This is a genomic window from Streptomyces sp. NPDC028991 (assembly GCF_055564775.1).
Window position 1 is genome coordinate 1 of record NZ_JBVHVP010000015.1, and the last position, 57,671, is coordinate 57,671.

General features: G+C 72.4%; 48 protein-coding genes (1 of these 48 running past the window's edge). 30 read left to right on the plus strand and 18 right to left on the minus strand.

Annotated elements, in window-relative coordinates; genetic code table 11:
- Positions 1-90 precede the first annotated feature (90 nt).
- The gene (locus tag ACZ4V1_RS25665; RefSeq protein ID WP_468340022.1) at positions 91-849 is read right to left on the minus strand and encodes a hypothetical protein; all 759 of its coding nucleotides are present in this window, start codon (positions 847-849) and stop codon (positions 91-93) included.
- A 129-nt stretch (positions 850-978) separates the two neighbouring features.
- Between ACZ4V1_RS25665 and ggt the strand changes: the two genes are divergently transcribed.
- Positions 979-2,781, plus strand: coding sequence for a gamma-glutamyltransferase (ggt, locus tag ACZ4V1_RS25670; protein WP_468340024.1), 1,803 nt, complete (start codon positions 979-981; stop codon positions 2,779-2,781).
- Positions 2,782-2,848: 67 nt separating this feature from the next.
- Here ggt and ACZ4V1_RS25675 read toward each other — a convergent pair whose 3' ends face one another.
- Both ACZ4V1_RS25675 and map read right to left on the minus strand, forming a co-directional pair.
- A complete protein-coding gene (locus ACZ4V1_RS25675) occupies positions 2,849-5,377 on the minus strand; it encodes an ATP-dependent Clp protease ATP-binding subunit (protein WP_468340026.1) in 2,529 nt (842 codons plus the stop codon).
- A 154-nt stretch (positions 5,378-5,531) separates the two neighbouring features.
- Positions 5,532-6,308, minus strand: coding sequence for a type I methionyl aminopeptidase (gene map / locus ACZ4V1_RS25680; RefSeq protein ID WP_468340028.1), 777 nt, complete (start codon positions 6,306-6,308; stop codon positions 5,532-5,534).
- 77 nt (positions 6,309-6,385) lie between these two features.
- On the opposite strand from map, the gene ACZ4V1_RS25685 reads away from it, so the two are divergent.
- From ACZ4V1_RS25685 to ACZ4V1_RS25725, 9 genes are all read left to right on the plus strand, one after another.
- Positions 6,386-6,637 carry a helix-turn-helix domain-containing protein gene (locus ACZ4V1_RS25685; RefSeq protein WP_468340030.1) on the plus strand — a complete coding sequence of 84 codons (252 nt, stop codon included), beginning with the start codon at positions 6,386-6,388 and terminating at the stop codon, positions 6,635-6,637.
- Positions 6,638-6,754: 117 nt separating this feature from the next.
- Positions 6,755-8,200, plus strand: coding sequence for a hypothetical protein (locus ACZ4V1_RS25690; RefSeq protein WP_468340032.1), 1,446 nt, complete (start codon positions 6,755-6,757; stop codon positions 8,198-8,200).
- A 179-nt stretch (positions 8,201-8,379) separates the two neighbouring features.
- A complete protein-coding gene (locus ACZ4V1_RS25695) occupies positions 8,380-9,222 on the plus strand; it encodes a nitrilase-related carbon-nitrogen hydrolase (protein ID WP_468340034.1) in 843 nt (280 codons plus the stop codon).
- Positions 9,219-10,502, plus strand: a complete 1,284-nt coding sequence (locus ACZ4V1_RS25700) for an aspartate aminotransferase family protein (RefSeq protein ID WP_468340036.1) — start codon at positions 9,219-9,221, stop codon at positions 10,500-10,502. Before ACZ4V1_RS25695 ends, ACZ4V1_RS25700 begins: the two co-directional genes overlap by 4 nt.
- Before the next feature lie 42 nt (positions 10,503-10,544).
- Entirely contained in the window at positions 10,545-12,281 is a 1,737-nt protein-coding gene (locus ACZ4V1_RS25705; RefSeq protein ID WP_468340038.1) for a PucR family transcriptional regulator, read from the plus strand.
- A gap of 126 nt (positions 12,282-12,407) precedes the next feature.
- Entirely contained in the window at positions 12,408-13,250 is an 843-nt protein-coding gene (locus tag ACZ4V1_RS25710) for a nitrilase-related carbon-nitrogen hydrolase (protein WP_468340040.1), read from the plus strand.
- A gap of 44 nt (positions 13,251-13,294) precedes the next feature.
- Positions 13,295-14,698: a dihydropyrimidinase gene (gene hydA, locus ACZ4V1_RS25715; RefSeq protein ID WP_468340042.1), complete on the plus strand. Its 1,404-nt coding sequence runs from the start codon at positions 13,295-13,297 to the stop codon at positions 14,696-14,698.
- A gap of 11 nt (positions 14,699-14,709) precedes the next feature.
- A complete protein-coding gene (locus ACZ4V1_RS25720) occupies positions 14,710-15,732 on the plus strand; it encodes a TIGR03842 family LLM class F420-dependent oxidoreductase (protein WP_468340044.1) in 1,023 nt (340 codons plus the stop codon).
- 123 nt (positions 15,733-15,855) lie between these two features.
- Entirely contained in the window at positions 15,856-17,400 is a 1,545-nt protein-coding gene (locus ACZ4V1_RS25725; protein WP_468340046.1) for an NCS1 family nucleobase:cation symporter-1, read from the plus strand.
- Here ACZ4V1_RS25725 and ACZ4V1_RS25730 read toward each other — a convergent pair.
- Both ACZ4V1_RS25730 and ACZ4V1_RS25735 read right to left on the minus strand, forming a co-directional pair.
- Complete coding sequence (locus tag ACZ4V1_RS25730) at positions 17,391-18,053, minus strand: hypothetical protein (RefSeq protein ID WP_468340048.1); 663 nt, start codon at positions 18,051-18,053, stop codon at positions 17,391-17,393. The genes ACZ4V1_RS25725 and ACZ4V1_RS25730 overlap by 10 nt on opposite strands.
- 318 nt (positions 18,054-18,371) lie before the next feature.
- The gene (locus tag ACZ4V1_RS25735; protein WP_468340050.1) at positions 18,372-19,397 is read right to left on the minus strand and encodes a carboxymuconolactone decarboxylase family protein; all 1,026 of its coding nucleotides are present in this window, start codon (positions 19,395-19,397) and stop codon (positions 18,372-18,374) included.
- A gap of 166 nt (positions 19,398-19,563) precedes the next feature.
- Between ACZ4V1_RS25735 and ACZ4V1_RS25740 the strand changes: the two genes are divergently transcribed.
- Positions 19,564-20,676, plus strand: coding sequence for a sensor histidine kinase (locus ACZ4V1_RS25740; protein ID WP_468340052.1), 1,113 nt, complete (start codon positions 19,564-19,566; stop codon positions 20,674-20,676).
- On the plus strand, positions 20,673-21,344 hold the full coding sequence (locus ACZ4V1_RS25745; RefSeq protein WP_468340054.1) for a response regulator: 672 nt from the start codon (positions 20,673-20,675) through the stop codon (positions 21,342-21,344). Before ACZ4V1_RS25740 ends, ACZ4V1_RS25745 begins: the two co-directional genes overlap by 4 nt.
- On the opposite strand, the gene ACZ4V1_RS25750 is transcribed toward ACZ4V1_RS25745, so the two are convergent.
- Entirely contained in the window at positions 21,341-22,405 is a 1,065-nt protein-coding gene (locus ACZ4V1_RS25750; protein WP_468340056.1) for a lipoate--protein ligase family protein, read from the minus strand. The genes ACZ4V1_RS25745 and ACZ4V1_RS25750 overlap by 4 nt on opposite strands.
- Positions 22,406-22,678: 273 nt before the next feature.
- On the opposite strand from ACZ4V1_RS25750, the gene ACZ4V1_RS25755 reads away from it, so the two are divergent.
- A complete protein-coding gene (locus ACZ4V1_RS25755; RefSeq protein ID WP_468340058.1) occupies positions 22,679-23,389 on the plus strand; it encodes a hypothetical protein in 711 nt (236 codons plus the stop codon).
- Positions 23,390-23,414: 25 nt separating this feature from the next.
- Here ACZ4V1_RS25755 and ACZ4V1_RS25760 read toward each other — a convergent pair whose 3' ends face one another.
- Complete coding sequence (locus ACZ4V1_RS25760; protein WP_468340060.1) at positions 23,415-23,792, minus strand: DUF1330 domain-containing protein; 378 nt, start codon at positions 23,790-23,792, stop codon at positions 23,415-23,417.
- 246 nt (positions 23,793-24,038) lie between these two features.
- On the opposite strand from ACZ4V1_RS25760, the gene ACZ4V1_RS25765 reads away from it, so the two are divergent.
- From ACZ4V1_RS25765 to ACZ4V1_RS25785, 5 genes are all read left to right on the plus strand, one after another.
- Positions 24,039-24,602: a DM13 domain-containing protein gene (locus tag ACZ4V1_RS25765; protein WP_468340062.1), complete on the plus strand. Its 564-nt coding sequence runs from the start codon at positions 24,039-24,041 to the stop codon at positions 24,600-24,602.
- A 147-nt stretch (positions 24,603-24,749) separates the two neighbouring features.
- Positions 24,750-26,588, plus strand: coding sequence for a gamma-glutamyltransferase family protein (locus ACZ4V1_RS25770; protein WP_468340064.1), 1,839 nt, complete (start codon positions 24,750-24,752; stop codon positions 26,586-26,588).
- A gap of 195 nt (positions 26,589-26,783) precedes the next feature.
- Positions 26,784-27,629 (plus strand): inositol monophosphatase family protein, encoded by an 846-nt coding sequence (locus ACZ4V1_RS25775; RefSeq protein WP_468340066.1) that lies wholly within the window; start codon positions 26,784-26,786, stop codon positions 27,627-27,629.
- A gap of 104 nt (positions 27,630-27,733) precedes the next feature.
- Entirely contained in the window at positions 27,734-29,143 is a 1,410-nt protein-coding gene (locus tag ACZ4V1_RS25780; protein ID WP_468340068.1) for a phytoene desaturase family protein, read from the plus strand.
- Positions 29,144-29,173: 30 nt separating this feature from the next.
- Positions 29,174-29,683, plus strand: coding sequence for an O-acetyl-ADP-ribose deacetylase (locus ACZ4V1_RS25785; RefSeq protein ID WP_468340070.1), 510 nt, complete (start codon positions 29,174-29,176; stop codon positions 29,681-29,683).
- 11 nt (positions 29,684-29,694) lie between these two features.
- Here ACZ4V1_RS25785 and betT read toward each other — a convergent pair whose 3' ends face one another.
- Complete coding sequence (gene betT, locus ACZ4V1_RS25790) at positions 29,695-31,818, minus strand: choline BCCT transporter BetT (RefSeq protein ID WP_468340072.1); 2,124 nt, start codon at positions 31,816-31,818, stop codon at positions 29,695-29,697.
- A 215-nt stretch (positions 31,819-32,033) separates the two neighbouring features.
- Here betT and ACZ4V1_RS25795 point away from each other — a divergent pair, with 215 nt between their 5' ends.
- The 8 genes from ACZ4V1_RS25795 to ACZ4V1_RS25830 all read left to right on the plus strand — a co-directional run bounded on the left by ACZ4V1_RS25795 (position 32,034) and on the right by ACZ4V1_RS25830 (position 44,029).
- Positions 32,034-33,626: an ABC transporter substrate-binding protein gene (locus ACZ4V1_RS25795; protein WP_468340074.1), complete on the plus strand. Its 1,593-nt coding sequence runs from the start codon at positions 32,034-32,036 to the stop codon at positions 33,624-33,626.
- A 32-nt stretch (positions 33,627-33,658) separates the two neighbouring features.
- Positions 33,659-34,627 carry an ABC transporter permease gene (locus tag ACZ4V1_RS25800; RefSeq protein WP_468340076.1) on the plus strand — a complete coding sequence of 323 codons (969 nt, stop codon included), beginning with the start codon at positions 33,659-33,661 and terminating at the stop codon, positions 34,625-34,627.
- A gap of 5 nt (positions 34,628-34,632) precedes the next feature.
- Positions 34,633-35,574, plus strand: coding sequence for an ABC transporter permease (locus tag ACZ4V1_RS25805; protein WP_468340078.1), 942 nt, complete (start codon positions 34,633-34,635; stop codon positions 35,572-35,574).
- Positions 35,571-36,572: an ABC transporter ATP-binding protein gene (locus tag ACZ4V1_RS25810; RefSeq protein ID WP_468340080.1), complete on the plus strand. Its 1,002-nt coding sequence runs from the start codon at positions 35,571-35,573 to the stop codon at positions 36,570-36,572. The genes ACZ4V1_RS25805 and ACZ4V1_RS25810 overlap by 4 nt, the downstream gene beginning before the upstream one ends.
- Positions 36,565-37,224, plus strand: coding sequence for an ABC transporter ATP-binding protein (locus ACZ4V1_RS25815; RefSeq protein WP_468340082.1), 660 nt, complete (start codon positions 36,565-36,567; stop codon positions 37,222-37,224). The genes ACZ4V1_RS25810 and ACZ4V1_RS25815 overlap by 8 nt, the downstream gene beginning before the upstream one ends.
- Before the next feature lie 180 nt (positions 37,225-37,404).
- On the plus strand, positions 37,405-39,006 hold the full coding sequence (locus tag ACZ4V1_RS25820) for an alkaline phosphatase D family protein (protein ID WP_468340084.1): 1,602 nt from the start codon (positions 37,405-37,407) through the stop codon (positions 39,004-39,006).
- 179 nt (positions 39,007-39,185) lie between these two features.
- A complete protein-coding gene (locus ACZ4V1_RS25825) occupies positions 39,186-43,103 on the plus strand; it encodes a glycoside hydrolase family 2 TIM barrel-domain containing protein (RefSeq protein ID WP_468340086.1) in 3,918 nt (1,305 codons plus the stop codon).
- A 47-nt stretch (positions 43,104-43,150) separates the two neighbouring features.
- On the plus strand, positions 43,151-44,029 hold the full coding sequence (locus ACZ4V1_RS25830) for a DUF72 domain-containing protein (protein WP_468340088.1): 879 nt from the start codon (positions 43,151-43,153) through the stop codon (positions 44,027-44,029).
- On the opposite strand, the gene ACZ4V1_RS25835 is transcribed toward ACZ4V1_RS25830, so the two are convergent.
- Positions 44,010-44,372, minus strand: a complete 363-nt coding sequence (locus tag ACZ4V1_RS25835) for an ArsR/SmtB family transcription factor (RefSeq protein WP_468340090.1) — start codon at positions 44,370-44,372, stop codon at positions 44,010-44,012. The genes ACZ4V1_RS25830 and ACZ4V1_RS25835 overlap by 20 nt on opposite strands.
- 80 nt (positions 44,373-44,452) lie before the next feature.
- On the opposite strand from ACZ4V1_RS25835, the gene ACZ4V1_RS25840 reads away from it, so the two are divergent.
- The 3 genes from ACZ4V1_RS25840 (at position 44,453) to ACZ4V1_RS25850 (ending at position 48,549) form a co-directional block, all read left to right on the plus strand.
- Positions 44,453-46,369: a heavy metal translocating P-type ATPase gene (locus ACZ4V1_RS25840; protein ID WP_468340347.1), complete on the plus strand. Its 1,917-nt coding sequence runs from the start codon at positions 44,453-44,455 to the stop codon at positions 46,367-46,369.
- 148 nt (positions 46,370-46,517) lie between these two features.
- Positions 46,518-48,047, plus strand: a complete 1,530-nt coding sequence (locus tag ACZ4V1_RS25845) for an AlkA N-terminal domain-containing protein (protein ID WP_468340092.1) — start codon at positions 46,518-46,520, stop codon at positions 48,045-48,047.
- Positions 48,048-48,066: 19 nt separating this feature from the next.
- On the plus strand, positions 48,067-48,549 hold the full coding sequence (locus ACZ4V1_RS25850) for a methylated-DNA--[protein]-cysteine S-methyltransferase (RefSeq protein ID WP_468340350.1): 483 nt from the start codon (positions 48,067-48,069) through the stop codon (positions 48,547-48,549).
- An 84-nt stretch (positions 48,550-48,633) separates the two neighbouring features.
- Here the strand turns inward: ACZ4V1_RS25850 and ACZ4V1_RS25855 are convergent, their stop codons facing one another.
- From ACZ4V1_RS25855 to ACZ4V1_RS25865, 3 genes are all read right to left on the minus strand, one after another.
- The gene (locus ACZ4V1_RS25855) at positions 48,634-48,966 is read right to left on the minus strand and encodes a glyoxalase superfamily protein (protein ID WP_468340094.1); all 333 of its coding nucleotides are present in this window, start codon (positions 48,964-48,966) and stop codon (positions 48,634-48,636) included.
- 4 nt (positions 48,967-48,970) lie between these two features.
- Entirely contained in the window at positions 48,971-49,720 is a 750-nt protein-coding gene (locus ACZ4V1_RS25860) for an SIR2 family NAD-dependent protein deacylase (RefSeq protein ID WP_468340095.1), read from the minus strand.
- A 140-nt stretch (positions 49,721-49,860) separates the two neighbouring features.
- Entirely contained in the window at positions 49,861-50,355 is a 495-nt protein-coding gene (locus tag ACZ4V1_RS25865) for an NUDIX domain-containing protein (RefSeq protein ID WP_468340097.1), read from the minus strand.
- A gap of 164 nt (positions 50,356-50,519) precedes the next feature.
- On the opposite strand from ACZ4V1_RS25865, the gene ACZ4V1_RS25870 reads away from it, so the two are divergent.
- Entirely contained in the window at positions 50,520-51,662 is a 1,143-nt protein-coding gene (locus ACZ4V1_RS25870; RefSeq protein WP_468340353.1) for a glycerate kinase, read from the plus strand.
- Positions 51,663-51,991: 329 nt separating this feature from the next.
- Here ACZ4V1_RS25870 and pssA read toward each other — a convergent pair whose 3' ends face one another.
- From pssA to ACZ4V1_RS25900, 6 genes are all read right to left on the minus strand, one after another.
- Positions 51,992-52,774, minus strand: a complete 783-nt coding sequence (gene pssA, locus ACZ4V1_RS25875) for a CDP-diacylglycerol--serine O-phosphatidyltransferase (RefSeq protein WP_468340356.1) — start codon at positions 52,772-52,774, stop codon at positions 51,992-51,994.
- Between the two features lie 58 nt (positions 52,775-52,832).
- Positions 52,833-53,489, minus strand: coding sequence for a phosphatidylserine decarboxylase (locus ACZ4V1_RS25880; protein WP_468340359.1), 657 nt, complete (start codon positions 53,487-53,489; stop codon positions 52,833-52,835).
- A 170-nt stretch (positions 53,490-53,659) separates the two neighbouring features.
- Positions 53,660-54,865, minus strand: coding sequence for an acyl-CoA dehydrogenase family protein (locus ACZ4V1_RS25885; protein ID WP_468340099.1), 1,206 nt, complete (start codon positions 54,863-54,865; stop codon positions 53,660-53,662).
- Positions 54,866-55,378, minus strand: coding sequence for a MaoC family dehydratase (locus ACZ4V1_RS25890; protein WP_468340101.1), 513 nt, complete (start codon positions 55,376-55,378; stop codon positions 54,866-54,868).
- Between the two features lie 5 nt (positions 55,379-55,383).
- Positions 55,384-56,346 carry an HpcH/HpaI aldolase/citrate lyase family protein gene (locus ACZ4V1_RS25895; protein WP_468340103.1) on the minus strand — a complete coding sequence of 321 codons (963 nt, stop codon included), beginning with the start codon at positions 56,344-56,346 and terminating at the stop codon, positions 55,384-55,386.
- Positions 56,343-57,671: the 3' portion of a protein meaA gene (locus ACZ4V1_RS25900; protein WP_468340105.1), read on the minus strand. It continues 699 nt past the right edge of the window; only the last 1,329 of its 2,028 coding nucleotides appear in the window; its start codon lies off the right edge, out of view; it ends in the stop codon at positions 56,343-56,345. Before ACZ4V1_RS25900 ends, ACZ4V1_RS25895 begins: the two co-directional genes overlap by 4 nt.

Genomic DNA, 57,671 nt, shown 5'->3' on the forward strand with positions numbered 1-57,671 from the left:
CAACACAGCCCACTCAGCATCCGAAAGCTCATGACGACGCACCACGACAAGCATGATCCCTCATCACTTGAGCACCTTTGAAGACGACTCCTAGGCCCGGTGCGAGTTGCGGGGCGTCGGTGCCGGTGTCGGCATCGGGCTCGTCGCCGCCCGGGTCACGTCCCCGACGAGCTCGACGACATCCGGGCCGTACGCCTGCGAGTTGACGACCTTCAGCAGCAGCACGAAGGAGTTGTTGCCGTGCTTGCGGGCGAGCTTCTCATGGTGACGCGCGAGGTAGCGGGTGGCGGCCTGGTTGGTGATCGCGCGCTGACCGCAGAACAGGAACGCGGGCCGGGCCTCGCGCCGGTCCCCGGCGGTGAGGCGGGCCAGCAGGACGTACTCCGTGACGCCCGCGTCCATGCGGTAGCGCTCGGCGCCGATCTGGAAGGCGCCGCGGTCCGGGCCCGGCTCCGGATCGACGTTGACCCGCACCCCGGGCAGCATGGCCGCCATGTGGGCCGCCATGCGCCGGTTCGACGCGGGTCCGCCCACGCAGAACTCCGTACGCTCGCCGAAGCCCTGATGAACCATGTCCTGGGTGACCACCTGGACGTGCGCGCCGCAGTCCTTGATCAGCGCGGACAGTTCCAGCAGCGCGAAGACGTCGAAGCGGTGGACCGCCGGTTCGGAGGCGGCGGGGTCCCGGTTGACGACGAGCAGCGACTCGGAGCTGTCCGGCAGCCCGAAGAAGACCTGCTTGCGGCGGAGTCTCCGCTTCCACAGATAGCTGCGGGCGAGCCAGCCGAGCGCGGCGCTGATGCCGGCCGCGACCACGCCGAGGACGATGTTGCGTACGTCGTCAGTCATGGGCGCGCATGCTAGCGGGCGACGGCGTACCGGTGTTCGACGGGCCGCGGTGTATGTGCCCCCGTGTGCTCCTGACGCGGGCATGGCGATCAACTAAGCTGCCCGGACGGCCCTTCCCTGGAGGTGCGGATGCGTCGCCCTGTCGCACGGAAACTGACGGTCCTGGCGGTCTCGGCCGCCGTGGTGTCGGTGGGGGCGGTGGCGCCACCCACCGCCCAGAGCAGACCCGCCGCCCCGAAGACACCGGTCGCCGTCGGCTACGGCGGCGCGGTCGCCAGCGTCGACCCGGACGCCTCCGCCGCCGGCATCGAGATCCTGCGCAAGGGCGGCAACGCCGTCGACGCGGCAGTGGCCACCGCGGCCGCGCTCGGCGTCACCGAGCCCTACTCCGCCGGCCTCGGCGGAGGCGGCTACTTCGTCTACTACGACGCCAAGTCCCGTTCCGTACGCACGATCGACGGCCGCGAGACCGCTCCGCTGACCGCCGACAAGAGCCTGTTCACGGAGAACGGCGAGCCGATCGCCTTCTCCGAGGCCGTCAGCAGCGGCCTCGCCGTCGGCACCCCGGGGACGCCCGCCACCTGGCAGACCGCCCTCGACAAGTGGGGCAGCCGAAGGCTCGGCTCCGTGCTCGAGCCCGCCGAGCGCCTGGCCCGGCACGGCTTCACCGTCGACGACACCTTCCGCTCCCAGACCGCCGCCAACGAGCAGCGGTTCCGCTACTTCCCGGACACCGCCGAGCTCTTCCTGCCGGGCGGCGAACTCCCGGTCGTCGGCTCCACGTTCAAGAACCCCGACCTGGCGCGCACCTACAAGGAGCTGGCCCGCGAGGGTGTCGGCGCGATCTACCACGGCGAGCTCGGCGAGGACATCGTCGCCGCCGTCAACGAGCCGCCCGTCGACCCGGACTCCGGCTGGCACGCCCGCCCCGGGGACCTGTCCGCCAAGGACCTCGCGGCCTACGACACCAAGCTCCAGGCACCGACCAGGACCACGTACCGCGGGCGGCACGTCTACTCCATCGCGCCCTCCTCCTCCGGCGGCACCACGGTCGGCGAGGCCCTCAACATCCTGGAGCGCACCGACCTCTCCAAGGCGAGCAAGGCCCGCTACCTGCACCGCTTCATCGAGGCGAGCCGTATCGCCTTCGCCGACCGGGGGCGCTGGGTCGGCGACCCGGCCTTCGAGGACGTACCGACGAGGGAACTGCTGTCCCAGCGGTACGCCGACTCGCGCGAGTGCCTGATCAAGGACGACGCGGTGCTCACCAGCCCCCTCGCGCCCGGCGACCCCCGGCACCCCGCCCCGTGTGCGGGCGGCGGCACGGCGGCGCCGACGACGTACGAGGGCGAGAGCACCACGCACCTCACAGCGGCCGACAAGTGGGGCAACGTGGTCGCCTACACGCTCACCATCGAGCAGACCGGCGGCAGCGGCATCACCGTGCCCGGCCGCGGCTTCCTGCTCAACAACGAGCTGACGGACTTCTCCTTCGCCCCGGCCAACCCGGCCGTCCACGACCCGAACCTGCCCGGACCCGGCAAGCGCCCGCGCTCGTCGATCGCGCCGACGATCGTCCTGGACCGGCATCACAAGCCGGTCGTGGCGGTCGGTTCGCCCGGCGGCGCCACCATCATCACCACCGTGCTCCAGACCCTCACCGGCGTCATCGACCGCGGACTCCCGCTCGCCGACGCGATCGCCGCACCGCGCGCCAGCCAGCGCAACGCCGCTCGGACCGAACTCGAACCCGGCCTCTACGACAGCGCACTCCGGGCGGAGCTGGAGGCGCTGGGGCATTCCTTCAAACCCAGTCCGGAGATCGGCGCGGCGACCGGCGTGCAACGGCTGCCGAACGGCAAGTGGCTGGCCGCCGCCGAGAAGGAACGGCGCGGCGGCGGCTCGGCGATGGTGGTACGCCCGGTGCGCTAGCCAGAACTCACAGAGCCAGAACTCACGGAGCCAGAACTCACGGAGTCAGGACTCACAGAGCCAGGACTCACAGTTCGGGGACGGGCCGCTGCGGCGTCCGGAACGTCAGCCGCCCGTCCTCGACGTCGACCGTCACCCGGCCGCCCTCCGCGATGCGGCCGTCGAGCAGCAGCCGGGACAGCTCGTTGTCGACCTCGCGCTGGATGGTGCGGCGCAGCGGCCGGGCGCCGTACTCGGGCTGGTAGCCGCGCTCGGCGAGCCAGTCCACGGCCGTGTCCGTGAAGTCCACGGTGATGCCCTGAGCGTGCACCATCCGGCGGGTCTGCTCCAGGAGCAGGCTGGTGATCTGCCGCAACTGCTCGCCGCTGAGCTGGCGGAAGACGACGATCTCGTCGATGCGGTTGAGGAACTCGGGCCGGAAGTGCTCGCGCAGCGGGCGCAGCACCTGCTCGCGCCGGGCCTCCTCGTCCGCCTCCGAGCCGCCGGCGCCGAAACCGATGCCCGCGCCGCGCCGGGTGATCACGTCGGAGCCCAGGTTGCTGGTCATCACGACGACCGTGTTGGTGAAGTCCACCGTCCGGCCCTGGGAGTCGGTCAGCCGGCCGTCGTCCAGGACCTGGAGGAGGATGTTGAAGACGTCCGGGTGGGCCTTCTCCACCTCGTCGAGCAGGAGTAGCGAGTACGGGTGCCGGCGCACCACCTCGGTGAGCTGACCGGCCTCCTCGTGCCCGACGTAGCCGGGCGGGGCACCCACCAGGCGGCTGACGGTGTGCCGCTCCTGGTACTCGCTCATGTCGAGCCGGACCATCCGGTCCTCGCTGCCGAACAGCGCCTCGGCCAGCGCCCGCGCCAGCTCGGTCTTGCCGACACCGGTCGGGCCGAGGAAGAGGAAGCTGCCGATGGGCCGGTCGGGGCTGGCGAGTCCGGCGCGGGAGCGCAGTACGGCGTCGGAGACGACCCGCACGGCCTCGTCCTGGCCGACCACCCGCTCGTGCAGGTGCGACTCCAGACCCAGCAGGCGGTCCTTCTCCTCCTGGGTGAGGCTGCTGACCGGGATGCCGGTCTGCCGGGACACCACCTCGGCGATGGACTCGGTGCCGACGACCAGGTTCAGCCCCTCGTCGGCCTCGCCGCCGCCGTCGGCCTCGGTGATCCGCTGCTTCAGTTCGGTGATCCGGTCCCGGAGCTGCATGGCCTGCTCGTACTGCTCGTCCGCGACCGCCTGGTCCTTGTCCCGGATCAGCTGGTCGACCTCGCGCTCCATGACCCGCACGTCCGTGCCCTTGGTCCGGGCCCGCAACCGCACCCGGGCGCCGGCCTGGTCGATCAGGTCGATCGCCTTGTCCGGCAGCCGGCGGTCGGTGAGGTAGCGGTCGGACATCTCCACCGCCGCCACCAGCGCCTCGTCGGTGTAGCGGACCTGGTGGTGGGCCTCGTAGCGGTCGCGCAGTCCGCGCAGGATCTCGATCGCGTCGGCCGTGCTGGGTTCCGGGACCAGGATGGGCTGGAAGCGGCGGGCGAGGGCCGCGTCCTTCTCGATCCTGCGGTACTCCTCCAGCGTGGTGGCGCCCACGATGTGCAGCTCGCCGCGGGCCAGGGCCGGCTTGAGGATGTTCCCGGCGTCCATCGAGCCGCTCTCGCCGCCACCGCCGGCGCCGACGACGGTGTGCAACTCGTCGATGAAGATGATCAGCTGGTCGGAATGGGCGCGGATCTCGCCCACGATGTTGTTCAGCCGCTCCTCGAAGTCGCCCCGGTAACGGGTGCCGGCCACCACGCCCGTCAAGTCCAGCGCGACGACGCGGCGCCCGATCAGCACGTCGGGCACGTCGCCGTCGGTGATGCGCTGCGCCAGTCCCTCCACGATGGCGGTCTTGCCGACGCCGGCGTCACCGATCAGCACGGGGTTGTTCTTGCCCCGGCGGGAGAGCACCTCGACGGTCTGCTCGATCTCCTCCTCGCGCCCGATCACCGGGTCGATCCGGCCCTGCTGGGCCAGGTCGGTGAGGTCGCGGCCGTACTTGTCCAGGGTCGGCGTGTTCGTCGCGCGGGGTCCCTCGGCGCGGGTCTTCGCGGCGTCCGGCGGCTCCGTCGGCAGACCCGACGGCGCGAACCGGGCCGCGTTCAGGATGTGGCCGGCGGCCGAGTCCGGGTTGGCGGCCAGGGCGCTGAGCACGTGCTCCGGGCCGATGTACCCGGTGCCGGTCGAGCGGGCCAGTTCGTGGGCGTCCAGCAGGGCGCGCTTGACGGCCGGGGTCAGGGAGAGCGAGGTCGGCGGCGGTGCCTCGCCGGGGGAGTGCTGCGCCGGGCCGGTCCGCTCGTCGATCTGTGACGCCAGCGCGTCGGGGTCGGCACCGGCCCGGCTGAGCAGCCCCCTGGTCGGCTCGGTGGAGAGCGCCGCCCGCAGCAGGTGCTCGGTGTCCAGGTCCCGGCTGCCGTGCTCGGCGGCGTACTGGGCGGCGCCGCGCACCAGCTCCCGGGCGGGCTGACTGAGCAGTCGTCCGATGTCGATCTGCCTCGGCCTGGGCCCGCCGAAGAAGCGTGCCAGGAATTCCGCGAACGGGTCACCCTCCGGGCCCATGAAGCCGCTGGTCATCGTTTCCGGTCCTCCGCTGCTTCGGTGATCGACGTGCCGCGGCCGGGTAACCCGGTCGGGCTGCGGTCATGCCCAAGATGGCACGTTCTGTTCCGGCGGGCATGTCCGGGAACCCGGGCGGGCGGAGGGGCTCACGCCCGGGTCACGCGGGGTCTCAGAGTCCGTCGCGCGACGTCAGAACACGCGGGCCGCCGTCCGTGATGGCCACCGTGTGCTCCACATGGGCCGCCCGCGAGCCGTCGTTCGTCCGCAGGGTCCAGCCGTCCGGGGCGGGATGGTAGTCGTCCCGGCCGCCGGCGAGCAGCATGGGCTCGATGGCGAGCACCATGCCGTGACGCAGGGGAAGTCCGCGTCCCGGCCGGCCCTCGTTGGGCACCCCCGGGTCCTCGTGCATGCGCCGGCCGATGCCGTGGCCGCCGAAGTCCTCCATGATGCCGTAGCCGGCCGACCGGCACACCGTGCCGATGGCGTGCGCGATGTCGCCGATGCGGTTGCCGACGACGGCCGCCCCGATGCCTGCGGCGAGGGCCCGCTCCGCGGTCTCGATCAGCGTCACGTCCGCCGCGCGCGGGGTGCCCACGACGAAGCTGAGCGCCGAGTCGCCGGCCCAGCCGTCCAGTGTCGCGCCGCAGTCGACGGAGACGAGGTCGCCGTCGCGCAGCCGGTAGCCGTCGGGGATGCCGTGCACGATCGCGTCGTTCACCGACGCGCAGACGACGCCGGGGAAGGGGGTCGGCGCGAAGGAGGGCCGGTAGCCGAGGAACGGTGAACCCGCCCCCGCCTCCCGCAGCACCTCGCGCGCCACCGCGTCCAGCTCGAGCAGGGACACGCCCACGTCCGCGGCCTGCCGTACGGCGGTCAGGGCGCGGGCGACGACCTGGCCGGCCCGGTGCATGGCGTCGATCGATGTGTCTGTCTTGAGTTCCACCATGCCAATTACTATACCGGGTTCTAATTGGTTGACGTCGAGGGGGAGGCGGTACGGGAAGCCGGTATTAGAATCACGGTATGGTACGCACACCCCTGACCCCCGAAGAGCGTGAGCGCGGCGAGCAGCTCGGGCGGCTGCTCCGCGCGGCCCGCGGCGACCGGAGTATGACGGAGGTCGCGGCCGAGGCGGGCGTCTCCGCCGAGACCCTGCGCAAGATCGAGACCGGCCGGGCGCCCACCCCGGCGTTCTTCACGGTGGCCGCGCTGGCCCGTGCGCTCGGGCTGTCCATGGACGACCTGGCGGGGCGGTGCGTGCCGGCGGGGGTGTGAGGGTGGTGTGACGACACTCCTCGAAAACTCCCTGTAGCGGCGCCGTAACACCGCTGGTGTTCCCTACGTGACCGGATGGACCGGACCGGAGTCCTCCAGTCGGGCGGGAGTCGAGCGATGGCCGTGGAACAACTGCCGGGTCGGGTCGGGCGGTTCGCCCGGTACCTGGCCGGACTGCTGACGCGTCTGGACCAGGGCGGCGGCTGGTGCGGGGTGTTCTGGCAGCGCGACCCCGACGGCATGCGCGCCTGTCTCGACGGGCGCGAGGTGCCGCCCTGGGACGTGGTGGAGGCCCTGCTCCAGGACTTCGCCGGCCGGTACGGCGCCCGCGCCGCCACGGCGGAGACGGACCGGGCGCGCGCCCTGCACACCGCCGCCCTCACCGCGCACGACTCCCTGCCCGACGCTCGGGACGCCCTCGGCGACCGGCTCGACGTCATGCTCCGCGAGCAGCGGTACGCCGCCGAACGCCGGGCGGAGCTGGACCGGCTGCTCGCCGCGGCCACCGACCGGGAGGCGGCCGGCGCACTCCGCCTCGACCTGGCCTGGGCCCGCGACGACCACGCCCGGGCAACGGCCCGGTGCGCCGAGCTCCGGGCCCGGATCACGGAGCTGGACCGTCGCACGCGGGCCGCCCGGCCGGGGGAGGCCGGGAACGGCGCCGGGGTCCGCGCGCCCGCCGCCCAGCCGGAGGAGGGAGGAGACGGCGCTCCCGGAAGGCCGGAGGGCGAGGGCAGCACGGACGGTGCGGCGGGACCGGTGCACGGGGAGGCGGAACCGGTGCGCGAGGAGGCGGGACCGGTGCGCGGCGAGGCCCCTTCCGCAGGCGGAGGGCGTCGCGGGCGGCGCAGGGGCGGTGCGCGGTTCGCCGGGGTCGTCGAGCAGGGCGCGGCGGCCCCTGCCTCCGCGGTGCCCGGCCACGTGCCAGGCCCCCTTGGCGCACCGGCGGCGCGGCACACTCCGCGCGGCGCGCGTTTCGCCGGTGCCGCGGACGCCGTGGAGCAGCCGGCGCCGCGGCCCGGGCCACCGGCCGCGGCGGACGAGGCAGTGGCCGACCACTTCGTCGAGGCGCTGACCCGGTTGCGCGCCGAGGGGCGCGGTGGCGAGGCGCACGCCCTGCTGGCCGAGGCCGCCCACGGCCCCGCCGCCCGCTTCCCGCCGCTCGCCGCGCGGCTGGAAGGGGCCGGGCTCGGCGCCGACTGGACGACCCTGCTGTGGGAGATCGCGTCCCTGCCCGCCGAGCGCCTGGTCGCCGCAGCGGACGCCCTGGCCGCGGCCGGACGCGGGACCGACGGAGCGCAGGTCCTGCGGCACGGAGTCGTACGCCCGGCCGCCGAGATCGGCGCGGCCGTCCTCGGCCTGGTCTCCGAAGGCCGGCACCGCGAGGCCCACGCGCTCCTCGACGCCTGCGTCCGCGCCCGCACCCCGGAGGAGGCCGCCCGAGGCGCCGAGCCCGCCCCGCAGGTGCTCGTACCCCTTCTGCTGGAGGCGGCGCACGGCGTCTCCGAGGCACACCACCGGGACCTCGTCCACGCTCTGCGAGTCGCCGGATTCGCCACCTGACACCGCGCCTCGGCAACCCCACCGGTCCCACGGCTCACCCACAGGAGTGCGAATCGCGATCGACATCACGGCGTGGCGACGATGGTCTTGGCAAGCCCGTCCGGCCAGGCTTACGTTCGTCCTTCTACGGCCTGCTCTACGGGCGTAGAAGCTCTGACGTCGTGTCGAAGGAGCAGCTCATGGCCAACGTCGTACGTGCCGCTCTCGTCCAGGCCACCTGGACCGGCGACACCGAGTCCATGGTGGCGAAGCACGAGGAGCACGCCCGCGAGGCGGCCCGTCGGGGGGCCGAGGTCATCGGCTTCCAGGAAGTCTTCAACGCCCCCTACTTCTGCCAGGTCCAGGACCCCGAGCACTACCGCTGGGCCGAGCCCGTGCCCGACGGCCCGACCACCCGGCGCATGCAGGCCCTCGCCCGTGAGACCGGCATGGTGATCGTCGTCCCCGTCTTCGAGGTCGAGCAGTCCGGCTTCTACTACAACACCGCGGCCGTGATCGACGCCGACGGCACCGTCCTCGGGACGTACCGCAAACACCACATCCCGCAGGTCAAGGGCTTCTGGGAGAAGTTCTACTTCCGCCCCGGCAACCTCGGCTGGCCGGTCTTCGACACGGCCGTCGGCAAGGTCGGCGTCTACATCTGCTACGACCGGCACTTCCCGGAGGGCTGGCGGCAACTCGGTCTCGGCGGCGCCCAGCTCGTCTACAACCCCTCCGCCACCCACCGCGGCCTCTCCGCCCACCTGTGGCGGCTCGAGCAGCCCGCCGCGGCGGTCGCCAACGAGTACTTCGTCGCGGCGATCAACCGGGTCGGGCAGGAGGAGTACGGCGACAACGACTTCTACGGGACGTCCTACTTCGTCGACCCGCGCGGGCAGTTCGTCGGCGAGCCCGCCAGCGACACCGAGGAGGAACTCGTCGTCCGCGACCTCGACTTCGACCTGATCGACGAGGTGCGGCAGCAGTGGGCCTTCTACCGCGACCGCCGCCCCGACGCCTACGAAGGGCTGGTGCGGCCGTGACCAAGGACCTGTTCGGCCGCCACCGCGCCGTCCTGCCCGACTGGCTCGCCCTCTACTACGAGGACCCGCTGGAGATCACCCACGGCGAGGGCCGCCACGTCTGGGACGCCGCAGGCAACAAGTACCTCGACTTCTTCGGCGGCATCCTCACCACGATGACCGCGCACGCCCTGCCCGAGGTGACCAGGGCGGTCGGCGAGCAGGCCGGGCGGATCATCCACTCGTCCACGCTCTACCTCAACCGGCCCATGGTCGAACTCGCCGAGCGCATCGCGCAGGTGTCCGGCATCCCGGACGCCCGGGTCTTCTTCACCACCTCCGGCACCGAGGCCAACGACACCGCGCTGCTGCTCGCCACCGCCCACCGGCGCAGCAACACCGTCCTGGCGATGCGCAACAGCTACCACGGCCGCTCCTTCAGCTCGGTCGGCATCACCGGCAACCGCGGCTGGTCCCCGACCTCGCTCTCCCCGCTCCAGACGCTCTACGTCCACGGCGGCGTGCGCACTCGCGGCCCCTACGCCCACCTGGACGACCGCGACTTCATCGACGCCTGCGTGGACGACCTGAAGGACCTCCTCGGCCACACCCGCCCGCCCGCCGCGCTGATCGCCGAACCCGTCCAGGGCGTCGGCGGCTTCACCTCCCCGCCGGACGGCCTGTACGCGGCCTTCCGCGAGGTGCTGCACGAGCGGGGCATCCTGTGGATCGCCGACGAGGTGCAGACCGGCTGGGGCCGTACCGGCGAGCACTTCTGGGGCTGGCAGGCCCACGGGCGCGGCGGTCCGCCCGACGTCGTGACCTTCGCGAAGGGCATCGGCAACGGCATGTCCGTCGGCGGCGTCATCGCCCGCGCCGAGATCATGAACTGCCTGGACGCCAACAGCATCTCCACCTTCGGCGGCACCCAGATCACCATGGCGGCCGGCCTCGCCAACCTCACGTACCTGCTGGAGCACGACCTCCAGGGCAACGCCCGGCGCGTCGGCGGCATGCTCATCGAACGGCTGCGGGCCGTCGCCGCCCAGGTGCCGCACGTGCGGGAGGTGCGCGGGCGCGGGCTGATGATCGGCATCGAGCTGGCCCGGCCCGGCACCGACGAGGCCGCTCCGGAGGCCGCGTCCACCGTATTGGAGGAGGCCCGCGCGGGCGGGCTGCTCATCGGCAAGGGCGGCGGCCACAGCACCAGCGTCCTGCGCGTCGCCCCGCCGATGTCCCTCACCGTCGCGGAGGCCGAGGAGGGCGCCGCGATCCTCGAACGCGCTCTGCGGAGCATCTGACAGCCGTACCCGGGCCGTGCATCGAGCAGAGGAACCGCCGCCATGACCTCGACCCCGGAAACTCCGGAAACTCCGGCGACTTCGGGACGCCCGGGGGCTTCGGCACGTTCGGAGACTTCACGGCCTGCGGGGACCTCGGGGCCTGGGAAGAGCTCGGGGCCGGAGACCTCGGGACCCGCGCAGCCCCCGGAGCAGCAGCCCTGGGAGCCCGCCCTGTCGGTCCGACAGGTGCTCACCCTCGAGCGGGTGCTCGCCGGGCAGCCCGAGGTGGTGGCCGGCGCGCACCGGCTCGACCGGCCCGTGCGCTGGGTGCACGTCGCCGAGGCGGCCGACGTCGGAGTGATGCTCAGCGGCGGCGAGATGGTGCTCACCACGGGGGTGCTGCTCGCCGGCGACGAGGGCAAGCAGGGCGAGTACATCCGCTCCCTGCACCGCGCGGAGGCCGCGGCCGTCGTACTCGGTCTCGGCCGGGCCTTCCCCGCCCCGCCGGACGTGATGCGCCGGACGGCCGAGCGGTGCGGGCTGCCCATGGTCGTCCTGCACCGGCCCTTCCCCTTCGCCGAACTGACCGAGGAGGTGCAGTCCCGGCTGCTGCGGCGCAAGTTCGCCGCCGTCAGCCTCTCCGAGGCGGTACGCACCGAACTGACCGGACTCATCACCGCGGGCGCCCCGGTGCAGCGCCTCCTCGACGAGGTGGCCCGGCACGGCGGCTGCCCGGTCGTCGTCACCAACCTCGCCCACCGCGTCCTCGCCACGGCGGGGGAGCGGCCCGCGGTCGACGACGTGCTCCGGGACTGGGAGCGCATCGCCCGCCAGGCCGGTGCCGGAGCGGCCGACGGCTGGATCCGCGCCGAGCTGAGCTGCCGCGGGGAGCGCTGGGGGCGGCTGGTGCTGTGCGGCTACCAGGGTGACCGGGCCGCCGGGCGGCTGCTCGCCGACCGTGCCGCCGAGGCCCTCGTCCTGCACCGCATGCTCGGCGACGGGACACACGCCGGAGGCTTCGGGGGTTCGAGGAGCTCCTGGGACTCCTGGGAGGCACAGTCCGCGCGGAGCCTGCTCACCGACCTGGTCAGCGGTGCCGTACCGGCACGGCAACTGCTGCCCCGGGCGCGCGCCGCCGGACTGCCGGTCAACCGGCGCGTCTTCGTCCCGCTGGCCGTCCGCGACCGGGACACCGCCCGGCCGGCCCGTGTGCTGCGGCTGCTGGGCCTGCCCGGGATCGTCGCGGAACTCGCCGACGGCACCAGCGCCGTCCTGCTGAGCCTCGCCCCCGACCAGGACGCCAAGGCTCTGACCGCTCATTTCGCGGCCCGGCTGCGGTCGGAGCCGGAGTCCGCCCACGCCGTGGTGGCGGCGGCCGACGCCCGCGCCGCCTGGGACGACGTACCCGCCGGCCTGCGCGAGGCCCGGCACGTCGCCGAGGCCGTGGCCGACTCCGCGACCGCCGTCGACCCGCCGCCCGTCGTCCGCCTGCGCGACGTCCACCTGCGCGGACTGGTCCGGCTGCTGCGCGACGACCCGCACGTGCAGTCCTTCGCAGAGCGGGAGCTGGACGGGCTGCTGGCCGGTCCCGACGAGGACCTGCTGTCCGTGCTGCGCACCTACCTCGCCACCGGCCGCAACAAGTCCCGCACCGCCCGGCTCCACCACGTCTCCCGGCCCGCCCTCTACCGCCGCCTGGAGGCCATACAGGGCCGCCTCGGGGTGGACCTCGACGACTTCGAGCAGGCGGCCTCCGTCCACATCGCCCTCCTGGCCCACGACGCACAGCAGGGGTGACACCGTGCAATGCCCGACCCACGCAGACGTGACACCGTGCCACTCATTCCGGCCACCCGCCGTCCCTAGGCTCGCCCCACACCGAGCGCCACACCGAGCGCCACACCGAGCGAGTGGAGGCCGAAGATGAGCCGAGTGATCCGTGCCGCGCTCTTCCAGACCGCCTGGACGGGCGACAAGGAATCGATGATCAAGGTCCACGAGCAGGCGGTCCGCGACGCCGCCGCCCAGGGGGCACAGGTGCTGTGCTTCCAGGAGCTGTTCTACGGACCGTACTTCTGCCAGGTCCAGGACCCCGAGTTCTACGCCTACGCCGAGCGCGTCCCCGACGGCCCCGTAGTCGAGCGCTTCCAGCGGCTCGCCCGCGAGCACGGCATCGTCCTGGTACTGCCCATGTACGAGGAGGAGCAGCCCGGCGTCCTCTACAACACCGCCGCCGTCATCGACGCCGACGGCTCCTACCTCGGCAAGTACCGCAAGACGCACATCCCGCAGGTGCGCGGCTTCTGGGAGAAGTTCTACTTCCGCCCCGGCAACTCCGGCTGGCCGGTCTTCGACACCGCCGTCGGCAAGGTCGGCGTCTACATCTGCTACGACCGGCACTTCCCGGAGGGCTGGCGGGCGCTCGGCCTCGAAGGCGCGGAGATCGTCTTCAACCCGTCGGCCACCTCGCGGGGCCTGTCCGGCTACCTGTGGCAGCTTGAGCAGCCGGCCGCGGCCGTCGCCAACGAGTACTTCGTCGGCGCCATCAACCGGGTCGGCGTGGAGGAGCTGGGCGACAACGACTTCTACGGTACCTCGTACTTCGTCGACCCCGAGGCGCGGTTCGTCGGCGAGGTCGCGAGCGACAAGGAGAGCGAACTCGTCGTCCGGGACCTCGACATGGGCAAGCTGCGCGAGGTCCGCGACCGCTGGCAGTTCTACCGCGACCGGGCGCCGGGCGCCTACGCCCCGCTGACCGCGCCCTGACCGAGCCCTGCCGAGCGGGGCCCCTGACAGGAGGGAACAGCAGCATGAGCAGCCGTACCGTCATCCGCGGCGGCCTCGTCGTCACCGCGTCCGACGAGATCCACGCCGACGTCCTGATCGAGGACGGCCGCATCGCCGCCCTCGCCGCGTCCGGCACCCCGGCCGCCGGGACCTTCACGGCCGAGCACGTCATCGACGCGAGCGGCAAGTACGTCATCCCGGGCGGCGTCGACGGCCACACCCACATGGAGATGCCCTTCGGCGGCACCTACGCCGCCGACACCTTCGAGACCGGCACCCGGGCCGCCGCCTGGGGCGGCACCACCACGATCGTCGACTTCGCCATCCAGGGCGTCGGACACTCCCTGCGCGCGGGCCTGGACGCCTGGCACGCCAAGGCCGAGGGCAACTGCGCGATCGACTACGCCTTCCACATGATCGTCTCCGACGTCAACCAGAAGACGCTCAAGGAGATGGACCTGCTGGTCGAGGAGGGCGTGACCTCCTTCAAGCAGTTCATGGCCTACCCCGGCGTCTTCTACTCCGACGACGGCCAGATCCTGCGCGCCATGCAGCGCGCCGCCGGCAACGGCGGCCTGATCATGATGCACGCCGAGAACGGCATCGCGATCGACGTCCTGGTCGAACAGGCCCTCGCCCGCGGAGAGACCGACCCGCGGTACCACGGCGAGGTCCGCAAGGCCCTCCTGGAGGCCGAGGCGACCCACCGCGCCATCAAGCTCGCCCAGGTCGCCGGAGCGCCCCTGTACGTCGTGCACGTCTCCGCGACGGAGGCGGTCGCGGAGCTGACCCGGGCCCGCGACGAGGGCCTGAACGTCTTCGGCGAGACCTGCCCGCAGTACCTCTTCCTGTCCACCGACAACCTGGCCGAGCCCGGCTTCGAGGGCGCCAAGTACGTGTGCAGCACCCCGCTGCGGCCGAAGGACCACCAGGCGGCCCTGTGGCGGGGCCTGCGCACCAACGACCTCCAGGTGGTCTCCACCGACCACTGCCCCTTCTGCTTCAGCGGCCAGAAGGAGCTGGGCCGCGGTGACTTCTCCAAGATCCCCAACGGTATGCCGGGCATCGAGAACCGCATGGACCTGCTCCACCAGGCCGTCGTCGACGGGCACATCACCCGGCGCCGCTGGATCGAGATCGCCTGCGCCACCCCGGCCCGCATGTTCGGCCTCTACCCGAAGAAGGGCACCATCGCCCCGGGCGCCGACGCCGACGTGGTCGTCTACGACCCGCACACCGAGCAGGTCGTCTCCGCCGAGACCCACCACATGAACGTCGACTACTCGGCGTACGAGGGCAGGCGGATCACCGGCCGGGTGGAGACCGTGCTCTCGCGCGGCGTGCCGGTCGTCACGGAGCGGGAGTACACCGGACGCAAGGGCCACGGTGTCTACACCCCGCGCGCCACCTGCCAGTACCTGAACTAGGAGCCGCGCCCATGGACTTCGGACTCGTCCTGCAGACCGACCCACCGGCCTCCCGCGTCGTCGACCTGATGAAACGGGCGGAACGCAACGGCTTCGGCTACGGCTGGACCTTCGACTCCTCCGTCCTGTGGCAGGAGCCGTTCGTGATCTACAGCCAGATCCTGGCCAACACCACGGAGCTGAAGGTCGGCCCGATGGTCACCAACCCTGGCACCCGTACCTGGGAGGTGACCGCCTCCACCTTCGCCACCCTCAACGACATGTTCGGCAACCGCACCGTCTGCGGCATCGGCCGCGGCGACTCCGCCATGCGCGTGGCCGGCCGCAAGCCCAACACCCTGGCCCGGATCAGCCAGGCCATGAAGGTCATCCGGGCACTGGGCAGGGGAGAGGAGGCCGATCTCGGCGGCGGCACCGCCGTCAGGTTCCCCTGGATCAAGCCGGGCGCCGAAGTACCCGTGTGGATGGCGGCGTACGGCCCCAAGGCGCTCAAGATGACCGGCGAGGAGGCCGACGGCTTCATCCTCCAGCTCGCCGACCTCTACCTGACCGAGTACATGGTCAAGGCCGTCAAGGACGCCGCCGTCGCCGCCGGACGCGACCCGTCCGAGGTGACGGTCTGCGTCGCCGCCCCGGCCTACGTCACCGCCGACGACTCGCCCGAGGCGCTCGCCCACGCGCGCGAGCAGTGCCGCTGGTTCGGCGGCATGGTCGGCAACCACGTGGCCGACCTGGTCGAGAAGTACGGCGCCCACTCCGCCGCCGTACCCGACGAACTCACCGACTACATCAAGGCCCGCCAGGGCTACGACTACGCCCACCACGGACGCAGCGGCAACCCGGACACACAGTTCGTGCCGGACGAGATCGTCGACCGGTTCTGCCTGATCGGACCCGCCGAGAAGCACATCGAGAAGCTCGGCGCCCTGCGCGCCCTCGGCGTCGACCAGTTCGCGCTCTACGACATGCACGACGCGCAGGAGACCGTGATCGACGCGTACGGCGCCACGGTGATCCCCGCCGTCAACGGCTGACCCGCCCCGTCTTGCTCCATGTCCCCTTCCCGCTCCGGGGGAGGGGACCCGGGGCGCACCCGCGCACCCCCCTCGGCACCGCCCGCACGGCCTCTCCCGTCCCGCCGCACGATTGGCCTGCCCATGACCGACACCGCGCCCACGGCGATACCGCCGACCGCCCAAGTCACCCTCCCCGACGGGCGCGTGGAGCTCGCCCCCGGCTCCCCGCCGCCGAGCGGCCCCTACGCCAACGACGACCTGCTGCCGGTTCCCGTCGGGGGGCGCACCTGGACCACCTACAACTTCTCCGCCCTGTGGGTCGGCATGGCCCACAACACGGCATCCTGGACCCTGGCCTCAGGTCTGATCGCCGTCGGCATGGACTGGAAGCAGGCGGTGCTCACCATCGCCCTGGCCAACGTGATCGTGCTGCTGCCGATGCTGCTCACCGGGCACGCGGGACCCAAGTACGGCATCCCCTTCCCGGTGTTCGCCCGCGCCTCCTTCGGCATCCGCGGCGCCAACCTGCCCGCCGTGGTGCGGGCGCTGGTGGCGTGCGGCTGGTTCGGCATCCAGACCTGGATCGGCGGCGAGGCGATCTACTTCCTGGCCGGCAAGCTGATCGGCGACGGCTGGACGAACGCCGCGACGTTCGGCGGCCACGCCTGGACGATGTGGCTGTCCTTCGCGATCTTCTGGGCGATCCAGGTCGCCATCATCTACCGGGGCATGGAGACGATCCGCCGCTTCGAGAACTGGGCGGCGCCCTTCGTCCTGGTCGGCGCCTTCGTGATGCTGTGGTGGATGGCCGACAAGGCGGGCGGCTTCGGCCCGCTCTTCGACCAGCCGTCGAAGCTGGGCTGGGGCGGCGACTTCTGGAAGCTGTTCTGGCCCTCCCTCATGGGCATGATCGGCTTCTGGTCCACGCTGTCCCTCAACATCCCCGACTTCACCCGCTACGGGAAGAGCCAGAAGGCGCAGACCCGCGGCCAGGCCCTCGGCCTGCCGACCACCATGACGCTCTTCGCCTTCCTGTCCGTCATGGTCACCTCCGGCTCGCAGGCGGTGTACGGCGAGGCCATCTGGGACCCGGTGAAGCTCGCCGCGAAGACGGACAACGTGGTGGGGCTGCTCTTCGCCCTCGTCACCGTCCTGGTCGCGACCCTCTCCGTGAACATCGCGGCCAACCTGGTGTCACCGGCCTTCGACTTCTCCAACGTGGCGCCCCGCAAGGTGAGTTTCCGGGCCGGCGCGCTCATCACCTGCGTCCTCGCCGTGCTGATCTTTCCCTGGAAGCTGTACTCCGACCCCCAGGGCTACATCTTCACCTGGCTCGGTCTGGTCGGCGGGCTGCTCGGCACGGTCGCCGGCATCCTCATCGCGGACTACTGGATCCTGCGCCGCGCCCGCCTCGACCTCGTCGACCTGTACCGCACGGGCGGCCGCTACTGGTACGACGGCGGCTGGAACTGGCGGGCGGTCGTCGCCTTCCTGACCGGCGGAGTCCTCGCGATCGGCGGCGCGGACTTCCACCCGCTGATCGACGGGCGGCCCGTGCCGTTCCTGGAACCGCTGGCCGACTACGGCTGGGCGGTGGGCCTGGGCACCTCCATGGCGCTGTACCTGGCGCTGATGCTGCTGCCCGCCACCCGGCCGGGCAAGGGGGCCGTCCCGGCTCAGCCCTGACCGTCCTCCAGGGCCGCCACCGCCTCCTTGGCGACCTTGATGGCACCCTTGTTGATCGTCTCCGTGCTCGGTGCCTTCTTCGACTCGAAGTCACTGCCGTTGTACGTGATCATCACCAGGGCGTTGGAGGCGCGGACCAGCACGGTGCCCTCGCGGGTCTGCTGCTTGTCCTCGGTGGTGAGGTTGACGACGGAGTAGGCCGCGTCGCCGAGGCCCGGGACCTCGCCACCACCGCTCCGGTCGGCGACCCGCTCCTCGTACGACTTCAGCGCTGCCTCGTCCGAGGTCATCACCTCGAAGGAGACGTCGAGCCACCGGTAGTCGTATCCCTCGAGCGCGTTCCAGGAGCAGGTGCGGCGCACCTGGCTGTCCGTCGACGGGATCTCCTTGCCGGCCGCCTTCGCGCCCGGCACCAGCGAGGTGACCGTCTTTTCGGCCAGGCTCTCGCAGGGCGCCGGGGCGGCGGCGTACGTCTTCGTCACCGCCTCGGTCGCCGGTGCGGAGGCGGACCGGTTCGTGGTGTCGGGCGGCGTCTTGTCCTTGGCGGCCGGTGACGTGTCAGGGCCGGACGACAGCGCCCAGCCCGCCGTGGCGAGCACGGCGACCGGCGCCAGACGCGCGGTCAGGGCGAGCGGCAGAGGAAGGGAACGCACGGCGCACTTCTCGTGGGGGATGGTGCGGAGGAGGTCCGCACTGCGGACGGGACGCCAGTGTCACACGAGTCCCCGTGGGGCGAAAGGGCGAACTCGGTGCGTGGCCGCGCGGTGACGCAGACGGACGGGAACCCCTGGTGCGGACGGGAACCCCTGGTGCGGACGGGAGCGTCTGGTACTGGCGGGAGTGTCCGGGCCCGGCGTCGCAGCGGGCCCGGTGGGTGGCGGCGGGGGCCTGTCCCGCTCCCGTCGGTCCGTGGGGGAGCGCGCCGACGGGGCTGCCGCGGGCCACGGCCGGGCGTGGGCCGGTGGCGGGTGTCATGAGGTCTCCCGGTCGTCGGTCAGGGCGGCGGGCCGGGCGGTGGGCGCGGTCAGGGCGGTCTCGATGCGGTCCACGGCGGTGAACGCCCCGTACGCGACGAGGTGCACCAGGCAGTGGTCGGTGTGCTCGGGCCGGCGCCACGCCGCGACGTCCGCGTCCGTGATCCGGTACGGAGCGAGCGCGGCCAGCAGTGCCAGCCGTGCGCCGGGCCGCTCCCGGCGGTCGGGGAACGGGTCCTGGGTGAGGGGCGGGTGGGACCCGTCCCAGTCACGCAGGGTGGCGCCTACCAGTGCCTGGTCGTCCGTGTCGAGGAGGCCGGCGCCCATCGTGGCGGTGCTGCTCAGCGCCGCGTACGCGGGACCGACCGGTGTGCCCGCCGCCCACGCCGGTCCCGGGCCGGGATCGTCGAGCAGGGGCAGCGCGGCGCCCGGCACGGCCGAGCGGCGCACGGCGCGGGACAGCGACCGGCCCGCGACGCTCCGCACCGGGCGCAGCCGCTGCGCGTCGGCCGGCAGGAGGTTCTCGGTCACCAGGGCGGACACGACGCGGTTGATGAAGTGGAAGGCCAGCGCGGTGCCGAGATAGCCGGGAGCCTCCTCGCGCGGGAACGGATACGGCTGCCGCGCGGCCCCCGGGACACGGGTGCGCCGCGCCCAGTCGAGCACGCGCGCGTGCTGCTCGTCGGCCGGCTCCTGGCCCCGGGCCAGCCGCTCGGCCAGGGCGTGGTCGCCGGTCGCGTGCAGCAGCATGGTGTGCGCGTCCACGCAGAACCGGCACTTGTTGGCCTGCGACACCCCGAAGGCGGCGACCTCCTTGCCGGTCCGGCTCCCGGGGCCGGCGATCAGGGACTCGCGCATCAGCGCCCAGGCCGGGGCGAGGAGTGCGGGGGCGGAGGAGAGGGCCACGAACGGGGCGGGCTCGGGGATGCCGAAGTCCTGTGCCGCCTGTGCGTAGACCTCGGCGACGCGGCCGGTGGCGGCCTTCGGCGGCAGCGGTTCGGTGTGACGGAAGTGTGTGGTCATGCACGGCAGCGTGCGCCGCCGGGGTGCCCGTGGTCGTCGTACGGCCGGATGCGGTGGGCGCTGCGCCGCCGAGGCCCGTCCGGACGGCCACTACTTCGCCGGGAGTAGTCCACAAGCCGTCCACAGGGCCGACGCGGCTGCCGGCGGGGCCGTCTATCGTGCCGGTATGAGTGGGCGTCGGATCGATCGCAGGTGGCTCGCCGACGTGATCCTCGCGGTCGTGGTCGGTGCGCTCGGCATGACCGTCGCCGCCTTCGACGACGACACCACGCTCCTCGACCAGGCGCTGATCGCCCTCGCCTCGGCGGCGCTGGCCTTTCACCGCGCCGCCCCGCGCGCCGTGCTGGCCGTCGCCACCGTGCTCGGCACCGCGTACGTCGTGCACGCCCACCCGGGGCCGCTCTCCGCGCTGCCCGTCCTGGGCGCCGTGCACACCGCGGCCCGGGTCGGCCACCGGGGCGTCGCGGCGGCCGGTGCCGCGGTGTTCCTGGCCGGGTACGTGGCGACAGGACCCGGGACGCAGCACGTGGCCGAACGGGCCGGGCTGCTCGTCGGCTGGTTCCTGTGCGCGGTGGTGACCGGGCTCGCCGACCGGAACTGGCAGGCGTATCTGCGCCAGACCGAGCAGCGTGCCCTGGAGGCGGAGCGCACCCGGGAGGAGGCGGCCCTGCGCCGCGCCGGTGAGGAACGCCTGCGCATCGCCCGGGAGTTGCACGACTCGCTCACCCACAGCATCTCCATCGTCAAGCTGCAGGCCGGCGTCGCCGTCCATCTGGCCCGCAAACGCGGCGAGGAGGTACCGCCTGCCCTGCTCGCCATCCAGGAGGCCAGTGGCGAGGCGATGCGCGAGTTGCGCTCCGCCCTCCAGGTGCTGCGCGCCGACGAACCGACCGGCTCCCCGGCCCTGCTCGTGGAGCGGGCCCGCGCGGCCGGGCTGGCCGTCGACCTGACGGTCACCGGCGACGAGCGCCCGCTGCCGCAGGCCGTCGACCGGGCCGCCTACCGCATCGTCCAGGAGGCGCTCACCAACGCGGCACGGCACGCGGGACCGGCGAAGGTGACCGTCCGGATCGACTACGGCAGGGGAAGCGAGGGGGAGTTGACGATAGACGTGGACGACGACGGAGCCGCCGACCCGGTCCGCCCACCGGTGCCGGGCACCGGCCTGACCGGCATGCGCGAACGCGTGACGGCTCTGGGCGGCACCCTGGGCGCGGCCCCGCGGTCCGAGGGCGGCTTCTCGGTGCGGGCCCGGCTGCCGCTGGGGGAGACGGCATGAGCGAGGTCCTGCGGGTGGCACTCGTCGACGACCAGGCGCTGATGCGCGCCGGCTTCCGCGCCCTGCTCGACGCCGAAGACGGCATCGAGGTGGTCGGCGAGGCCGCCGACGGGGAGCAGGGCGTGGCACTGGTGCGGGCGCGGATACCAGACGTGGCACTGGTCGATGTGCAGATGCCCGTGATGTCGGGTATCGAGGCGACCCGCCGCATCGTCGCCGACCCGGACCTCGCCGCCGTCCGCGTGGTCATCCTCACCAACTACGGACTGGACGAGTACGTCTTCGAGGCCCTGCGGGCGGGCGCGAGCGGCTTCCTCCTGAAGGACACCGAGCCGGCCGACCTGCTCCAGGCCATCGAGGTGGTGGCACGCGGTGAGGCCCTGCTCTCCCCGTCGGTCACCCGCACCCTGATCGGCGAGTTCGTCTCCCGCCCCCCGGACCGGTCCACCGCCCCCGGCCTGGACAGCCTCACCCGCCGCGAACGCGAGGTCACCGCGCTCGCCGCCCGCGGTCTGAGCAACGAGGAGATCGCCGCGCACATGGTGATCAGCCCGCTGACCGCCAAGACGCACATCAGCCGGGCCATGACCAAGCTGGGCGCCCGCGACCGGGCCCAACTCGTGGTGTTCGCCTACGAGTCGGGCCTGGTGGCGGCACGTCGGCGTTAGGGGACCCGCGCCGTCCACTCGGCGGAGCCGAACTTGCCGCGGGCCAGCTCCCGAGCCCGGGCCAGCTCCTCGTCGGTCACCTTCCCCCGGGCGAGCCCGTACCGGCCGCCGAACGACTCGATCATCCGCTCGATGACGGCCTCCCGCGCCAGCCCGGTCTGCCGGCGCAGCGGGTCCACCCGCTTCTTCGCGCTCTTGGTGCCCTTGTCCGACATCTTCTCCCGCCCGATGCGCAGCACGTCCAGCATCTTGTCGGCGTCGATGTCGTACGACATGGTCACGTGGTGCAGCACGGCGCCGGGACCGCCGCCCGGCCCCACGACGCGCTTCTGGGCGGCGCCCGCGATCTTGCCCTGGTCGGTGGCGATGTCGTTGAGCGGCTGGTACCAGGCACGGACACCCATCTCGCCGAGCGCGCCGAGCACCCAGTCGTCGAGGTAGGCGTAGCTGTCCTGGAAGGAGAGCCCCTGCACCAGCGCCTCCGGCACGGACAGCGAGTAGGTGATCGTGTTGCCGGGTTCGACGAACATGGCGCCGCCGCCGGAGATCCGGCGCACCACCTCGATGCCGTGGCGCGCGGCCCTCTCGGCGTCCACCTCGTTGCGCAGCGACTGGAAGCTGCCGATGATCACCGCCGGGGCGCCCCACTCCCACACCCGCAGCGTCGGCGGACGCCGGCCCGCGGCGACCTCCGCCGTCAGCACCTCGTCCAGCGCCATGTGCAGGCCCGGCGGCTGCGGATCCTCGTGGATCAGCTGCCAGTCGTAGTCCGTCCAGTCCGTGGCGTGGGCGAGGGCCCGGCGGACGGCGATGGCGACGCCCTCCGAGGTCAGCCCGTACATCACGGTCCCCTCGGGCAGCGCCGCGTCGATCCGCGCGGCGAGCCCCGCCGCGTCGGTGTCCGCCGGGGCGCCCTCCAGCGCGCGGTTCACGGCGTCCAGCGCCTCGTCCGGTTCCAGGAAGAAGTCGCCCGCCACGCGCACGTGCCGCAGCACACCGTCCTCGGACCCCACGTCCACGACGACCAGCTTGCCGCCGGGGATCTTGTACTCACCGTGCACCGATCCGCCTCCGTTTCCGCACGTCGCAAGGAACACCGGGGTACGTCGGGGTGTTCCCGCGGTCCGGATCCGCCGGGGGCCGGTCCGCTCCGGGACCGGCAGCGGTGAAGGCGTCTCGGGCGCCCGCGACAGGCTCCCTGCGGATCATTGCCGTGTCTCGGCAATGTGAGACGTGAGAGAGTGTCCGGCTCGGAGTAACGCGGCCGTCCTCCCCCGATGGCAGGATGCGACCGCTGTCGGACGAGGAAGACACTGGAGCGGGACGGGATGCGCATGTGGCGTGGAACCCCGGCCGCCGTCGAGCCGCATGTGATGGCCCACCTGCGTTCGACGGTATGGGGCCCGGCGGAGTACCTGGGGCTGCCGCCTTGGTGGCTGGTCGGTGAGGGACTTCTCGTCGGAACGGTCGGCACCGCGGCGATCGTCGGCGTGACCCTGCTCGGTGCCTGGACCGGCAGCCCCGCGCTGGCGGACGGCGAGGCCGGCCTGGTCTGCGCGGTCGTGCTCGTCGGCCATCTGCTGTTCGTGCGGGCCGGGCGGGCGCTGGTGGGCACCGTCGGGGTGCTCGCGGTGTGTCTCGCGCTCCAGGCACCGTCGGCCGCGGCCGGGGTGGTCCTCGCGGAACAGGGCCGGACGCGGTCCGTGGTCGTGACGTCGGTGCAGGGCGGCACAAGCCCTGCCGGCGGACGGGCCCGCTACCTCTGCTCGGTGGCGGACCCCGCCGGTGCGGCTCTCGCGGTGCCCATCCGGCGCGGCTGCGGCCGGGCCACCCGGCCCGGCGACACCCTGCCCGTGGTCTACGACCCGCGGGGCCGCGTCCCTCCCCGTGGCGCCGTGACGGAGTCGGACGCGGGCAGGGCACTGTGCGGTCTGGCCGGCTGGGCCGCGGCCCTGGTCGCCGTGAGCGTGGTCGCCGTGGTGCGCTCGTTCCGCCTGGCCGGGACCGGCGGAAACCATCTCGGCGGTGCACCGGACCGGCACTGAGCCCGACCGGCTCTCCCGACCGGGGTCACCCGCCGGAGCGGACGGGCCAGGGCGTGGTCGGCTGGAGCACCGCCTCGGCCAGAGCGCGGGAGCGCAGGCCGGTGATCTCCTGGTATTCGGGGTCGGCCACCATGCGGCTGAAGGCCGCACGGCTGGGATAGCGCACGACCAGCACCGCGTCCCACGCCTGCCCCTCCTCGGCGACCAAGGGGGTGCCGCCGTCGCCGGCGTAGAGCAGTTCGGCTCCGTGCCGTTTCAGGAAGCGGCCCGCCCGACGGGAGTACTCGTCGTAGGAGGCCCGGCCGCCGGGCGTGAAACGCAGCAGGTTGAGCATGACGACGGGGCCACCCGGATCCTCCTCCACCAGGCGCGCGAGATCGGCTCCTGAGGGGTCGACGGCCATGCGGCTCTCCTTCCGGTCGTGAGACGGCGCAGCGCGGCCGGCCTCGGCGAGGCGCGGCGGCAGAAGCCTAGGCGGAACGGCCCCGTTTGCATACCGTCCGGTTGGTCTGCCCTCCGCGCTGTGCGTCGCCCGGCCGGTCGGCGGCGAGGCGTCGTAAGGGTTCCGTCATCTTTCCCGGCCCCCACGCGTGCCGCCCGTCGCGTTGAATGGGGAGCCGGAAGAAGACGCTCGGAAGGTGAGGCGGACATGACGCGAAGGCGAAGGACGGCAGGCAGGTCGCTGGTCATCGGGGTACTGGTGCTGTCCGTCGTCGGCGCCGGCTTCGGGCTGTACTGGTTCCAGCCGTGGAAGCTGTGGCAGGACGAGACCGTGGACGAGGCACTGCCCGGTGTCGTGGCGACATCACCCCCACCCGCCGCCGCGCCCGCCGCCGAGTCGCCCACCCGGGACGCCGGGCCGAGGACGGTGGCCGGCGGCGAGCTCATCAGCCACGAGCACGCCACCTCCGGCACGGCCGAGCTGGTACGGCTCGCCGACGGCTCCCACGTCGTACGGCTGGAGAACCTCGACACCAGCAATGGCCCGGACCTGCACGTGTGGCTGACCGACGCACCGGTGAAGGAGGGAAAGGCGGGATGGGGCGTCTTCGACGACGGTGAGTACGTCAGCCTCGGCAAGCTCAAGGGCAACAAGGGCAGCCAGAACTACACCGTGCCCGACGGTATCGATCCGTCCCGCTACACCAGCGTGAGCATCTGGTGCGACCGCTTCGACGTCTCCTTCGGCGCGGCGGAACTCGCCCGCGCCTGACGCGCCCTCACCGGGTACGTCGCCTCAACGTGTACGTCGCGTACGACCCCTCGGGGCCTGAGGGTGACACTCCTGTTCGCAGGCGGGGTGGGCCGGGTAGCCTCGGCCGCTCCGGCCGGTTCAGGGGCGTTCACAGCGAGGTGAAAGATGCAGTCCACCACCCGACCCACCCTCCAGGGCACCTTCGGCATGGTGTCCTCCACCCACTGGCTGGCCTCTCAGTCGGCCATGGCGGTGCTCGAGGACGGGGGCAACGCGTACGACGCCGCCGTGGCCGGTGCCTTCGTGCTGCACGTCGTCGAGCCGCACCTCAACGGTCCCGCCGGTGAGGTGCCGATCCTGCTCGCCCCCGCGGGCGGCGAGGTGCGGGTGCTGTGCGGACAGGGGGTCGCGCCGGCCGGGGCGACGGTCGCGCACTACAAGGGGCTCGGTCTGGACCTCGCCCCCGGCACCGGACCGCTCGCCGCGGCCGTGCCGGGTGCCTTCGACGCCTGGCTCCTCCTGCTGCGCGACCACGGCACCAAACCGCCGGCCGACGTGCTGAAGTACGCCATCGGCTACGCCGAGCACGGGCACCCGCCCGTGGAGCGCTTCACGGAGACCGTCGAGACCGTGCGGGAGCTGTTCGAGACGGAGTGGAAGTCCTCGGCCGAGGTCTATCTCCCCGACGGACGCCCGCCGCGCCCCGGCGAGCTGTTCCGCAACCCCGCCCTCGCCGCCACCTGGAAGCGGCTGCTCGCCGAGACCGCCGGTGCGGGGGACCGGGAGGCGCAGATCGACGCGGCCCGGGGGGTCTGGCGCACCGGGTTCGTCGCCGAGGCACTCGTCCGGCAGGCCGGGCGTCCCACCATGGACACCAGCGGTGAGCGCCACACCGGCACGCTGACCGCCGCCGACCTCGCCGACTGGTCCGCGACGTACGAGGCCCCGGTGACGTACGACTGGAACGGCTGGACCGTGTGCAAGGCCGGCCCCTGGAGTCAGGGCCCGGTCCTGCTCCAGCAGTTGGCGCTGCTCCCGCCCGAGCTGCCGGCCCACGGCTCCGCCGACTACGTCCACCTGCTGGTCGAGGGCTGCAAACTCGCCATGGCCGACCGGGAGGCCTGGTACGGGGACGCCGACGGCGCGGACCGGGTGCCGCTCGACGAACTGCTGTCCCCGGAGTACAACGCGGCCCGGCGGGCCCTCGTCGGCGACAAGGCGTCCTTCGAGCTGCGGCCCGGCAGTCCGGGCGGGCGCAGCCCGCGGCTCAGCGCCCACGCGCGCGTGGCGGCCGTGGAGGGAGAGGGCTTCGACGCCCTGGGGGCCGGTGAGCCGACGGTCGCCAAGAGCCCGGCCTCCCCGGTGCCGGGCGAACCGGACGTCGCCGCCGACGGAGGCACCCGCGGCGACACCTGCCACCTCGACATCGTGGACCGCTGGGGCAACATGGTCTCGGCCACGCCCAGCGGCGGCTGGCTCCAGTCCAACCCCGTCGTGCCCGAACTGGGTTTCCCGCTCGGCACCCGGCTCCAGATGGCCTGGCTGGAAGAGGGCCTGCCCAGCTCGCTCACGCCGGGCCGCCGGCCGCGCACCACGCTCACCCCCTCCATCGCCCTGCGCGACGGGGCGCCGGTCATGGCGTTCGGGACACCCGGCGGCGACCAGCAGGACCAGTGGCAGCTGCACTTCCTGCTGGCGGTCGCGCTGCGCGCCCCGGTGCGCGGCGGCCTCGACCTCCAGGGCGCGATCGACGCGCCGAACTGGCACAACGACAGTTTCCCCGGGTCGTTCTTCCCGCGCGGTATGCGGCCCGGGAGCGTCACCGTGGAGTCCCGCATGCCGGCGGAGGTCGTCGAGGAGCTGCGGCGCCGCGGGCACGACGTGACGGTCGGCGAGGCCTGGTCGGAGGGGCGGCTGTGCGCCGTCGCCCGGAATCCGGAGACGGGGGTGCTGTCGGCGGCGGCGAACCCGCGCGGAATGCAGGGCTACGCGGTCGGCCGCTGACCTCCGGGCCTCCCGCTCGCGGACCCCGGCATCGCATGGCCGCGGGCCCCGGCCCTGCCGCTCGTGGCCCCCGGCCCCTCCCGCTCGTGGCTCCGGCGCCTCCTGGCCGTGGGGCCCACCTCATGTTCGTGCCGATTCCATCCGGAGTACACCACCCGGGTGGGGATTGTCAGTGGGGCGTGCTCTCATGGAGTCGTGATCGAGAACAACGAAACCATCGACGAGTTTCTCGCCCGGCACGCCGACGAGGTGGAGGAGGCCGTCCGCAAGGCGGCGGCCCAGGAGATCATGCCGCGCTGGCGCCGGCTCGCGGCACACGAGGTCGACGAGAAGGCCGGCCCGCACGACCTGGTGACGGACGCCGACCGCAAGGCCGAGCTGTACCTCACCGAGGTCCTGGCCGCCCTGCTGCCCGGCTCGGTCGTGGTCGGCGAGGAGGCGGTGCACGCCAACCCCGCGTCGTACGAGGCGATACGCGGCGATGCACCGGTCTGGATCGTCGACCCCGTCGACGGGACGCGCCAGTTCGTGCACGGCGACCCGGGCTTCTGCACGCTGGTCGCGCTCGCCCACCACGGATTCGTGTACGCCTCCTGGACCTACGCCCCCGCCGACGACCGGCTCGCCACGGCCGTACGCGGCCGGGGCGCCTTCCTGGACGGTGAGCGGCTGTACGCCGGCCCGCCCGAGCCCGGCCGCGACCTGCGGGTCGCCACCTCCCACCCGGACTACACCACGGACGAGCAGAAGCGCGCCCTGCGCACCCTGCGCACTCCGGGCGTGGCGCCCCGCGCCTGCGGCTCGGCAGGTCTGGAGTACCTCGCCGTCGCGCGCGGCGAGTCGGACGCCACGGCCTTCTCGTGGGAGGCCGCCTGGGACCACGCCGCGGGGCTCCTCCTGGTCGAGGAGGCGGGCGGCACCCACCTGACCCGCACGGGCGAGCCCTTCCGCATCACGGGCGGCAACGACCTGCCGTTCACCGCGGCCCGCGACGCGGCCACGGCCCGCCAGGTGGTGGCACTGCTGTCGGACGAAGCCTGATCTCCGGGCCGGCGGAGTCCGGCCCGACCGCGGGCCGTCGGCGCCCGGGCATATCCTGGCTCCGAGTGGCCATCGGCTGACGAAGGGGTCCGGAGGTGCCGTCGATGCTCGATGCGGTCGTAGTGGGTGCGGGGCCGAACGGACTGACCGCTGCCGTGGAGCTGGCCCGCCGCGGCTTCTCGGTCGCCGTGTTCGAGGCGCGGGGCACCGTGGGCGGCGGGGCCCGGACGGAGGAGCTGACCCTGCCGGGCTTCCGGCACGACCCGTGCTCCGCCGCGCACCCGCTCGGAATCAACTCGCCGGCGTTCCGCGCCCTCCCGCTGGAGCGGTACGGACTGCAGTGGCTGCACGCGGGGCTGCCCATGGCGCATCCGTTCCCGGACGGCTCGGCCGCCGTGCTGTCCCGGTCGGTCGGCGAGACGGCCGCCTCCTTCGGAGCGCGCGACGCGGGCGCCTACCGCAGGCTGGTCGAGCGCTTCCTGCCCAGGTGGGACACCCTGGCCCGCGACTTCATGTCGCTGCCGCTGACCGCGCTGCCCCGCGACCCGGTCACCCTCGCCCGGTTCGGCCTGGTCGGTCTGCCCCCGTCGACGTGGCTGATGCGCCGCTTCCGGGACGACAAGGCCAAGAGCCTCTTCGCGGGGCTCGTCGCGCACGTCATGGCCCCGCTCGGCGGCTTCGCCACCGGCGCCATAGGCCTGGTCTTCGCCCTCGCCGCGCACGCCCGCGGCTGGCCCGTGGCCCGTGGCGGTTCGCAGGCCATCTCGGACGCCCTCGCCGCCTACCTCGAGGATCTCGGCGGCATCGTCCACACCGACTACGAGGTGAAGCGCCTCGACGATCTGCCACCCGCCCGCGCCTACGTCTTCGACACCTCGCCCACGGCCCTGGCGCGCATCGCCGGCCTGGGGAACCACTACGCGGACTACCGGTACGGCCCCGGCGTCTTCAAGATCGATTACGCGCTGGACGGGCCCGTCCCGTGGACCGCCGAGGAGCCGCGCACCGCGGGCACCGTGCAGATCGGCGCCGGCAGCGCGGAGATCGGCGCCGCGTTGAACGCCGCCTCCCGCGAGGGCCGGGCACCCGACGCGCCGTTCCTCATCACCACGCAGCCCAGCGTCGTCGACCCCACCCGCGCCCCCGAGGGCAAGCAGGTCTTCTGGGCTTACGGACACGTCCCCAACGGCTGGACCGGCGACCTCACCGACGCCATAGAACGTCAACTGGAGCGCTTCGCCCCCGGCTTCCGCGACCGCGTCCTCGCCCGTGCCACCGCCGGCCCGCCCGAACTCGCCGTCCGCAACGCCAACTACGTCGGCGGAGACATCGCCTCCGGCGCGGTCTCCGGCCTCCAGCTCCTGCTGCGCCCCAAGCTGTCCCTGTTCCCGTACGCCACCCCGCACCCGGCCGTCTTCATCTGCTCGTCGGCCACCCCGCCGGGCCCCGGAGTGCACGGCATGTCGGGGCACAACGCGGCGAAGGCCGTCTGGCGCAGGCTGCGGCAGACGTGAACCCCGAACAGCGATGACCGGGAAACGCCCATGACCACCATCACCCTCGTCCGGGGCGACATCACCCGCGAGAGCGCCGACGCGATCGTCAACGCGGCCAACTCCTCCCTGCTCGGCGGAGGCGGGGTCGACGGCGCCATCCACCGGCGCGGCGGCCCCGCGATCCTGGAGGAGTGCCGCGAGCTCCGCGCGGGGCACCTCGGCAAGGGCCTGGCCACCGGCCTGGCCGTCGCCACCACCGCCGGTGCCCTGGAGGCGCGCTGGGTGATCCACACGGTGGGCCCGGTGCACAGCACGACCGAGGACCGATCCGAACTCCTCGCCTCCTGCTACCGCGAGTCCCTCCGGGTCGCCGACGAGCTGGGCGCCCGCACGGTCGCCTTCCCGGCGATCTCCACCGGTGTCTACCGCTGGCCGATGGACGACGCGGCCCGTATCGCCGTGACGGCCGTACGGGAGGCGGACACCGGAGTCGAGGAGGTCAGGTTCGTGCTCTTCGACGACCGGGCCCACGCGGCGTTCGCCGCGCGGCTCGGCTGACCGTCGGGTGCCTACTCCGGCAGGTGTGCCTCCGGCGCGTCCGGGCGGTGGTCGGGCAGAGCGGACCGGTCGGCCGCCTCGCGGTGCATGCGCAGGAACTCCAGATGCCGCTCGTACTGGTCGAGGCTGTCGCCGATGAGCTGTTCCTTGGTGTACCCCATCACGTCGTAGCCCTGGTTGCCCTCGGCGAGCCGGACCTCGAAGCGCACGTAGGTGTCGTGGGTGGTGACCGACCTGGTCGCGAAGCCCGGGGTCGGCTTCTCGACGGGCCAGACCTCGTACACGAACGTGTCGTTCGCACCGATCGGAACGCTGAGTCCGACGTGCGCGAGCCCGTTCTCCTCGTTGACCCCTTCCAGGAGTTCCGCCTCCGCTCCCTGCTCCCGCAGCGCCTGGCCGACCTCCTGGAAGGCGGGGCGGCACACGTCCTCGACGAACCTGGCGGCCGCCCGCCTGCCCGGGAACGCCATCGCCCGCGCCAGCCGCTGCCGCCAGTTCCGTGCTCCCGTGGGGCCCTGCTGCGTCGTACGTCCGGACAGCGACGCCGGCAGCGTGGTGGCCAGCGCTTCCTCCCGCATGTACTCGGTACGCAGCGCCAGATAGAGCCCCACCATGATCAGGAACATCACGAAGGAGAAGGGCAGGCCCATGATGATGGTGGCGTCGGTGAGTGCCTGCACGCCGCCCACGATGAGCATGGCGAGCGTGAGCAGCCCTGTCGTCAGAGCCCAGAAGATGCGCAGCCACGGGGCCGCGTCGGTCACCGGGGTGGGCAGATGGGAGCTGAGGTTGCCCATGACCAGGGCTCCGGAGTCGGCCGAGGTGACGTAGAGCAGGAGCCCGACGAACGTGGCGAGTCCGGCGCTGAACAGTGCGCCCGGGTACTGCTCCAGCAGACCGTAGAAGCCCTGCTCGGGGACGTTCATCGCGGTCTGGCCGAACTCGGAGTTGCCGTCGCGGACCACGAACAGCGCACTGTTGCCGAAGACGGCCAGGAAGAGACCGGTGAAGATGAACGGGATGACCAGCGTCGCCGCGACGAACTGGCGCAGGGTGCGGCCGCGGGAGATCCGGGCCAGGAACAGCCCGACGAACGGCGCCCAGGCGATCCACCAGGCCCAGAAGAACAGCGTCCACGCGTCCAGCCATTCGGTGGGCTGGTCGTAGGCGAAGGTGTTCAGAGTCATCGAGGGGAAGCGGCTGACGTAGTCGCCGACGTTCTGGACGAGGGAGTTGAGCAGCCGGAACGGTTCGCCCACGACCAGGATGAAGAGCATCAGCAGCACGGCGAGCAGGACGTTGAGCTGGGACAGCCGGCGGATGCCCTTGTCCACACCGGCCACCGCGGACACCGTGGCCATCACCACCGCCACGGCGATCAGGCCGATCTGGGCGGGGAGCCCTTCCGGTACGTCGAAGAGCACCCTCAGCCCGTAGTTCAGCTGCACCACACCGATGCCGAGCGACACGGAGATGCCGAACACGGTGCCGATGATGGCCGCCAGGTCGACGGCGTCACCGATCCGCCCGTGGATCCGGCGCCCGATGATCGGGTAGAGCGCGGAACGGATCGCGAGCGGCAGCCGGTAGCGGAAGGCGAAGAAGCCGAGCGCCATACCCATCAGCGCGTACATGGCCCAGCCGGTGATGCCGTAGTGGAAGAGCGTCCACACCACGGCCTGCCGGGCCGCCTCCACCGTCTCCGGGTCGCCCTCCGGCGGCGCGAGGTAGTGGCTGACGGGACCGGAGACGGAGAAGAACATCAGATCGATGCCGATGCCCGCCGCGAACAGCATCGCCGCCCACGCGAAGAGCCCGTAGTCGGGCTTGTAGTGCTTGGGGCCCAGCTTGATCGTGCCGTACTTGGACACGCCGATGAAGACGACGAATCCCAGGTAGACGGTCGCGGCGAGGAAGTAGTACCAGCCGAACCAGGACGAGATCCTGTCGACCGCCACCCCGATGGCGGATTCGGCACCGGAGGGGGTGACGATCGCCCAGATCGAGATCGCCAGGATCAGCGCGGCCGACCCGAAGAAGACCGCGAGTTTCAGCGTGCCCGCACCTGTCGGTCCGGTGTCCGTCGACGCCCCTTCCGGTTCCGCTCCGGTGCTTTCGTCTCCTGCGGTCGACACGGCCGTTTCCTCCCGGTCGGGGCGCATAGGTGCTGGGACTCAGGTGCTAAGGCAGTGTGCTGCCGATCACACGCTTCGTCCAGTACCGGCCGGTCGTGTCGGCGCCGCCCGCCGATGCTGAACCGGCGGGCGGGCACGCCCCGACTACCTGGCTTGACGCTTCTATTGCGACTGATGTGCAATAACCCCGCACCAATAACAAGCGTGGGGGAGACATGACGACCCGTCGGATACGAAGTGCCGCCACCGCGGCGGCGTTTGCCGCCGGCGTCACCGCCTGCTCCGCACCCGGGGACGGAACGGGTGGCGGCGATGCCCAGGCGGCCGAGTCCGTCGTGATCGGGGTGGCGTCCGAACCGGACACCCTCAGCCCGCTGCTCGGCTACGGCAAGGACGGAAACTCCAAGATCTTCGACGGGCTGCTCGCCCGCGACACCGACCTGAAGCTGAAGCCGGCCCTGGCGACCGCCCTGCCGAAGGTCGCCGACGGCGGCCGGACGTACACGTACACCCTGCGCGACGGCGTGAGGTTCAGCGACGGTGAGCCGCTGACGGCCGAGGACGTGGTCTACACGTACCGCACCGTCCTCGACGCCGAGACGAACAACACCGCCCGCAGCGAGCTGGACGCCGTCGAGGACGTCCGGGCGAAGGGCGACGACACCGTCGTCTTCACCCTCAAGTACCCGTACGCGCCGTTCGCCGCCCGCACGGTGCTGCCCATCGTCCCCGAGCACGTCGCGGGCGGGCAGGACCCCAACACCGGCGACTTCAACACCAAGCCCGTCGGCACCGGCCCGTACGTCCTCGCCGACTGGAGCAAGGGCGAGAAGCTCACCTTCAAGGCCAACCCGCACTACTGGGGCGGCAAGCCCGCGGTGACGTCGTTCACCATGGCGGTCATCGCCGACGACAACGTCCGCGCCACCCGGCTGCGCTCCGGCGACCTCGACGGCGCCGTCCTGCCGCCCAACCTCGCCGCCACCTTCGAGAAGGACGGCGGCAGGCGCACGTACCAGGCACGGTCCTACGACTTCCGGGCCGTCACTCTGCCCACCTCCGGCAAGGTCACCGGCGACCGCGCGATCCGACGGGCCCTGGACGCCGCCGTCGACCGCCAGGCCATGGTCGACAAGATCCTCGACGGCGCGGGCCGGCCGGCGTACGGGCCGCTGCCCGTCGACGACCCTTGGTACGAGCGCGGCATCGAGCGCCCGCACGACCTCGCCGAGGCCGGGCGCATCCTGGACGAGGCGGGCTGGAAGCCCGGCTCCGGCGGCATCCGCGCCAAGGACGGGCAGCGCGCCTCCTTCACCCTGTACTACCCCTCGGGCGACAAGGTCCGCCAGGACCACGCGCTCGCCTACGCCTCCGACGCCAAGAAGGCCGGCATCGAGGTGAAGGTGGAGGGCGCCACCTGGGAGGTCATCGAGCCGCGGATGAAGAGCGACGCGGTCTTGGCGGGCTTCGGCAGCGTCGGCGACCCGGACTTCGGCCTCTACACCCTGCTGCACTCCTCGCTCGCCGGCGACGGCTTCAACAACATGGCCCACTACGACAACCCGGTGGTGGACGAGGCACTCGACGCGGGCCGCCGCAGCCAGGACCCGAAGGTGCGCGGCGCCGCCTACGCGAAGATCCAGAAGGCGCTCGTGGAGAACCCGGGCTACACCTTCCTCACCCACATCGACCACCTGTACGTCCTCGCCGACCGCTGGGACGGACTGACCACGCAGCTGGAGCCGCACGAGCACGGCTTCGCCAGCGGGCCCTGGTGGAACATCGAGGACTGGCAGCCGAAGAAGTGACCCGAACCCCTCGGAGACTGCCCTGGGGAGCGATGGCACGGCTGGTGGGGCGGCGGGCGCTGTTCGCCGTCCCCGTGGTCCTCGTCGTCACCTTCGGCGTCTTCGCCATCGCCGCCGCCTCCCCCTTCGACCCCGTCAAGGCGTACGCCGGCACCGCCGCGCTCGGCGCCGACCAGGAGACCCTGGACCGGCTGCGGGACAACCTCGGTGTGGACCGGTCGTTCGTCGCCCGCTGGTGGGACTGGCTGACCTCCGCGCTCACCGGCGACCTCGGGCACTCCGGGGTGATGCGCCAGCCGGTGGCGCAGGTCATCGGCGAGCGCCTGGTGTGGTCCGCGCTGCTGTGCGCCGTCGCCTTCGCCGTCGCCGTACTGGCCGGCACGCTCCTCGGCGTGCTGGCCGCCCGCCGTCCCGGCTCGATGCTCGACCGGGCGGTCACCTCGCTCGCCTACACCCTGGAGGCGGCACCGGTCTTCTGGATCGCGCTCCTCGCCGTGTGGCTGTTCGCCCTCCAGTGGGACGTCCTGCCGGCCGGCGGACTGACGGACACCGCCAGCGAACGGGTGACCCCCGGACAGGTCGCGAGCCACATCGTGCTGCCCGCCGGCGTACTCGCCGTCTCCCAGCTGCCCTGGTTCACCCTCTACGTCCGCCAGGGCGTCGGCGACGCCCTCGCGGAGGACCCGGTGCGCGGCGCGCGGGCCCGGGGCGTCGGCGAGGGCACCGTCCTGCTCGGGCACGCACTGCGCTCGGGTCTGCTGCCCGTGCTCACCCTGATCGGCTCCCGCGTGCCCGAACTCATCACCGGTGCGCTGCTGGTGGAGAGCGTCTTCAGCTGGCCGGGCATCGCCGCGGCCACCGTCGAGGCGGCCACCGCCGTCGACTTCCCGCTGCTGGCCGCCCTGACCGTCCTCGCCACCACCGCCGTACTCGCCGGCAACCTGCTCGCGGACCTGCTCTACGGACTGTTCGACCCGAGGGTGAAGCTGGGTGAGATGTGATGTCCATGGCTGAGACCGCAGCCGAGAAGGCGGAGAAGGCGGAGAAGGCGGAGAAGGCCGAGAAGGCCGAGAAGACCGAGCGCCCCGGCCCCGCGTGGCGTTCCCACGGCGCCGACCGCCGCTCCACCCGCGCCCTGCGCCTGCGCACCTCCGCCGCGCTGCTCACCGTGACCGTCCTGGCCGTACTGCTCGTGCCGCCGCTGGTCCAGCTCGACCAGCAGGCCGTCGACCTGGCCGCCAAACTGCGGCCACCGAGCTGGGAGCACCCGTTCGGCACCGACGACGTCGGCCGGGACCTGCTGCTGCGCTGCGTCTACGGCCTGCGCGTCTCCCTGCTCGTCGGGGTGGCGGCGGCGCTGACGGCCACCGTGGTCGGTACCGCCGTGGGCGCCACCGCCGGAGCGCTGGGCGGCTGGGTCGACCGGGCCGTCATGCGGGTCGTCGACACCGTCTCCTCCGTGCCGCACCTGCTGCTGGGCATCTTCATCGTCGCGATGTTCCGGCCGGGCGTCTGGCCGGTGGTGATATCCGTCGCGCTCACCCACTGGCTGTCCACCGCGCGCATCGTCCGCGCCGAGGTGCTGTCGCTGCGCTCGCGCCCCTACGTCGACGCGGCCGTCTCCGGAGGCGCCTCCCGGTGGCGGGTGGCGGTACGGCATCTGCTGCCGGGCGTGCTGCCCCAGGCCGCGCTGGCCGCCGTACTGATGGTGCCGCACGCCATGTGGCACGAGTCGGCGCTGTCCTTCCTGGGCCTCGGCCTGCCCACCCACACCGCGAGCCTCGGCAACCTGATCCAGGAGGCGCGGGGTTCGCTGCTCGCCGGGCAGTGGTGGCCGACCCTCTTCCCCGGCCTGTTCATCATCGTCCCCACCCTCGCCGTCGCCGGTCTCGCGGGTGCCTGGCGGGAGCGGATCAACCCCCGCCGCCGATCGGAGCTGATGCTGTGACCGAGCGAGCCCCCGTGCTGTCGGTACGCGGTCTGTCGGTGCGCTTCCTGATGCCGGGAGGGCGCCGCGTCGCCGCCGTGACCGACGCGCACTTCGACGTGGCGGCCGGCGAGTGCCTGGCCCTGATCGGCGAGAGCGGCTGCGGCAAGTCCGTGCTCGCCTCCGCACTCCTCGGGCTGCTGCCGGGCAACGCGCAGACCGCGGGCAGCGCCGTGCTCGGCGACCTGGACCTGCTCGCCGCCGACGAGCGGACCCTGGCCCGCACCGTACGGGGGCGGCTCGTCGGACTCGTCCCGCAGAGCCCGGCCGCCCACCTGACCCCGGTCCGCACCATCCGCTCGCAGCTGGAGGAGACGGTCGCGGAACTCACCGCCGTCCGGGGCCGTGCCGCGCTGCGCACGGCCGCCGAGGCCGCCGCCGAGCGCGCCGCGTTCCCGGTGGACCACCTCGACCGCCACCCCCACGAACTCTCCGGCGGCCTCGCCCAGCGCGCCGCCACCGCCCTCGCCCTCGTCGGCGACGCCCCGCTGCTGCTCGCCGACGAGCCGACCACCGGCCTCGACCGGGATCTGGTGGACCGCACCGTCGACGAGCTACGGCGACATGTCGACACTGCCGACCGCGAGGGCGGCAGGGCGACCGCCGGCCGCGCCCTGCTGATGATCACCCACGACCTGGCCGCCGCCGAGCGCATCGCCGACCGGATCGCCGTGATGTACGCGGGCCGGATCGTCGAACTGGCCCACGCCGGGGATTTCTTCGGCTCCCCGGGCCCCCGCCACCCCTACAGCAGGGGCCTGCTCGACGCCCTGCCCGACCGCGCCTTCACCCCCATCCCCGGCCTGCCGCCCGAACTCGGCTCCCTCCCCGGGGGCTGCGCCTTCGCACCCCGCTGCGACCGGGCCACCGACTCCTGTGCGGTGCTGCCGGAGCGGACCGCGGCGGTCGCCTGCCACCACCCGCACGCAGCGCTCACGGAGGCCGCCGACCGTGCTTGAACTGCGTGCCATCACCGCCGGATACGACAAGAACGCGCCCGTGATCAGGGACATCTCCCTGTCCGTCGCCCTCGGCGAGTCCGTCGGACTGCTCGGCCCGAGCGGCTGCGGCAAGTCCACCCTCGCGCGCGTCGCCGCCCTGCTGCACCATCCCGACGCCGGCGCCCTGGCCATCGACGGCACTCCCGTACGGCGCTGGCGCCACCGCGCCCCGCGCGAACAACGCACCGCCTTCGGCGTCGTCTTCCAGCAGGCCCGGCTCTCCGCCGACCCCCGGCTGGCGCTCACCGACCTGATCGCCGAACCGCTGCGCGCCACCGGCCGGCGCGAGGGCATCGCCGACCGGGTCGCCGAACTGGCCGCCACCGTGGGCCTGACCACCGATCTGCTGAGCAGGCGCCCGCACGAGGTCAGCGACGGCCAGTTGCAGCGCGCCTGCCTCGCCCGCGCCCTCGTGCTGCGCCCGCGCTGGCTGGTGTGCGACGAGATGACGGCGATGCTCGACGCCTCGACCACCGCCGCCCTGGTCCGCGTGGTGGAGGACTACCGGGCCGCCACCGGCGCGGGCCTGCTGGCCGTCGGCCACGACCGCGTCCTGCTCGACCGCTGGTGCGACCGCACCGTCGAATGGACCACCTTGACGCCGTCCTGACTCCTGCTCCTGCCCCTGCCCCTGTCTGACCCTGCCCCTGCGCCCCTGCCCCGCGCACCGTGCCGCCCGGAACCTTCATCGACATGCATCGGTCAAGCGCGGTCCACGGGCGCAGAAGTCGCGGTTCACCCCGCGCCGATTGCCTGGGTGTCGTCCGGCCATCCGTTCTCTGGAGGTTCGATGACCCCGCCGCTCACCAGCTCTCCGAACTCCCTGAAGAGAAGGGGTTTCCTCGGCATCGCGGGCGCTGCCGGCGCCGGTGCGGTGCTGCTCGGCACCGGTGCCCCCGTCGCGAGCGCCGCGCCCACCGCGCCGGGCCGCGTACCGGGCGACCCCTTCCAGCTCGGCGTCGCGTCCGGCGACCCGCTCCCCGACGGCGTCGTGCTCTGGACCCGGCTGGCGCCGAAACCACTGGACGACGGGGGCGGCATGCCCCGGCGCCCCGTCGCCGTCCGGTGGGAGATCGCCCTCGACGAACGGTTCAGGAAGGTCGTCAGGCGCGGTGTGGAGCACGCCGTGCCCGCCGAGGCGCACACCGTCCACGCCGACGTGCGCGGCCTGCGTCCCCACCACGAGTACTACTACCGCTTCCGCGCCGGCAACGCCGTATCGCCGGTCGGCCGCACCCGCACCGCTCCGGCCCCCGGCACCTCGCCCACCGTGGACTTCGCTTTCGCCTCCTGTGCCAACTGGGAGCAGGGCCACTTCACCGCGTACCGGCACATGGCCGAGGAGCGCCCCGACGTCGTCTTCCACCTCGGCGACTATCTCTACGAGTACGCCGCCGGCGTCAACGGCGACGTCCGCACGCACCACGGCGACGAGATGAACACCCTCGCCGAGTACCGCGCGCGGCACGCCCAGTACAAGTCCGACCCCGATCTGCGGCTGCTGCACGCCACGGCGCCGTTCGTCGTCACCTGGGACGACCACGAGACCGACAACAACTACGCCGACCTGAGCCCGGAGAACGACGACGCGGGTCAGGGCAACGACACCACCGCCCGCTTCGCCGCCCGCCGCCGGGCCGCCTATCAGGCGTACTGGGAGCACATGCCGCTGCGCCGCTTCCGCAAGCCGGTGGACACGGCGCTGCCGCTGTACCGGCGCCTCGAGTTCGGCGCCACCGCGACCTTCAGCGTGCTGGACACCCGCCAGTACCGCACCAACCAGCCCTACGGCGACAAGTGGCAGGTCTCCGGCCCGGAGCAGTGGGACCCGGAGGCCACCATCCTCGGCGGCGAGCAGCATGCCTGGCTGGAGCGGAGCCTGTCGCGGTCACGCTCGGCCTGGAACGTGCTCCCGCAGCAGATCTACTTCGCCAACTGGGACGCCGTCGCGGGCCCGGACGACGGCGGCTACAACGACGGCTGGGACGGCTACCGGGTCTCCCGCGACCGGGTGCTCGGCTACGTCGAGGAGCGCCGCATCGACAACTTCGTCGTACTCACCGGCGACGTGCACAACAACTGGACCAACGACCTGCGCCGCGACTTCGAGCGCCCCGAGACGCGACTGCTGGGCAGCGAGTTCGTCACCACCTCGATCACCTCGGGCGGCGACGGCTCGGCGACCCACGACCCCGGCCAGGTGTACTGGGACGAGAACCCGCACACCAAGTACTACAGCAGTCGTCGCGGCTACGTCCGCTGCTCGGTCTCCAGGGACCGGTACACCGCCGACTACCGGGTCGTCGACTACGTCACCCGGCCCGGCGCCCCGGTCCGCACCGACAAGTCGTTCGTGATCGAGGCGGGTGTGCCGGGGGTCCAGGACGCCTGAGCCCTCCACCAGGAACCAACAAAGTCCGACGGGGTAATTGATTCGGTTGTGTTCGGGTTCTAGGGTGTGCCTGACTCAGTAGCCGCTGCGTCACCGGCAGTTGCGATCCCCCTCCACCTCAACTGCTCTCACAGCACCGTGCGTTGAGCCGCCCCCGAAGCCCACGGAAGGCCACGGTCATGCCGCACTCGCCCGTGTCACCCGCCGGATCCCCGGCCCCCCGCCCCCGGCCGCTCGTCAGCCGCCGCCGCCTTCTGGAGGGCGGTGCCGCCGTCCTCGGCGCACTCGCCCTGTCGTCCGCGTCGCCCCTCGCGGCGCACGCCGCCGGCCGGCGGGCGGCGGCCGACGAGCCCCCGGAGTGGAACGACTTCGGAGTCTTCCGGCTCGGCACCGAGCCGCCGCACACCACACTCATGCCGTACGCGGACGTGAAAGCGGCCCTCGCCGCCGACCGAACCCGCTCGCCGTACCGGCTCGGCCTCGACGGCACCTGGAAGTTCGCCTACGCCGACCGCCCCGAGGACCGGGACGCCGACTTCCACCGCACCGACACCGACGACGGCGACTGGGAGACCATTCCGGTCCCGTCCGTGTGGCAGCTGCACGGCCACGACTTCCCGATCTACCTCAACATCACCTACCCGTACTCGGGCCCCAACGGCCTCGGCGAGGACCCGCAGCCGCCCACCGCGCCGACCCGCTACAACCCGGTCGGCCAGTACCGGCGCACCTTCACCGTCCCGCGCGACTGGAAGGGCCGCCGCACCTTCCTCCACTTCGAGGGCGTCAAGTCCGCCCACTACGTGTGGATCAACGGCGAGCTGGTCGGCTACGACGAGGACTCCTTCACCCCGGCCGAGTACGACATCACCGACCACCTCAGGCCCGGCACCAACCAGATCGCCGTGGAGGTGTACCGCTACGCCGACGGCGACTGGCTGGAGGACCAGGACATGATCCGGCTGAGCGGAATCTTCCGCTCGGTCTACCTCTACTCCACCCCGGCCGTCCACCTGCGCGACTTCAAGCTGGACACCCCGCTGAACGGCACGTACACCGACGCCGAACTGGCGGTCACCGCGAGCGTGCGGGCGTACGGCGACGGCGACGGCGGCCGGTACACCGTCGAGACCCAGCTCTACGACGCGCGCGGCCACGCCGTCTGGTCCCGGCCGCTGGAGCAGTCCGCCGACCTCGGCACGGTCGGAGCCGGCCAGGACGTCACCGTCCGGGCGGCGAAGGCCGTACCGAAGCCCAGGCTGTGGTCGGCCGAGCACCCCGACCTCTACACGGCCGTGCTGCGCCTGCGGGACCCGGCGGGCAAGGTGGTCGAGACGTTGTCCCACCGGGTCGGCTTCCGCGAGTTCGCGCTCAAGGACGGGCTGATGCGCATCAACGGCGAGCCCGTCTCCTTCCGCGGCACCAACCGCCACGAGATGCACCCGGCCCGCGGCACGGCGCTCACCCGCGAGGACATGGCCGAGGACATCAGGATCATCAAGCGGATGAACATGAACAGCGTCCGCACCTCGCACTACCCGAACAATCCGCTGTGGTACGAGCTCGCCGACGAGTACGGCCTCTACCTCGTCGACGAGACCAACCTCGAGACGCACGGCATCCGCGACGAGTACCCGGGCGACCACCCCGACTGGACCGAGGCCTGCGTGGCCCGCGCCCAGAACATGGTCCACCGCGACAAGAACCACGCCTCGGTCGTCATCTGGTCGCTGGGCAACGAGGCCGGCGGCGGCAGCACCTTCACCGCCATGCACGACTGGATCCGCTCCTACGACCCCACCCGCGTCATCCAGTACGAGGGCGACGACCGCCCCGGCGTCAGCGACATCCGCTCCGAGATGTACGACAGCCCGCAGCGCGTCGAGCAGCGCGCGAAGGACACCTCCGACACCCGGCCGTACGTCATGATCGAGTACTCCCACGCGATGGGGAACTCGAACGGCAACTTCAAGAAGTACTGGGACGTCGTCCGCCGGTACGACGTGCTCCAGGGCGGCTGGATCTGGGACTTCGCCGACCAGTCCCTCCACACGCCCGTCCCGGCCCGCACCCTGCTCACCGAGTCCGGGCCCGCCAAGCTGCGCGGCGAGATCCTCGCCACCCGCGGCGGTCTCGACCGGGACAAGGGCCTGTCCGGCATCACGGTCTTCGAGCGCGACGACAGCCTCGACCTCACGGACTCCCTGACCCTGGAGGCCTGGGTCACCCCGCACTTCACGGGCTACCACCAGCCCATCCTCGCCAAGGGCGACACCCAGTACGCGCTGAAGCAGACCGACCGGCGACTGGAGTTCTTCATCCACTCCGGCGGCCAGTGGATCACCGCGAGCTGGACCGTGCCACAGGACTGGACCGGCCGGGAGCACCACATCGCGGGCGTCTTCGACGCGGACGCCGGATCCCTGACCCTGTACGTCGACGGCGCGGTGCGGGCCACGCGCACCACCGACAGGCGGCCCGGCAGCAACACCGCGCCCCTTGCGCTCGCCACCGACGCCGACAACCAGACCCGGGAGTTCAGCGGCACCATCCGCCGAGCCCGCGTCTACGCCCGCGCGCTCGGTGCCACCGAACTGGCCTTTGACGGCCGGGGCCCCGGGGACGACGGCGTGCGGTTCTGGTTCGACGCCGCGACCGTCAGGGCGGACCGGGAGCGGCCGAAGGACAAGAGTTTCCTCGCGTACGGCGGCGACTGGGGCGACAACCCCAACGACGGCGCCTTCGTCGCGGACGGCATCGTCACCGCCGACCGCGGGCACACCGGCAAGGCCACCGAGGTCAAGCGCGTCTACCAGGCCGTCAACGCGGCCCGCACCCCCGGCGGCGGCCCCGGCGCCGTCACGCTCACCAACGAGTACCTGTTCACCGGCCTGCGCGAGTTCGACGGCCGCTGGGAGCTCGTCGCCGACGGCAGGACCGTACGGCGCGGAAAGCTGACCCGGGACCAGCTGGACGTGGCGCCGCGGTCCAGCAAGGACATCACCCTCCCCGTCCGGCTGCCGCGTGACCCCGGCCCCGGCACGGAGTACTTCCTGGAACTCTCCTTCACCACCAAGGAGTCCACGCCGTGGGCCAAGGCCGGTTTCGAGGTGGCCCGGCAGCAGCTCCCGGTCGAGGCCGGCAGCCCCGCCGTGACCCCCGTACGCCTGGACGGCGTCCCGGCCCTGCGCCACGACGACCGCGACAAGGAGGTCAGGATCAGCGGGAAGGGCTTCTCGGTCACCGTCGACAAGCGCACCGGCACCATCACCTCCTACGAGGCGAAGGGCACCCGGCTGCTCACCTCCGGGCCCGCGCCCAACTTCTGGCGGGCGCCCACCGACAACGACAAGGGCAACGGCCAGCACAACCGCAACCAGACCTGGCGCGACGCCGGTGCCCGGCGGAAGGTCACCGACGTCACCGTGCGGACCCTGGGCGACCGGGCCGTCGAGATCAAGGTCGCCGGCACGCTGCCCACCAGGGTGGAGTCGGCGTACACCACCACCTACACGGTGTTCGGCAACGGTGAGATCAAGGTCGACAACACCCTGCACCCGGGCGCCGCGAACCTGCCCTACATCCCGGAGGTCGGCACCCTGCTCTTCCTGCCGCGCAGCCTGGACCGCCTGCACTACTACGGCCGCGGCCCCGAGGAGAACCACTGGGACCGCAACACCGGCACCGACGTCGGCCTGTACTCCGGCACCGTCGCCGAGCAGTGGACGCCCTACATCCGCCCGCAGGAGAACGGCAACAAGACCGACGTCCGCTGGATCGCCCTCACCGACCGGCACGGCGTGGGCCTGCTCGCCTCCGGTGAACCCCTGCTGGAGGCGAACGCCTCCTTCTTCACACCGGAGGACCTGTCGGCCGGCGTGCGCCACGACTACCAGCTCACCCCGAGGGACGAGGTCGTCCTGCGCCTGAACCACCGGCAGATGGGCGTCGGCGGCGACAACAGCTGGGGCGCGCACACGCACGACGAGTTCAAGCTCTTCGCCGACCGGGACTACTCCTACACCTACCGGTTGCGCCCGTTGACGGACGTGAAGGACGCGATGGCGGCCTCGCGGCGGCCCACGGCGACCGAATAGCGGCCCGGCCGATGTGAGGACCCGGGAGCCCGGGTAACCGGGCTCCCATGGGTGACGTACTGGTGGGAGCGTGTTCCTGGACGGACCGGCAACTGGTCGCGAGCGGCTGGTATCCGCGCGGACGGCGGGACGCCGAGGGGCGGCTGAGGCACTACGCCTCCCGGCTGCCCCTCGTCGAAGTGGACGCCGGGTACTACGCGTTGCCGAGCCGGCGCAACAGCGAGCTGTGGGTGGAACGCACGCCGGACGGGTTCCGCTTCGACGTCAAGGCGTTCTCGCTGCTGACCGGCCACCCCACGCGCCCCGAGGCGCTGCCCGCCGACCTGCGCGCGGCCGACCCCGGCCCGCTCCGGCGCGGCCGGGCGAGTGAGGGGCTGCTCGACGAGGTGTGGGGGCGCTTCGCCGAGGCGGTCGGGCCGCTGCGGAAGGCCGGGCGGCTCGGCACCGTGCTGTTCCAGTTCCCGCCGTGGTTCGCACCCGGTACCCCCGCCGAGGCGGCGCTCGAAGCCTGCGCCCGGCGCACGGAGGGCTGGCCGCTCGCCGTGGAGTTCCGGCATCCGGGGTGGTGGGAGCCGCGACGGGCGGACGCCACCCACGCGTTGCTGTCCGGCTTCGGGGCGTCGGCCGTCGGTACGGACATGGCCCAGGACCTGCCCGCGTCCCTGCCGCCCATCGCTCCGGTGACCCGGCCGGCCCTCGCCGTCGTACGGTTCCACGGCCGCAGCAGGGCCTGGGGGAGGGGCGGCAAGGAGGACCGTTTCCGCCACGACTACGACGTGGCCGAACTCGCCGCCTGGGTGCCCCGCCTGCGACGCGCGGCCCGGCAGTCGGACGAACTGCACGTGCTGTTCAACAACTGCTGCGCGGACGCCGCCGTACGCGCGGCCGAGACCATGCGCGGGCTGCTCACCGGGCCGCGTCGCTGATCCCCAGCCGCAGGTGCTCCACGTGGAACACGGCCTGGTCGAGCAGCTCGGCGACATGGTGGTCGTGCAGCGCGTACACCACCGACCGGCCGCGGCGCTCGCCCACCACCAGGCCCAGGTTGCGCAGCAGGCGCAGCTGGTGGGAGCAGGCCGACTGCTCCATACCGACCTCCGCCGCCAACTCGGTGGCGGGCAGCGGTCCTTCGCGCAGCCGCGCGAGGATCAGCAGCCGGGACGGGGTGGACAGGGCCTGGAGCGTGGTGGCGACCTTCGCGACGTTGTCCACGTCCAGGCGCACGCGTGCGGCGGCGTCCTGCGCGGTGGTGGCGGCTCCGTGACCCATGCGGTCATCTTACGCACGGCGCTCACACGCATGAAGGGAAGAACGAATGAAAGAATGAATGGGTCTTCATGTGTTCCTGTATGGTGTGCGGCGTGTCCACCACACTCACCACCCAGTCCGCGCCCGCCGCGCCCCCGGCCCGTCCGGCGCCCCGCCGTCGTACCCCCGTCCTTGCCCTGCCCGAGGCCCGCTGGGCGCTGGCGTCCCTCGTCGCCTTCCTGGCGGCGCTCCCCCTCGACCTCGGCGGCGCCCCCGCCTGGACGTACGGCCCGCTGTACGCGGTGGCCTACGTCGCCGGTGGCTGGGAGCCGGCCCTGGAGGGCCTGCGGGCGCTGCGCGACAAGACTCTGGACGTCGACCTGCTGATGATCGTCGCGGCGCTGGGCGCGGCGTCCATCGGGCAGGTCCTCGACGGCGCCCTGCTCATCGTCATCTTCGCCACCTCCGGCGCCTTGGAAGCCCTGGCCACCGCCCGTACCGCCGACTCCGTGCGCGGCCTGCTCGACCTCGCGCCCACCACCGCGACCCGCGTGAGGGGGGAGGCCGAGGAGACCGTCCCCACCGCCGACCTCGCCGTCGGCGACGTCCTGCTGGTCCGGCCGGGGGAGCGGATCGGCGCCGACGGCTCGGTCGTCGACGGCGCCGGCGAGGTCGACCAGGCCACCATCACCGGCGAGTCCCTGCCCGTCCTCAAGCGCTCCGGCGACGACGTCTTCGCCGGCACCCTCAACGGCACCGGCGCCCTGCGGGTCCGCGTCGAACGCGACCCCGCCGACTCGGTCATCGCCCGGATCGTGACCCTCGTCGAGGAGGCGTCCCGCACCAAGGCGCCGACGCAGCTGTTCATCGAGAAGATCGAGCAGCGCTACGCGGTCGGCGTGGTGGTGGCCACCCTCGCGGTCTTCGGCATCCCGCTCGCCTTCGGCGCCGGCCTCACGGACGCCCTGCTGCGCGCCATGACCTTCATGATCGTCGCCTCGCCCTGCGCGGTCGTCCTCGCGACCATGCCGCCCCTGCTGTCCGCCATCGCCAACGCCGGCCGGCACGGCGTCCTGGTGAAGTCGGCGGTCGCGATGGAACGCCTCGGCGAGATCGATGCCGCCGCCCTGGACAAGACCGGCACCCTCACCGAGGGGGCCCCCGAGGTGACCGCGGTACGGCCGCTGCCCGGCACCGGTCTCGACGAGGACGCCCTCCTCGCGCTCGCCGCCGCCGCCGAGCACCCGAGTGAGCATCCGCTGGCCCGCGCGATCGTCGCCGCCGCCCGTGCCCGCGGACTGCGCGTCGCGTCCGCGGCGGACTTCTCCGCGGTTCCGGGCCGCGGGGTGACCGCGATGGTCGACGGCCACGAGGTGCACGTCGGCCGCGCGGAGACACCCGAGGGCGCCGAAACGACCGTCCAGGTCACCCGCGACGGCACCCCTGTCGGCACCCTCGCCCTCATGGACCGGCTCCGCGCCGACGCCGCCCCGGTCGCCGCCGCGCTCACCGCGCTCACCGGCACCGCCCCCGCCCTGCTCACCGGTGACAACGCGCCCGCCGCCGCCCGCGTGGCCGACGCGACCGGCATCACCGACGTCCGCGCGGAGCTGCTGCCCGAGGGCAAGGTCGAGGCTCTGCGGGAACTGGAGCGGGCCGGCCGCAAGGTGCTCTTCGTCGGCGACGGCGTCAACGACGCCCCCGCGCTCGCCGCCGCCCACGCCGGCGTCGCCATGGGCCGCGCCGGCTCCGACCTGGCCCTCGAGACGGCCGACGCGGTCGTGGTGCGCGACGAGCTGGCGGCCGTACCCGCCGTCGTACGACTGTCCCGGCGTGCGCGCAGGCTGGTGCTGCAGAACCTGGTCATCGCGGGTACGTGCATCACCGCGCTCGTCCTGTGGGACCTGATCGGGCATCTCCCGCTGCCGCTCGGCGTCGCCGGGCACGAGGGCTCGACCGTGCTGGTCGGCCTGAACGGGCTGCGGCTGCTGCGCGAGTCGGCATGGCGCTCCGGGTGACCGGCCCGCTCCCGGCGACCGTGCCGCGGCGATCCCGAGGAGCGGACCGCTCCCGCTGACCCGGAGCGACCCGGCACAGCCCAGGAAGCAAGACGTCCATGTCGGATTCCCGCCAGCCGAGGCCCGGCCGGCGGGTCATCCTGGACGCATGCAGACGGGAATGCACACCGACACCGAGCGCTGCGTGCGCGCCGTCCGGTCCAAGGACGCGCGGTTCGACGGCTGGTTCTTCACGGCCGTCCTGACGACCCGCATCTACTGCCGGCCCAGCTGCCCGGTGGTGCCGCCCAAGCCCGAGAACATGACCTTCTACCCGAGCGCGGCGGCCTGCCAGCAGGCCGGGTTCCGGGCGTGCAAACGCTGCCGCCCGGACACCAGCCCCGGCTCCCCCCAGTGGAACCAGCGCGCCGACCTCACCGCCCGCGCCATGCGGCTGATCGCCGACGGCGTCGTGGACCGCGAGGGCGTGCCCGGCCTCGCCGCCCGGCTCGGCTACAGCACCCGGCAGGTCGAACGCCAGCTGCTCGCCGAGCTGGGCGCGGGCCCACTCGCGCTCGCCCGCGCGCAGCGCGCCCAGACCGCCCGCCTGCTCGTCGAGACGACCCCGCTGCCGATGGCGGACATCGCCTTCGCGGCCGGCTTCTCCTCCATCCGCACCTTCAACGACACGGTCCGCGAGGTCTTCGCGCTCTCTCCGAGCGAGTTGCGCACCCGTGTCCCGAAGAACCGCGCCGCCGGCACCCCGCCGGGCCCTGTCGACGGCACCCCGTGCCCCGTCGCCGGCACCACCCCGGGCGCCCTGACCCTGCGCCTCCCCTTCCGCACCCCGCTCAACCCCGACAACCTCTTCGGCCACCTCGCCGCCACCGCCGTACCCGGCGTGGAGGAGTGGCGGGAGGGCGCGTACCGCCGCACCCTGCGCCTCCCGTACGGTCACGGCATCGTGGCCCTCACCCCCACCCCCGACCACATCGCCTGCCGCCTCACCCTCAGCGACCTGCGCGACCTGACCGTCGCCATCAGCCGCTGCCGGCGCCTGCTCGACCTGGACGCCGACCCGGCGGCCATCGACGGCCAGCTGCGCGCCGACCCGCTGCTCGCACCGCTGGTCGACAAGGCGCCCGGGCGGCGCGTCCCGCGCACGGTCGACGAGGCGGAGTTCGCCGTGCGAGCCGTGCTCGGCCAGCAGGTCTCCACCGCAGCCGCCCGCACCCATGCCGCCCGCCTGGTCACGGCACACGGCGACGCGGTCGACGACCCGGAGGGCGGCCTGACCCACCTCTTCCCGTCGCCGGTGGCGCTGGCGGCGGTGGACCCGGACACCCTCGCGATGCCCCGCACCCGCCGCACGACCTTCACCACCCTCGTCTCCCACCTGGCCGACGGCTCGCTCAACCTGGGCGTCGAGACCGACTGGGCCGAGACCCGCGCCCGGCTCCTCGCCCTCCCCGGTTTCGGCCCCTGGACCGCCGACGTCATCGCCATGCGCGCCCTCGGCGACCCCGACGCCTTCCTCCCCACCGACCTCGGCATCCGCCGCGCCGCCGGGGAACTGGGCCTGCCCTCGACACCGGCGGCGCTCACCGCCCGCGCGGCGGCCTGGCGGCCGTGGCGGGCGTACGCCGTCCAGTACCTGTGGGCGACCGACAGCCACCCGATCAACTTCCTGCCCGTGTGAGGAACATTCCGTGGGATCCCTGAAACAGCACACCGTGATCGACAGCCCGTACGGCGCGCTCACCCTCGTCGCCGAGGACGGCGTCCTGTGCGGCCTCTACATGACCGACCAGCGCCACCGCCCACCGGAGGAGACCTTCGGAACGGCCGACGACGGGCCGTTCGCACCGGCGGAGGAGCAACTGACGGCCTACTTCGCCGGCGAGCTGGAGGACTTCACCCTCGACCTGCGCCTGAACGGCACTCCCTTCCAGCGCACGGTCTGGGACCAGCTCCGCCGCATCCCGTACGGCGAGACCCGCACGTACGGCGAACTCGCCACCGCCCTCGGCACCCCGGCCGCCTCCCGGGCCGTGGGCCTCGCCAACGGCCGCAACCCGATCGGCATCATCGTCCCCTGCCACCGGGTCATCGGCGCCAGCGGCAGCCTCACCGGATACGGCGGCGGCCTGGAGCGCAAGCAGCGCCTGCTGGACTTCGAACGGGGCTCGGCGCTGTTCTGACCACCGGTCCCCCTGCCGGGACCGGGACCTCCCGCAGGGGCCGGCCGCCGTCGACGAACAACCGGCCGCCACGGACCGCCCGTCTCACCCGCCCGGTGTGCCGATCCGCAGGCGGTTGCCGTCCGGGTCGCGCAGCTCGATCTCGCGTGCCCAGGGCGCCTCCTGGACCCGTACCCCGAACTCGGCGGCGACCGCGTCGACGTCGGCCACCCGCAGATACACCAGCGTGTCCGGCCGGGCGTCGCCGGTGTGCTCCGACAGGAACAGCCGCACCGGCCCTCGCGCGACCTCCACGAACGCCGGCAGATCCGGCTCGAAGCGGTGCGTCCACCGTTCGGCGAAGCCCAGCCGTGCGTACCAGCGCACGGCCGCGGCGGCGTCGGTCACGCGCAGGATCGGAATGATCTCTTCCTCCACGCGGTCAGTCACCGTCCCGGCCGCTGTCGTGGTTCAGCCCGCGCAGCAGCTTGGGCAGGGCCGTGCCGATGGGCTCGCGGACGACCTCGCCCGCGAGCTCGTCGTACGGCGTCGGCTCGGCGTTGACGACGACCAGGCGGGCGCCGTGGCCGGCGGCCACACCGGCGAGTCCGGCGGCGGGCTGGACCTGGAGGCTGGTGCCGACGGCGATGAACACCTGGCACGCCTTGCTGATGGCGACCGCCTCACCGAGGACCACCGGGTCGAGGCGCTCGCCGAACATCACGGTCGCCGGCTTCAGGATGCCGCCGCAGTCCAGGCACGGCGGGTCGTCCTCGCCCGCCTCCACCCGGGCGAGCGCGTCCTCCATCGGCCCCCGGGCGTGGCAGCCGGTGCACACGTAACTCCGTGCGGTGCCGTGCAGTTCCAGGACCTTGCGGGCGGAGAGCCCGGCGAGCTGGTGCAGGCCGTCGACGTTCTGCGTGATGACCCGGACCGGCACCCCGGACCGCTCCAGCTCGGCCACCGCACGGTGCGCGGCGTTCGGCTCGGCGTGCAGCGTGCGGTTCGCACGCCGCATCTGCCAGGAACGCCGCCGGATCTCCGGATCGCCCATGTAGTAGTCGTAGGTGACGAGCTTCTCGGCCTCCGGATCGCGCCGCCACAGCCCGTTCGGCCCGCGGTAGTCCGGGATTCCGGAGTCGGTCGAGACACCGGCGCCGCTGAGGATGGCGACGAAGGGCTTCCTGGTCATGCGGTCGAGGGTAGGACGCCGATGCCCCCGGGGCTAACGGGTTTGGGCGGCACCGGACGTGCCGTCGCACGGCGTGCCGTCCCGGGGTGCGCCGACCCCGGGATGCGCCGCCCCGCTTCGCGCGGTCGCGGGACGTGCCTTCACGCCTCGACCCGGCGGCCGTTCTCCAGCTCGGCCGTCCCCGAGCCGTCCGCCAGCACGTCCAGCGCGGCCAGGACCCGGCCGTGCAGTGCGCCGGGCAGGTATTCGCCCAGCTCCGCACGGGGCACCAGCCGCCAGGACAGCAGCTCCTCCTCCTGCAGACGGATCGCCCCCAGATCGTCCTCGGTCAGAATCCCGCCGTCGTACAGGTACGCCACGATCGGCGGCCGGCCCGGACCGTGCGCCCAGTCCACCGCCAGCAGCCGCCCCGGCAGGACGTCCAGCCCGATCTCCTCGAGGGTCTCCCGCCGGGCGCCCTGCCGGGGAGTCTCCCCGTCCTCGGACTCGATCGTCCCTCCGGGCAGCGTCCACCCCTCGCGATAGCCGGGCTCGACGACCAGCACTCTTCCCTCGGCGTCCCGGAAGACGGCGGCGGCACCGGCGAGGACGCGGGGGAGCCCGGCGATGTAGGCGGCGTAGTCAGGAGTGGTCATTCCGGAAGCGTAACGAGACGCGGGCCCGCCGTGTCTCCGGTGTTCCACCCTGCGGGCAGGGCATGACGGCGTGGGCGTCCTCCGGTTAAGGTCGCAGCGGCGCGACTGCCTTGACGTGCGCAAGGCTCGGAGAGCAAGGGGAGATCAAGGTGGCTGACGCTGCAGTGGACGGGACCCGTCGGGTACTCGTCGCCGCGGACAAGTTCAAGGGTTCGCTGACGGCCGTCGAGGTCGCCGAGCGGGTGACGGCCGGACTGCGCCGCGTCGTACCGGACCTCGGCGTCGAGGCGCTGCCCGTGGCCGACGGTGGTGACGGCACCGTCGCTGCCGCGGTCGCGGCCGGGTTCGAGCGCCGGGAGGTACGGGTCGCCGGGCCCCTCGGCGACGAGGTGACGGCCGCGTTCGCGCTGCGCGACGGCACCGCGGTGGTGGAGATGGCCGAGGCCAGCGGCCTGCAGCGGCTGCCCGCCGGCGTCCTCGCACCGCTGACCGCGTCCACGTACGGCTCCGGTGAGCTGCTGCGGGCCGCGCTGGACGCGGGGGCGCGGACGATCGTGTTCGGGGTCGGCGGCAGCGCGACCACCGACGGCGGCGCCGGGATGCTGTCCGCGCTGGGCGCTCGGTTCCTGGGCGGCGACGGGGCACCGGTCGCGCCGGGCGGGGGCGGCCTCGCCGACCTGGTCTCGGCGGACCTGTCGGGCCTCGACCCGCGGCTCTCCGGCGTCGAGCTGGTGCTCGCGAGCGACGTCGACAACCCGCTGACCGGGCCGAAGGGTGCCCCGGCGGTCTACGGCCCGCAGAAGGGCGCCTCCCCGGAGGACGTGGCGGCCCTGGACGCGGCCCTCGCGCACCTGGCGAAGGTGCTGGAGGGCACGGCGGCCGTCGGTACGCGGGCCGCCGAGTACGCCGCGTCCCCGGGCGCGGGTGCCGCGGGCGGCATCGGGTTCGGGGCGATGCTGCTCGGGGCGCGGTTCCGGCCCGGCATCGAGGTGATGCTGGACGTGCTCGGTTTCGCGCCGGCGCTGGCGCGGGCGGACCTGGTGATCACGGGGGAGGGTTCGCTGGACGAGCAGACCCTGCACGGGAAGGCTCCGGCGGGTGTCGCCGCGGCGGCGCGGGCGGCGGGCAAGGAGGTCGTCGCGGTGTGCGGGCGGCTGGCGCTGCCGGCGGAGGTGCTGGGGCGGTCCGGGATCCGGCGGGCCTACCCGCTGACGGATGTCGAGCCGGACGTGGCGAAGTGCATCGCGGACGCGGGGCCGATCCTGGAGCGCGTCGCGGAGCGCATCGCGCGGGACTTCCTGGCCTAGGGGAGTCCCGCCCTCGTCGCCGCCGCCTTGCCGCCCCCGTTTCTGGGGTCGCCGCCCAGCACACGCACGCAGCCGCTTCGGTCCTGAACGGGCCTCGTTGCTGAACGCGCCTCGTCCTTGAACGGACCTCGTCCTCAGACGCCGGACGGGCTGTGACCGCTCGGCTCCGTCCCGACCGAGCCGGGCGGTGTGTGCGGGCGCAGGCCGGGAGCCGGGGCGGAGCCCCCGGCAAGGCCCACACCGGCGCCGGGCGCGCACGGGACAGAAGGCCCCGAACCAACAGAAGGGCCCCGGACCCGACCGGGTCCGGGGCCCTGCGCGGCGGAGCGCTACGGCGTCTGTGCCGCCCGCGCCTCACGCCGGTTGTCCCTGAAGTTGTTCACCCTGCGTGCGGTGGCGAACAGGGGGATCACCGCGCCCATCACCAGCTGCAGCGCGCACCCCGTCTGCAACAGCAGCTGCCCGCTCGGTGCGTCGAAGGCCCAGCCGGCCAGCAGCCCCATCGACAGGACGATCCACGCGAGCATCGCCACCGCGAGGCGCCCCCGCGGCTTCGGGTACTCGACCCGGCTCACCATCAGCCAGGCCGTGCCGATGATCGCCAGCAGCGTCGCCACGAACGGCAGCTCCAGCAGCACGATCGACACCACCGTCAGCGCCCCGAAGGGCGACGGCATGCCCTGGAAGGTGCCGTCCTTGACGGTGACGCAGGAGAACCGCGCGAGCCGCAGCACCACCGCCAGCAGCACCACGATCGCCCCCACCGCCGCCACCCGCTGGTAGGCGTCGTGCGCGACCATGCCGTAGACGAGGACGAAGTACGCCGGTGCCAGCCCGAAACTGATCAGGTCGGACAGGTTGTCCAGCTCGGCCCCCATCGGGGAGCTGCGCAGCTTGCGCGCCACCAGGCCGTCGCACAGGTCGAAGATCGCCGCGCACAGCATCAGGATGACCGCGGTGGCCGCGCTGTGCCGGGCCATGCCCGACTCGTCGCTGCCCATGAGGTGCGGGATCAGGATGCCGGTGGTGGTGAAGTACACCGCCATGAACCCGCACGTGGCGTTGCCGAGCGTGAGCGTGTCCGCTATCGACAGGCGCAGCGAGAGCGGCATCTCCTCCTCGTCGTCCATGTCGTCCGCCTCGGGCACCCATCCGGCCTGGGTCTGTGGATCAATCACGGTCAATTCGAGTCACCCCAGCCACCGTCTTCTGACCCACCTCGACCGCGACCTCCACACCCTCCGGCAGGTACAGGTCGACGCGCGAGCCGAAGCGGATCAGACCGACCCGCTCGCCCTGCTCGACCTTCGTGCCCTGCGGCACGTAGGGCACGATGCGGCGGGCCACCGCGCCGGCGATCTGGATCATCTCGATGTCACCGAGCTCGGTGTCGAAGTGCCACACCACCCGCTCGTTGTTCTCGCTCTCCTTGTTGAAGGCGGGAACGAAGCCACCGGGAACGTGCTCGACGGACGTCACCGTGCCCGACAGGGGCGCACGGTTGACGTGGACGTTGAGCGGGCTCATGAAGATCGCGACGCGGGTACGGCCGTCCTTCCACGGCATGATGCTCTGCACCACACCGTCGGCGGGCGAGATGACCCGGCCGCGGGTGATCTCGCGCTCGGGGTCGCGGAAGAACCACAGCATCCCCGCCGCGAGCGCGGTGGCGGGGACGGCGACGGCCTTGGCGGCGCCGGAACGGCGGGCACCAAGGAGGCTGACGGCTGCGGTGGCGACGGTCGGCAGAAGCCACGGCGATGCTCCGCGCGCGAGGCGTACGCCGGCCAGGCTGTCGCGAGATGCAGAGGTTTGGCTGTGGGGCATGGATGACCTTCGTAGCGGATGATGCCGCACACTGACGGGGGACGGCGGCTTTCCGGCGATCGTAGCGGCTTCCCGCCGCAACTGGGTAAGCCAGGAAGCCGAGTCGACGGCCGAACACTGCCTACGGGGTGTGACCTTCTTCTCCAAGAAAACACCCCGTATCCGGACATCTAACCCTGGAATCGATACTCTTCGAGCAGTCGGCGGCCGATGATCATTTTCTGGATCTCGGCGGTGCCTTCACCGATCAGGAGCATCGGGGCCTCGCGGTAGAGGCGCTCGATCTCGTACTCCTTGGAGAAGCCGTAACCGCCGTGGATCCGGAAGGCGTCTTCCACGACCTCCTTGCAGTACTCGGAGGCGAGGTACTTGGCCATCCCTGCTTCGAGGTCGTTTCGTTCGCCCGAGTCCTTTTTGCGTGCAGCGTTCACCATCATCGCATGCGCCGCCTCCACCTTGGTAGCCATCTCCGCGAGCTTGAACTGAATGGCCTGATGCTGGGCGATCTGCTTACCGAAAGTGTGACGCTGCTGGGCGTACCGGACGCCGAGCTCGAAGGCGCGCTGAGCGACACCGCAGCCACGGGCCGCCACGTTGACGCGGCCGACCTCGACGCCGTCCATCATTTGGTAAAAACCTCGGCCGGTGGTGCCGCCGAGTACCCGATTGGCCGGAATGCGCAGGCCGTCCATGATGAGCTCAGTGGTGTCGACACCCTTGTAGCCCATCTTGTCGATCTTGCCGGGGATGGTGAGCCCGGGCCGGACCTCGCCGAAACCGGGTTCCTTCTCCACCAGGAAGGTCGTCATCGACTTGTGGGGTGCCGTGCCGTCCGGGTGACCCTCGTCACTCTTCACCAGAACGGCCACCAGCGTCGACGTACCGCCGTTCGTCAGCCACATCTTCTGGCCGTTCAGGACGTACTCCTCACCGTCCTTCACCGCCTTGGACGAGATGGCGGAGACGTCGGAGCCCAGCGCCGGCTCCGACATGGAGAAGGCGCCCCGGATGTCACCGGCGGCCATGCGGGGCAGGAAGTGGTCCTTCTGCTCCCGCGTGCCGTGCTGCTTGAGCATGTACGCCACGATGAAGTGCGTGTTGATGATGCCGGACACCGACATCCAGCCGCGCGCGATCTCCTCCACGCACAGGGCGTAGGTCAGGAGCGACTCGCCCAGGCCCCCGTACTCCTCCGGGATCATCAGGCCGAACAGGCCGAGTTCCTTCAGCCCGTCGACGATGTCCTGCGGGTACTCGTCCCGGTGCTCGAGCTCGGTCGCGACCGGGATGATCTCCTTGTCCACGAAGTCCCGGACGGTGGAGAGGATCTCCCGCTGGACGTCCGTGAGGCCGTGGGTCTGGGCGAGGCGGCTCATCTACTTCCCCTGTTCCTTCGGCTCGGGGCGGCCCGGCTGCTCGCCACCGCGCTCCTTGATGTACGTCTCGGTCGGCACCATCACCTTGCGGCGGAACACGCACACGAGCGTGCCGTCCTGCTTGTAGCCCTTGGTCTCGACGTGCACGATGCCCCGGTCGTTCTTCGACTTGGACGGCCACTTGTCGAGCACGGTGGTCTCGCCGTAGACGGTGTCGCCGTGGAAGGTCGGTGCCACGTGCCTCAGCGACTCGATCTCGAGGTTGGCGATCGCCTTGCCGGAGACGTCCGGGACGGACATGCCCAGCAGCAGCGAGTAGACGTAGTTCCCGACCACCACGTTCCTGCCGAAGTCCGTCGTCTTCTCGGCGTAATTGGTGTCCATGTGGAGCGGGTGGTGGTTCATGGTGAGGAGGCAGAACAGGTGGTCGTCGTACTCCGTGACCGTCTTCCCGGGCCAGTGCTTGTACGTCGCCCCGACCTCGAACTCCTCGTAGGTGCGTCCGAACTGCATCGCCCTCAGCCCTCCGGGATCTCGAACTTGCCGGTGCGCGTCATGCCGGCGGCGCGCCCCTTGCCGGAGACGACCAGGGCCATCTTGCGGCTGGCCTCGTCGATCATCTCGTCGCCGAGCATCGCGGAGCCCTTCTTGCCGCCCGCCTCGGACGTGTAGTAGTCGTACGCGTCCAGGATCAGCTCGGCGTGGTCGTAGTCCTCCTGGGACGGCGAGAAGATCTCGTTGGACGCCTCGACCTGGCCCGGGTGCAGCACCCACTTGCCGTCGAAGCCGAGGGCGGCGGCGCGCTGCGCGACCTCGCGGTAGCCCTCCAGGTTGCGGATCTGGAGGTAGGGGCCGTCGATCGCCTGGAGGTCGTTGGCGCGGGCGGCCATCAGGATCTTCATCAGGATGTAGTGGTAGGCGTCCGCCGGGTAGCCGGGCGGCTGCTCGCCCACGACCAGCGACTTCATGTTGATGGACGCCATGAAGTCGGCCGGGCCGAAGATGATGGTCTCGATGCGCGGCGAGGCCTGTGCGATCTCGTTGACGTTGTTCAGGCCCCGCGCGTTCTCGATCTGCGCCTCGATGCCGATCCGGCCGACCTCGAAGCCCATCGTCTTCTCGATCTGGGTGAGGAGGAGGTCGAGCGCGACGACCTGCTGGGCGTCCTGGACCTTCGGCAGCATGATGCAGTCCAGGTTCGGGCCGGCGCCCTCGACCACCGTCACCACGTCCCGGTACGTCCACTCGGTCGTCCAGTCGTTGACGCGCACCACGCGGGTCTTGCCGGTCCAGTCGCCCTCGTTGAGGAACTTGACGATGGTGTGCCGCGCCTCCGGCTTGGCGAGCGGTGCGCAGGCGTCCTCCAGGTCGAGGAAGACCTGGTCGGCCGGGAGGCCCTGGGCCTTCTCCAGGAAGCGCGGGTTGCTTCCCGGGACCGCCAGACAGGAGCGGCGGGGGCGAAGGCGGTTGACGGTCGTCATGCGGGGACCTCCAGGGGGTCGAGCTTGTTCGCTGTGCGGATCTCGTCGACGATGCGGCCGATGATTCCGGTGATGTCGAAGTCCTTCGGGGTGAACACCGCGGCCACTCCGGCCGCTCGCAGTCGGTCGGCGTCTCCGTTCGGGATGATGCCACCGGCGATCACCGGAATATCCGTGGCACCGGCCACATGCAGCCGTTCCAGCACGTCCGGCACCAGCTGGGCGTGTGAGCCGGAGAGGATGGACAGGCCCACCGCGTGCACGTCCTCGGCCAAGGCGGCGTCCACGATCTGCTCCGGGGTGAGCCGGATGCCCTGGTAGACCACCTCGAACCCGGCGTCACGGGCCCGCACGGCGATCTGCTCGGCGCCGTTGGAGTGGCCGTCCAGGCCCGGCTTGCCGACCAGGAAGCGCAGTTTGCCGACGCCCAGGTCCGTGGCCGTCAGGTCCACCTTGCGGCGGACCTCGGACAGTGCCGAGCCCTCCTCGGCGGCGACCGCGACCGGCGCCGAGGACACCCCGGTCGGCGCCCGGAACTCGCCGAACACCTCGCGCAGCGCCCCGGCCCACTCGCCGGTCGTGACGCCGGCGCGGGCGCACTCCAGGGTGGCCTCCATGAGGTTGTCGGTGCCCTTGGCGGCCTCCTTCAGCCTGTCCAGCGCCTTGCAGGGGCGCGGGTGGTTGAAGGGCGGCTGGTAGCGGGTGTCGCGCCAGTGCCGGAGCGCGGCGATGACGCGCGCCTCCACCGCCGGGTCGACCGTCTGGATCGCGGTGTCCAGGTCGGCGGTCAGCGGGTTCGGCTCGGTGCCCTCGAAGGCGTTGACACCGATGATCTTCTCCTCGCCGGACTCGATCCGGGCCCGGCGCTCGGCGTGCGAGGCGACCAGCTGGGACTTGAGGTAGCCGGACTCGACGGCGGCCATCGCGCCGCCCATCTCCTGGATGCGCTCGATCTCGGCGAGCGACTCGGCGACCAGCTCGTCCACCTTCGCCTCGACCACCTTCGAGCCCTCGAAGAGGTCGCCGTACTCCAGCAGGTCGCTCTCGTAGGCCAGCACCTGCTGGATGCGCAGCGACCACTGCTGGTCCCAGGGCCGCGGCAGGCCCAGCGCCTCGTTCCAGGCGGGCAGCTGCACGGCACGCGCGCGTGCGTCCTTGGAGAGGGTGACCGCGAGCATCTCCAGCACGATCCGCTGGACGTTGTTCTCGGGCTGGGCCTCCGTCAGCCCCAGGGAGTTGACCTGGACGCCGTAGCGGAAGCGGCGGTGCTTGGGGTCCTCGATGCCGTACCGCTCGCGGGTGACGCGGTCCCAGATACGGCCGAA

Bases quoted from the DNA above. Each gene is read 5' to 3' on its own strand.
- ACZ4V1_RS25890 (WP_468340101.1), bottom strand. From the start codon at position 55,378: ATGCAGTTCGGACGCACCTACGAGGAGTTCGAGGTCGGGGCGACGTAC.
- ACZ4V1_RS25735 (WP_468340050.1), bottom strand. From the start codon at position 19,397: ATGACCACACACTTCCGTCACACCGAACCGCTGCCGCCGAAGGCCGCC.
- pssA (WP_468340356.1), bottom strand. From the start codon at position 52,774: ATGCCGCTCTCGCTGCGCCTGTCGATAGCGGACACGCTCACGCTCGGC.
- ACZ4V1_RS25665 (WP_468340022.1), bottom strand. From the start codon at position 849: ATGACTGACGACGTACGCAACATCGTCCTCGGCGTGGTCGCGGCCGGC.
- ACZ4V1_RS25795 (WP_468340074.1), top strand. From the start codon at position 32,034: ATGACGACCCGTCGGATACGAAGTGCCGCCACCGCGGCGGCGTTTGCC.
- ACZ4V1_RS25865 (WP_468340097.1), bottom strand. From the start codon at position 50,355: ATGACCACTCCTGACTACGCCGCCTACATCGCCGGGCTCCCCCGCGTC.
- ACZ4V1_RS25690 (WP_468340032.1), top strand. From the start codon at position 6,755: ATGGCCGTGGAACAACTGCCGGGTCGGGTCGGGCGGTTCGCCCGGTAC.
- ACZ4V1_RS25835 (WP_468340090.1), bottom strand. From the start codon at position 44,372: ATGGGTCACGGAGCCGCCACCACCGCGCAGGACGCCGCCGCACGCGTG.
- ACZ4V1_RS25675 (WP_468340026.1), bottom strand. From the start codon at position 5,377: ATGACCAGCGGCTTCATGGGCCCGGAGGGTGACCCGTTCGCGGAATTC.
- ACZ4V1_RS25845 (WP_468340092.1), top strand. From the start codon at position 46,518: ATGCAGACGGGAATGCACACCGACACCGAGCGCTGCGTGCGCGCCGTC.
- ACZ4V1_RS25770 (WP_468340064.1), top strand. From the start codon at position 24,750: ATGCAGTCCACCACCCGACCCACCCTCCAGGGCACCTTCGGCATGGTG.
- ACZ4V1_RS25685 (WP_468340030.1), top strand. From the start codon at position 6,386: ATGGTACGCACACCCCTGACCCCCGAAGAGCGTGAGCGCGGCGAGCAG.
- ACZ4V1_RS25745 (WP_468340054.1), top strand. From the start codon at position 20,673: ATGAGCGAGGTCCTGCGGGTGGCACTCGTCGACGACCAGGCGCTGATG.
- ACZ4V1_RS25710 (WP_468340040.1), top strand. From the start codon at position 12,408: ATGAGCCGAGTGATCCGTGCCGCGCTCTTCCAGACCGCCTGGACGGGC.
- hydA (WP_468340042.1), top strand. From the start codon at position 13,295: ATGAGCAGCCGTACCGTCATCCGCGGCGGCCTCGTCGTCACCGCGTCC.
- ACZ4V1_RS25740 (WP_468340052.1), top strand. From the start codon at position 19,564: ATGAGTGGGCGTCGGATCGATCGCAGGTGGCTCGCCGACGTGATCCTC.
- ACZ4V1_RS25895 (WP_468340103.1), bottom strand. From the start codon at position 56,346: ATGACGACCGTCAACCGCCTTCGCCCCCGCCGCTCCTGTCTGGCGGTC.
- ACZ4V1_RS25780 (WP_468340068.1), top strand. From the start codon at position 27,734: ATGCTCGATGCGGTCGTAGTGGGTGCGGGGCCGAACGGACTGACCGCT.
- ACZ4V1_RS25705 (WP_468340038.1), top strand. From the start codon at position 10,545: ATGACCTCGACCCCGGAAACTCCGGAAACTCCGGCGACTTCGGGACGC.
- ACZ4V1_RS25880 (WP_468340359.1), bottom strand. From the start codon at position 53,489: ATGCCCCACAGCCAAACCTCTGCATCTCGCGACAGCCTGGCCGGCGTA.
- ggt (WP_468340024.1), top strand. From the start codon at position 979: ATGCGTCGCCCTGTCGCACGGAAACTGACGGTCCTGGCGGTCTCGGCC.
- ACZ4V1_RS25830 (WP_468340088.1), top strand. From the start codon at position 43,151: ATGGGTGACGTACTGGTGGGAGCGTGTTCCTGGACGGACCGGCAACTG.
- ACZ4V1_RS25760 (WP_468340060.1), bottom strand. From the start codon at position 23,792: ATGGCCGTCGACCCCTCAGGAGCCGATCTCGCGCGCCTGGTGGAGGAG.
- ACZ4V1_RS25755 (WP_468340058.1), top strand. From the start codon at position 22,679: ATGTGGCGTGGAACCCCGGCCGCCGTCGAGCCGCATGTGATGGCCCAC.
- ACZ4V1_RS25695 (WP_468340034.1), top strand. From the start codon at position 8,380: ATGGCCAACGTCGTACGTGCCGCTCTCGTCCAGGCCACCTGGACCGGC.
- ACZ4V1_RS25885 (WP_468340099.1), bottom strand. From the start codon at position 54,865: ATGAGCCGCCTCGCCCAGACCCACGGCCTCACGGACGTCCAGCGGGAG.
- map (WP_468340028.1), bottom strand. From the start codon at position 6,308: ATGGTGGAACTCAAGACAGACACATCGATCGACGCCATGCACCGGGCC.
- ACZ4V1_RS25840 (WP_468340347.1), top strand. From the start codon at position 44,453: ATGGTGTGCGGCGTGTCCACCACACTCACCACCCAGTCCGCGCCCGCC.
- ACZ4V1_RS25785 (WP_468340070.1), top strand. From the start codon at position 29,174: ATGACCACCATCACCCTCGTCCGGGGCGACATCACCCGCGAGAGCGCC.
- ACZ4V1_RS25720 (WP_468340044.1), top strand. From the start codon at position 14,710: ATGGACTTCGGACTCGTCCTGCAGACCGACCCACCGGCCTCCCGCGTC.
- ACZ4V1_RS25805 (WP_468340078.1), top strand. From the start codon at position 34,633: ATGGCTGAGACCGCAGCCGAGAAGGCGGAGAAGGCGGAGAAGGCGGAG.
- ACZ4V1_RS25860 (WP_468340095.1), bottom strand. From the start codon at position 49,720: ATGACCAGGAAGCCCTTCGTCGCCATCCTCAGCGGCGCCGGTGTCTCG.
- ACZ4V1_RS25725 (WP_468340046.1), top strand. From the start codon at position 15,856: ATGACCGACACCGCGCCCACGGCGATACCGCCGACCGCCCAAGTCACC.
- ACZ4V1_RS25820 (WP_468340084.1), top strand. From the start codon at position 37,405: ATGACCCCGCCGCTCACCAGCTCTCCGAACTCCCTGAAGAGAAGGGGT.
- ACZ4V1_RS25800 (WP_468340076.1), top strand. From the start codon at position 33,659: ATGGCACGGCTGGTGGGGCGGCGGGCGCTGTTCGCCGTCCCCGTGGTC.
- ACZ4V1_RS25765 (WP_468340062.1), top strand. From the start codon at position 24,039: ATGACGCGAAGGCGAAGGACGGCAGGCAGGTCGCTGGTCATCGGGGTA.
- ACZ4V1_RS25825 (WP_468340086.1), top strand. From the start codon at position 39,186: ATGCCGCACTCGCCCGTGTCACCCGCCGGATCCCCGGCCCCCCGCCCC.